Consider the following 57,671-nt stretch of genomic DNA (forward strand, 5'->3'; position numbering starts at 1 on the left):
AAATAAGGACTGAACGTATTGCGTCTAATCAAAGTGTAGAATGGATTAATTTTTCTCCCGGAACATCTGGTTATTGCGAAGAATTTTGGTGCCATCCAACAGACGGAAACACAATATTCAGTGGTGCAGACATGCATGCTTCATTTGGCTCATGGGATAATGGACAATCATGGCAAACTCTAAAAGATTATGATGGCAAGGGATATGACATGCGTCGTGTTATAGATATTAACTTCTCTTTACAAGACCCAGATTATGGTATGGCTTTTGCAAATAACCAAACTGGTATACATTCTGCTACAGGAGAAGTCTATGAAACTAAAGATAGAGGAAGGACATGGTCACGTATTTTTGTTGCTGGTAAATGCCATTCCAAAATGGCCGTACATCCAACTAATGATAATATTTGGTTGTTAGGTGCTGGCGATTTTTGGAATGTAAAAGCAAATCATCGTACTGCAGCTAACCCTGGTGGTGTTAAACAAACCCGCTCTGATTATGGTCATATCTGGAAAACAACAAATAAAGGGGCCTCTTGGACTAAAGTAGCAATTAATATCTCAGCAGATTTAGATGTTGGTCGTATAGTTTTCGATAAAAGCAACCCCAATAATATCATTATAGCAACTAGCCTTGGTATGTACAGAAGTACAGACTTAGGAGAAACATGGTCTCCAAGCGCTACAGGTTTGCCCAATAATTATCCTAGAGATTTAACCTCTTACTACGACGCTAATAGCAATGAATTTATTCTTTATGCCATTGACCAAACTTTTTATTCTCCAAGCGGTACAAGTATAGATAGTAATGGCGGTATCTTCAAAAGTACAGATGGAGGCGTAACTTGGGAAAGTATAACAGGTAATTTAGCCATAAACATGCAATCTATTACAGATGCAAGCACAAGAGATAATTACCATAGAACTGTTGCAAACTGGTTAGGTATTTCAAGAAATAATTCTACTTCTACTTACACCACCTATCCTACTTCTGCCTTACCATCATTCAACAGAATTGTGGTTAATCCTAATAACAAAAATGAGGTTTATGTTATGCAAAATAAACGACACACTTTTAGTTTTGGTCCTGGAGATGTTTGGAAAACGGTAGATGGAGGCTCAACATGGAAAGCTGTTTCTAGATATGGAACTTATTGGATAAATGAAACGGACAAATCATATTGGCAATCAAGAAACAATCCTACAGAACCCAATGCTACATTTTCGCATGTTCAAGAGTATGTAGATTCACAACCTGAACGTAGCAGGGGAGCAAGAATGTTTGCAATAAATACTAACGGAGACCTTTATGCAGGGTTTGGCCAACAACTATTTCGTTCTACAGATGGCGGAACCTCTTGGGGTCAAATAGATGATGATGAAACTTCTCCAGGAAGTAACATATGGATAGGTAGAGGTAACAATAACCTTCCAGGAAGACAAATACTTACAGAAACAGGTATTCCTGGAAGAAAGTTATTATGCTCGGGCGAACATGGATTATGGCAAACAAGAAACGACATTAGCAACCTTCCCAACCCAGAAGCAGTTCCTGTTCAACAAATTGAAGGTCAAGTACATCCTAATGGTGCACATTCTATATCAACCGTAGCTGTGCATCCAAACGACCCTAACACCATTTATTTTCTTAGTTGGAGACAATCACATCGAGGAAACTTAAGACGTACACAAGATGGTGGCAATACATGGGAAAATATTTCTACTCCAATTGCTGCAAGCAACAACCTTTGGGAGCCTTTGGCTAATCAAAACTCTTTATTAATAGACCCAAACACGCCTAATAACATGTATTTCTGCACCACCAGAGGACCAGTTGCTGAAGTAAATGGTACTATAAATGAAAGTATTTTAACCACAGGAGGTTTTGGTGTCTATAAGTCTTCTGATGCTGGCTTTAATTGGTCATTAAGTAATACAGGACTTCCTGCTAATGGCAGTGTACGTAGATTGACAATGGATCCAACCAACCCGAACATTTTATACGCCTCATTGAATCAACGTAGTAGTACTAACCAAAGTGGTGGACTATATAAATCAACTGATGGAGCTTTAAATTGGTCTCAAGTTAGTATTCCGAGTGAAATCACGTCTGTTAATAATTTCTTTATAGATAAAAATACAGGTTTCATGTTTATTTCGGCAGGTACACGTAATGGAGGATTAAATGCTGGTGGTGTTTGGAAAAGTGAAAATAACGGAACAAGTTGGACTAGAATTTTTGAAGCTCCTTACGTATGGCAAACCGAGGTATCCCCTGTAAATTCAAACATTATTATTGTCTCTGTTCCTGCACAAGTACCAAATATGCAAGATGCATTTAAAAATCCTGGCGCCTACATTTCTGTAGATGCTGGTGCAACATGGACAAAAATAAATAAAGGACTTGCACACCCAGATAGAATAGTAGATATTAAACCAGACCCAATAGACCCAACCATCTTATGGTCTGCCGGTTGGGGTAGCGGTTGGTACAAAGCCATCATTAACTTAGCTTCTCTATCTATAGAAGAGAATAAGCAGCAGCTGCTTAACAAAAAAACAATAAAAATATACCCAAACCCTATAAAAAACACTTTTAAAATTGGTAATATTAGTGGCTTTGCAAAATATAAAATTTGGAATATTCAAGGCAAACAAATACAACAAGGCATAACATCAAACAACAAAACTATTAATGTAACGAGATTAACTGCTGGTATTTATATCATACAAATCTCTTCACAAAACAAAACAGTTACACGTAAAATTATAATTAACTAAAGTTAATTCTTATTAACAGTAAAAGCCACGTTTATATTAAAAACGTGGCTTTTATATTTTATAAATTATTTTTAATTAGTTGTATGCGACTTCTTTAATTTATAAAATGTCGCCTGAGCATAATCATCTGCATCACCAGAATTATTTTGATTATAAACACCCGCTTTAAAATACATATATTGTCCGCTAACATCAAAACCACTATTAGTCATATCAACCGTTTTTATAACATCTGCTTTGCCTTCTCTAGAAATAGTAACCGTTAAAGTATTACCAATAACCTTAATATTATACGAAAATTTTTCGTTGAGAGCAATCCCATCAGTCGGGTTAGCAGCACTGCTACTTCTAGAACCAATCATGTCATACCATTGTTCATCACCATTACCATCAGTAGGTTCGTGAGCATAGTAAATAGACCCTAAAGTATTATCTTTTAATTTTCTGTAATATAAACGAATAGGCTCATCATCATTAGCATGAATTTGTCCAATAATAACACGACCAACTTGGTTACTACTTCCTGTAGTTGTTACATAATTTACAGCTAATGTGGCACTCATTTCGCCATCATATCCAGCAGCAGCATTCTTATCTTGAGTTGATGCTGCTCCCAAAACCCAATTATTTTTATTTACACCTTTTGTATCAATGCTAGTATTAGTACCCCTTAGCATTTCGCGAAGTTCTACTCTTGTATAGCTTGTATTAGCAGAGGTTTTAAAACCTTCTACCGGACATTTAAACACCATACCACCATCAGTAGCAGTATAAAAATACTTACTATTTTCATAATTAGAATTAATCTCACTTACAGTAATTGTGGTTGCTGTACCACTGCCTTTATCTTCTGGGATACTCAAATTCCAAGTGGTTAAATCAAAGTTATCAGACGGTGTTGCATTAGCATCCAAACTACCATTATTTTCTACTCGAGCTGCTTGAGTAATAGTAATTTTTTTTGAAATATCGCCTCCAAAAACAGTTATTACACCTGTACGCTTAGCATTACTTACATTGGCCAAAACAGATACATTAATAGTGCCACTAGTAATACCATTTGTTGGTGTAAGAGTTATCCAATCGGTATTATTCTCTGTATACCAATATAAATTAGCAATTACTGTTATTGCTTTAGTTTCTTCACTTGCAGAAAACTCAGGTAGCGTAGACACTTCTAAATTATCGATTTGCTCTTTTTTATCAGAGTCGCTAGAACTACAACTAAATAAAACTGTAGCTACTAGCAAAGTAAAAACAATATTGAATACTCTCATCGCATAAGTGATTTTTATAAAAATAGCAATAATTAAATAAACAAATGGTAAATACTACCCAAGCGCCTGCTTTATATCTGCAATAATATCATCTATATGCTCTAAACCTACAGAACACCTTACCATACCATCTGTAATACCAACTGCAGCTTTAACTTCGGCTTCTACTTTAGCATGAGTTGTACTTGCTGGATGTGTTACAATAGTTCTTGTATCGCCTAAGTTAGCCGATAATGAACACATTTTTATATTATCGAAAAACTTACGCCCGCCTTCAACACCACCTTCAACCTCAAAAGCCACAATATTACCACCTAATCGCATCTGTTTTTTTGCAACATCATACTTTGGGTGCGACTTTAAAAATGGATATTTTACCCACTTCACCTTAGGGTGACCTTCTAAAAAAGTAGCCAATTTAAAAGCGTTTTCACAATGCTTTTCTACCCTAACTGCCAAAGTCTCTAAAGATTTTGATAATACCCAAGCATTAAACGGACTCATTGATGGCCCTGTAAGCCTTGAAAACAAGTAAATTTCTCTTATCAACTCTTTATTACCAACCGTAATACCTCCAAGAACACGACCCTGACCATCCATTAATTTGGTAGCAGAATGAATCACTAAATCTGCACCATATTTTATTGGGTTTTGTAAATATGGGGTCGCAAAACAATTATCTACAACCAATAACAAATTATGTTTTTTACAAATAGCGCTTAAAAACTCTAAATCTAGCACATCTACACCAGGATTTGTAGGCGTTTCGGCATAAATAAATTTAGTATTAGGCTGTATTAAACCTTCAATAGTTTCTGGCTCGTTTATATTAAAATACGAAAAATCTATATTCCATTTTGGCAAATATTTGGTAAATAAACCGTGCGTTGCTCCAAAAACAGAACTACAAGACACCACATGGTCGCCAGAATTTAACAACGTCGCAAAAGTAGAAAACACCGCAGCCATACCGCTAGCAAAAGCAAAACCATCTTGGGCACCTTCCATTTTACACACCTTCTCAATAAACTCGTTAGTGTTCGGGTTGCTGTATCTACTATATAAATCGCGCTGTTTTTCTTCTGCAAAAGATGCTCGCATTTCCTCGGCATCATCAAACACAAACCCAGACGTTAAGTACAACGGTACCGAATGTTCCGAAAATTGCGTATTCTCACTCTGTGTGCGTATCGCTTCTGTTTCAAAATGTTTTTTATTCTCGCTCATATTCTCTATCTGCTCTACAAAGTCATTACAACCTTATAAGTTCTTATTTTTATCTTTTTATTTTGGCATTACCCATTGGGTCGGGCTTTCCGCTGTATCTTTTTTGAGAAAAACAAAAAAGGATGCCGCATCAATCCCTAATGCATTATCAGCCAAGGTTATTTTAAACCTCAGCTCTTAGTTACTCCTAATTAATATGTTTAGACAATCTCAAAATATCTCCAAAAACACCTCTAGCAGTCACTTCTGCACCAGCTCCTGCGCCTTGTATAACAATAGGCTGCTCGCCATAACTCTCTGTAAATATTTCAAAAATAGCATCACTTCCTTTTACATGCCCCAAAGTGCTATCCTCTAGAATAGACACTAATTTCACTTCTAAATGCCCTTTATCCTGCGATAAGTCTCCAGATAAATCACCAACATATCTTAAAACATGACCAGCTTCTTGGTTATCCTTTATCTTCTTAAACTCATCATCTAAAACATTTAACTGACCTAAAAATTCTTCAACCGAAATATTTTGATACGCTTCTGGTATTAAATTCTGCACTGCAACATCTTCAAATTCATTTTGTAAATCTAACTCTCTAGCTAAAATCAATAATTTTCTTGCCACGTCGTTTCCAGAAAAATCTTCCCTAGGGTCTGGTTCTGTAAAACCTTTATCTATAGTTTCTTGAATAATTTCGCTAAACGCTTTATCCTGTACCGAAAAATTATTAAATAAATAACTTAACGTTCCAGAAAACACACCGCGAATTCTTGTAATATTCTCACCAGATTCGTGCAATAATTTAATAGTATCAATTAAAGGCAAACCAGCACCAACAGTAGTTTCGTATAAATACTGTTTATTATTCTCTTTTAGCTCTACTCTTAAATCCTTATAAAAATCGTGCGAAACCGTATTAGCAACTTTATTAGACGATACCAAATCGAAACCGGCTTTAACAAAAGGAATATAATTTTCGTAAAACACAGAACTTGCAGTATTGTCTACCGCTATTAAATTCTCTAAATGATGATTTTTAGCGTAAGTAATAATATCGTTAATAGTAAAATTACCCGCTTCTTTTATGGCAGTTTCCCAATTTTCATCAGCGCCATCTTTATTTAAAAGTACCTTTTTAGAATTAGCTATTGCAAACACATTTAAGCTAATACCTTTACGTTTTTCTATATCGTTTTTAGACTTTAATATCTGATTAATTAAAGCACCTCCAACACCTCCATGACCAAAAATGGCAATATTTATCTTTTTAGAAATCCCAAAAATTTCACCATGAATAACATTTACAGCCTTGTGTAATTGGTCTTTTTTAACAACCAAACTCACATTTCTACCAGTTACCGTATTGTTAAATAAAAGTGGCGTAATTTGGTTTTTTATAAGCGCATTAAAAGGTTTATGAAACGAGCTTAACTCTATACCTACAATAGATATTACAGCAACATCATCATTAACATCAATTTTATTAACATCTTGCGAGTAAAAATCGGTTTCAAATTCACGCTCTAGCGCAATAACAGCCTGTGTAGCTTGGTCTGCATTTATAATTAAGCCAATACCTCTTTCCGACGATCCTTGAGATACAATACTAACACTAATACCATATTTACTTAAAGCTCCAAAAATTCTAGCATCTACACCTATTTTACCTAACAACCCACGACCTTCAAGGTTTAAAAGCGCAACATTATCTAGTATAGATAACGATGTCACTTCCTTTTTACTTGGTTTTGCGGTAATTAACGTGCCTTCGTCATCTGGATTAAACGTATTTAAAATACGAAGGTTAATGTTTTTTTCTACTAAAGGAATTATAGTTTTAGCATGTAAAACCGAAGTCCCAAAATTAGCCAACTCGTTAGCTTCTCTAAACGAGAGTTCTCTAATTTGTTTAGCATCTGCAACCATATTTGGATCTGCAGTATAAATTCCGCTTACATGTGTATAATTTTGTAACTCTTCTGCATCTAAATAATTAGCTATTAACGCTGCTGTATAGTTACTACCATTTCTACCTAAAGTAGTGGTTTCATTTTTTAAGTTAGATGCAATAAAGCCCGAAATTATATTTACAGCATTGCCCTTTGTTTTAAAATATGTGTTAACATTATCTTTCGATGCTTTAGCTATAGGTTGCGCGTTACCAAAAGCATCATCAGTTTTAATTAACTGTCTAGAATCTGTTGCTACAGCTTCAATATTACGCTCTTTTAGTAATTGTGTTACCAACTTAACAGACAACAATTCGCCTTGAGCTAAAATATTATCTTTAGTTTTTTGACTATAATCTCGCAGCAAGCTAACCCCTTCAAAAAGTTTATCTAGAATTAAAAATTCTTCCGAAAAATCTATAGTTTCCAATGGCTCTACTTGGTAAGCTTTAAAAGCTTCTAATTTATCTTTATAATTACCTCCTTTTAAGGCAGTATTAAGAATAGCTTCCAAATCATCTGTTGCCGATCCTCTTGCAGAAACCACCACACTAATACGCTCGCCACTATTTACTTTACCTTCTATAATAGAAAGCACGCGTTGTATGCCCTCTCCATTTCCTAAAGATTTCCCACCAAATTTTAATACTTTCATTCTTTTCTTTTTAGAATCTGGCACAAAAATGCCTTCTATAATTTTTTCTAATTGCTCGTATTCTATTAAAAATGCATCATGCCCATGAACCGAGTTAATTTCGTTGTAAGTAACATTAGGGTGCGTTAAAGCCAATTGTTTATGCGTCTGCCTATTCTCTTCTGCTGTAAAAAACAAATCAGAATCTACTCCAACAATATGGATGTTGGCCTTAATATTTTCTAACACATTAAAATCGTCTGCCCTATTTTTAGTAACATCAATCGTTTTTAACAACTGATTCATTAATTTGTATGCAGACAATTGAAAACGCTCTTGCAACTTCTTACCATGATGCAATAACCAACTCTCTACATTAAAAATTTCTAAATCGTCGTTTTTAGAACGATGAAAACGCTCTTTAAAAGACTCTGGCGTTCTATAACACAGCATAGCATGCATTCTAGCATCGTGCACAGGATGTTTAGAATTTAACAAAAACTGCTCTTGTATTTGGCAGTTTGCAATTAACCAATCGGTAGATTTCCAATCTGTAGCCACTACAACTAAATGCGCTGTAAAATCTGGTTTTAACACAGCCATTTCCCATGCAATACCACCTCCTAAAGAGCCTCCAATAGTTGCAAAAATCTTACCTGTTTCTAATCGTTCCAATCCAATTAAAAACAAATTAGCAACATCTCGTGCTATAAAATCTTTATAGTTATCAATTACAAAACCATCATAACTATTTCCTGGTATGTTAAAAGCTAAAACGGTATATAATTTAGTATCAATAACCTTATCTACACCAACCAAATCTTTCCACCAACCGTTTTCGCCAGCAACATCGCTATTGCCCGTTAAAGCGTGGTTAACTAAAACAATGGGCGCTGTACCCAAAGGCCTACCAAAAACTTGATAACTTAATTTAATTTCAGCATTAACCACACCACTTTCTGTGGTATAGTTAGTAATGATAATATGCTCTAAAGGATGCTTCAATATCTAATTTTATTTGGGCGTTACCACAAGGGTCGGGCTTTACATTACAAGTCCTCGCACCTCCTATGTCGGGCTGTGGGCTATCCATTACAATCCCTAACGCAGGCAAATACGCCAATGTCAATTTATTAATTAAAGACCAGTAAGGTCTCTAGCTTATATTTTATAGAACTGTCTGTTTTATTTTTGATAAACAGACAGCTCTTAAACTTAATTTATATCGTTTTAAAAGCTTCTGCTAAATCTGCTTTTAAATCTTCAATATCCTCAATTCCAACAGACAATCTAATTAAATCTGCGCCAACACCTGCCGATGCTTGTTCTGCCTCATCCAATTGCTGGTGTGTCGTACTTGCTGGGTGAATAATTAAAGATTTTGTATCTCCAATATTAGCTAACAAAGAGAATAGTTTTGTATTGTCTGCTATTTTTTTAGCAGCTTCAAAACCACCTTTATGTCCAAATGTTACAATACCACTTTGTCCTTTTGGCAAATACTTATCGGCTAATTTTTTGTATTTACTACTTTCTAAACCAGGATAGTTTACCCAAGCAATCTCATCTTGTGCTTCTAACCATTTTGCAATTTCTAAAGCATTTTCAGAGTGTTGTTTTATTCTTACCGGTAAAGTCTCTAAACCTTGAATAATGTTAAATGCATTTGTTGGGCTTAAAGCTCCGCCAAAATCACGTAATCCCTCAAGAATTAATTTAAATGTGTAAGATGCAGCACCTAAAGTTTCGTAGTATTTTAAACCATGATACCCCGCAGAAGGCTCTGTAAACTCAGGAAATTTACCATTTGCCCAATTAAAAGTTCCTGCATCTATAATTGCTCCACCTAAAGATGTTCCTTGTCCGCCAATATATTTTGTTAACGAGTGAATTACAATATTAGCACCATGCTTTATAGGGTTTAATAACGCTGGAGTAGCCACCGTATTATCTACAATAAATGGTACTTCTGCTGCTTTAGAGTGCGCTGCAATAGCTTCTAAATCTAAAACATCTAGTTTAGGGTTTCCTAAAGACTCTACAAAAAAGGCTCTTGTATTATCTTGTACTGCAGCTGCAAAATTATCTGGGTTAGATGCATCTACAAATGTAGTAGTAATACCCAACCTTGGTAATGTTACACTTAATAAATTATATGTTCCTCCATATAAACTACTTGAGGCTACAATATGGTCTCCTGCTTTTAGCAACGTTAATAATCCTGTTGCTATTGCTGCGGTACCCGAAGCAAAAACAACCGCTCCAACACCACCTTCTACAGCTGCTAAACGATCTTGTAAAATCTGATTGGTTGGGTTATTAAGTCTTGTATATATAAATCCTAATTCTTTTAAAGAGAATAAATTTGCTGCATGATCTGAATTATTAAAAACATACGATGATGTTTGATAAATAGGAACTGCTCTTGTTCCTCCATTTGTGGTTACATCATGACCTGCGTGTAATGCGTTTGTTGCTAATTTTTGATTGCTCATTTTTCTAATGTTTTTTTTAATTTGTTGATTGCCAATCTTACGATTAAATAAAAGCCAATGCACTATAAAAATAGTGTACTTAATAGAAAAATGTTATAAAGAATTTTAAAAAACTACAGAAAGTAATTTTCTTGAGTTATCTATCCAAATACCGATAAATGAATCGGTTATTTAAGTAGAATTTAGCACCTTCTTTAATAAATTTAAAGGGTTGCTAAGGCTTCAACGGGTCTAATCCCTCCGCCTTTCTTGATAACATTTCAATATGTTTATTGAACTTTATGAATGCAAATATTCAATTATAAAAAGTTAATATCCAAATTTTTTAACAGGAAATTTTTAATTTATTCTCATAATTCGTCTTCCAACTAAGTTATTACTTAAAGATAAATTAGCTCGTGTTAGCGAATTAAAAAATCGTTGGAGATCCTTCCCCAAGAGGAGCAACTCCTGAAAGCTCTACCTTTTTTTGTGTAACGTAATAACTCTACTTCTTTTCTCTGTTTTCGTAAAACTTATTACGAATTATTAAACCTATAGGCCTATTTTGAATTTTAGATTCTAGCCACGAAATAATATCTAAATACAGAAAGGCTCTACTTTGATAAGGATCGTCTTCGTATGTTTTTAATTTTTTATGTAACTTAATAAATTCATTTTTAACTTCGTGAGGATAAATATCGCCCAAACCACGTAAAAACTTAATAAACTCTTTTTGTACCTCATGTAAGTCTTCCATTTTAATTAAAAACTTATAGGTACCTTTAATTAATATATCTAAATTATAATCTAAACCAGCCTCGTAATGTGCCACCAGGTTTAAAATTCGAGAAAAACAAAGTAAATCTTCTCGCATTTGTAACGATTTATTACTTATAATTTTCTCTAAAAATTCGATGCACTTTTTATTATCGCCAGCACCAAAATACATGCTTGCTATTTTATAATAAAACACCATAACGTGGTGCTCGTCTATTCTATCTTTATAATCTTCAAGTTGCTCTAAGACATCATTTACTAAAGGCAATCCGTCGTCAAAACTCCCCTCTATAAAGTGTAAATTAAACCTGTTATTGTATATAAACAGAAAGGCTAAACTTTGGTTATTATCGTTATAAGGAAACCATTTTTCTTGTGTTATTTCTTCGAATTTTTTTAAGGCATCTTTAAACTTATCGTACTGCCTTAAATAGTATAAAGACTCTAATAAATAGTTATTTCCTCTTAAAAAAAAGACAGGATTTAGCACAATCATATCTTTATTGTCGTAAAATAAATCGACCCATTTCGAGGCATACTTATAACAAGATAAAAAATCTACGGTTAAAAAACTATACCACAAACGAGCTTTATATAGCCATAATTTCTCTCTAAAACCAAGCGTGTTAATGTCGTATTTAGGAAGTCTATCGTTAAAGTATTTAGTTACCACTTGGTAATCTTGGTCGTTTTTTATATAACCTGTTTTTAAAAACAAGCCATATAATTGCAACGATAAATTAGATAATTTACTAGCTAAAACATTGTGCAAACTTAGTTCTTTGGCTTGTATAGAAAGCTCATCGGCTCTGTTACTAAGACTTCTAGTAATGTATTGAGATTCTATAATTTTCTCTAACTCTACAATTTCGTAAGCTACATTTTTTTCTTGCTTAGCAATGGCCAAAGCTTTTGCTTTATCTAGAATTTTTAAACTCTGCCTGTAAAGTCCTTTATGATAAAGAATGGTTGCAAAATCTAATTGTTCGCGAATTTGAACCCTGATATCTTGATGCGATGGGTTTAGCCTTAAACTAATTAAAATTTGTTTATACAAGTGCGCTTTCAAATTAGAGAGCTGTTGCTTTTTAACAATCCCCTTTTTTAAAATAGCAGCCTCGTCGTAATTAGTAAGTTTATCTAAAATATTAAAAAGCGTAAGAAATTTAGAATCTTCATTCACCCCTAAACGCCCTACATAAAGCTTAAATTGTCTTTTTTCAGACTTAGATAGCGACTTTACTAATACAAACAAATTATCTTTTTGCTCTTTTGTCATAGTTACAAAAACAACCTTAAACTTTTGTTAATCAATTAATTAACCCTTTAACAGTCGAGTTAAACATCGTAAAACTAACAACTCTAATTCTACTTTTACGAAACCAAAATATAACTTCGTAGAACAATACAAAAATATATTTCAATAAATGTCTGATAGCAACGTTCAAATTTTCGACACAACGCTTCGCGATGGCGAGCAGGTCCCTGGCTGTAAATTAAATACAGAACAAAAATTAATCATAGCAGAACAGCTAGATTTTTTAGGCGTAGATATTATTGAAGCTGGTTTCCCTGTTTCTAGTCCTGGCGATTTTAAATCGGTTGAAGCCATTTCAAAAATAGTAAAAAACGCAACAGTTTGTGGCTTAACACGATCTGTAGAAAACGATATAAAAGTAGCAGCTGAAGCATTAAAATATGCTAAACGCCCAAGAATACACACAGGAATTGGTACTTCTGAATCTCATATAAAATTTAAATTTAAATCCACTCAAGAAGATATTATAGAGCGCGCTGTTAAAGCTGTAAGCTATGCAAAGTCTTTTGTAGAAGATGTTGAATTTTATGCAGAAGATGCAGGTAGAACCGATAACGAATATTTAGCACGTGTTTGCGAAGCTGTAATTAAAGCTGGCGCCACTGTTTTAAATATTCCTGATACGACTGGGTATTGTTTACCTAGTGAGTATGGTGCAAAAATTAAATACCTAAAAGAAAACGTAAAAGGAATAGATAAAGCTATTTTATCTTGCCATTGCCATAACGATTTAGGCTTAGCAACTGCTAACTCTATTGAAGGTGTTATTAATGGTGCTCGCCAAATAGAATGTACCATAAATGGTATTGGAGAACGTGCTGGTAATACTGCCCTAGAAGAGGTAGTTATGATTTTAAAACAACACCCTAATTTAAATTTAGATACTAGAATTAAAACCGAAATGCTATACGGTATTAGCCAATTAGTGTCTGATAGTATGGGGATTTACACACAACCAAACAAAGCTATTGTTGGAGCAAATGCATTTGCTCATAGTTCTGGAATACACCAAGACGGAGTTATTAAAAATCGTGAAACTTACGAAATTATAGACCCTAAAGATGTTGGCGTAACAGAATCTGCAATTGTTCTTACCGCTAGAAGTGGTAGAGCTGCATTGGCTTATAGAGCAAAAAACATTGGATACGAATTAACAAAACTTCAACTTGACGAAATCTATACTAGTTTTTTAGATTTTGCTGATAAAAAGAAAGAAATTGGAGATTCTGACATTCACAAAATAATAGAAAGCAGTACTATTTATAACGAAATTACAACTGCTTAAAAGTTACATTCTAAGTGTCGGTTAAAAAATTAAACGACACTTAGAATTATTAATATAAAAAGTATAATTATGAAACTAGATATTGCCGTTTTACCTGGCGATGGTGTTGGTCCAGAAGTAACTGCTGAAGCTGTAAAGGTTTTAAAGGCAATTGCTATACAATTTGATCATATTTTTACTTTTCAAAACGGTTTAGTTGGGGCAGCTGCTATTGATAAAACAGGAAGTGCTCTACCAGAAGAAACCCTTACCATTTGCAAAAATACTGACGCCCTTTTGTTTGGAGCCATAGGTACTCCTGAATACGATAATAACCCAGATGCTAAAGTAAGACCAGAACAAGGTCTTTTAGGACTAAGAAAAACATTAGATTTATACGCTAATATTAGACCTGTAATTGCTTACGAAAGTCTTTTAAATAAATCCCCATTAAAAAAAGAAAATATTATTGGTACAGATATATCTATTTATAGAGAACTAACTAGTGGTATTTATTTTGGCGAAAAACGTTTAAGCGAAGATGGTAATATAGCATCAGATTTATGCCAATATTCGCGCGAAGAAATAGAGCGAATTGCACATCTAGCCTTTAAAGCTGCGCAAACAAGAAAAAGGAAACTAACACTTATAGATAAAGCTAATGTTCTAGAAAGCTCTAGACTTTGGCGAAAAATAGTTAAAGAATTAGCACCCAAATATGCTGATGTTACTTTAGACTTTATGTTTATAGATAATGCTGCAATGCAACTTATTATAAACCCAAGACAATTTGACGTTATTTTAACCGAAAATATGTTTGGTGATATTATATCTGACGAAGCAAGTGTTATTGGCGGTTCTATTGGCCTTTTAGCTTCTGCGTCTATAGGCGAAAAGCACGCCATGTTCGAACCTATACACGGAGCCTATACTAAAGCAACAAACAAAGGTATTGCAAACCCTATAGCATCTATTTTATCGGCTGCTCTGTTACTAGAACATTTTGGCTTATTTGAAGAAGCTGCTCTAGTGAGAGAAGGTGTAGATAAGTCCTTGAAACTCCACATCACCACCCCGGACTTAAACACTAAATACGACAACATATCAACCAGTAAAGTAGGAGACTTTATTGAAGATTTTATAAACAACCCAGAAGAAACAAATTTAAACTTTACCAACATACATTTAGGCCAGTCCACAATTATTTAATCATTTGAGTTAGTCACCAATACAAATTAAACTAAAAAAGACGTCTAAATTAAAAGAGCATTGATAAATCAATGCTCTTTTTGACTTTTTTAATATTATAATAGGATATTATTAAAAATAAATCTGAACCATTTTTCTCCAATATCTTGCTTTATGCGCTTCCTCATCCCATTCGTATACTTGATGAGAAACACCTTTTTCGTTTAAAATACCAGATAAAATATAATTACTTTCTAAAAAAGAATCTTCTTTGCCAATAGCTAGCACAATATCCATGCTATTTAGTTGCGCTATTAAAGTAGGATCGTCTACATTTTTTAAAAACTGATTAGGCATATTAAAATATACAAAGTCATTATGAAAACCACTAAGCAAATCTTTAAAATACCCCTTAGATTTAGTGAGATCGTACCTGCCACTCATACCAACCACCTTACAAAACAAATGCGGATGACGCATAGCCACATTTACTGCATGGTAAGCCCCTAAACTACAACCAGCAGATATAACATTTTTATTAGGGTTTATTAAATTCGCAAGAGGCAATACTTCTTCTAAAACATATTTCTCGTATTGAATATGCCTATAAATACGATAACCAGGATGCTCAAAACTATTATAAAAAGATTCTAAATCTACGCTATCTACACAAAAAACCTGTAAGTCGCCATTTTCGATTTTTTCTGTTAAAGCCTTAATAACACGCCAGTTTTCGTAATCGTAAAAACGCCCCATCCTTGGCGGAAAAAATAAAACCTTAGCTCCTGCATGACCAAACACCAAAAGCTCCATGTCCTTTTCTAGGTTAGAACTATACCACTTATGATATTCTCTTTTCATCAAACATCTTTTTTATGCTTTTTTATTATATAGACTGTAGTACTTGTTCTGGAAATATCTCTGGAGAACGTTTTAATGCATTTAATAATACATCATACCCCAAAGCATTTAGATGTAAATCATCCTCTTCAAAATATTTTGAATTAGGCCTACCCTTTTTATCTAACAAAGCATCATACATACTCACGTAATAAAAATTAGCATCTCGATCCATTAACTCTTTTATTTTCTTATTTGTATAATCAATACTAGCTTGTAAATGTATACGAGCTAGGCTAGGTTTCACAGAAATACAAGTACACTTTACATCTCCATATTTAGCTCTTATTTTAGTAAGTAAATTATCTAAAAACAGTACAACTTCTTCAGGGTGCCTCCCTTCTCCTAAATCGTTATCTCCTGCATAAATTATAATTGACTCCGGTGCCTCTATATCCTTAAATACTCGATCAAAAAACCACGTACATGCTGCTAACGTAGATCCCCCAAAACCTAAATTAACTGGGTTATACGCCTTAAAAACAGTTGTTAGCTCACTCCATAAAGTAAATGTAGAGCTCCCATAAAAAACCAACTTAGGGCTATAATTTAACGCCCCCACTTCTTTTTCTAACCGCTCTAAATCCTCATTAAACCAAAACATCTATTCTATTTTTTTAAATTAAAAACTTAAAGTATAAAGTTTTAAACTAAAAATGCATTTAAAACGACAAAAAAACAAAATGCCCCTATAAAACTCACAAAGCCTATGTTAACTATATTTTATCTTTATCAACCGCAAGTTATCTGGATGTTACCTCAAGAATCTGTATTTTCACTGTATTTTCCGAGCTTTGCCTAGGTATAAACAGTTCAAAAAAAATTAAACTAACCTATACTGGGCACCTAAGAAGTATAACTTTAACTCTAACACATAAAACAAGTTTGTTAAAAAAAAAGAATCCTTTTTAAAGTTTAAAAGAATTCTTTTTAAATATTTTATTTCACAAAAAATTATTTAGGAAACTTTTCCCGAATGGCATCCAGACATAAATTATGAATACTACCAGCATGCGTGTGTTGTTTCGAGGTATCTGGAACATAAGTACCATCTTGAACTTGACCACCAATTTTTTGGTAAGCTTCTCTAAACGATTGCCCTTCTACAACAAGTGTATTAATATTATCTACTGTAAATAAATATTTATATTTATCGTCATGAATATCAACATCTTTAACAATAATTTGTTGAATAGAATAATTAAAAATATCTAAAATATCTTTTATCTCTTCGAAAGCTGCAATAATGTTTTCTTTTAACAGTTGGAAATCTCTGTGGTAACCACTAGGTAAATTATTAGTAATTAAAACCATTTCGGTTTGTAAGGCTTGAATCTTGTTACATTTACCTCTAATTAATTCGAACACATCTGGATTCTTTTTATGAGGCATAATACTACTTCCTGTAGTTAACGCGTCTGGAAAAGAAATAAAACTAAAGTTTTGGCTCATATATAAACAAGTATCCATAGCAAAACGCGCCATAGTATTAGCTAAACCGCCTAAAGCAGCTGCAATGGTTCGTTCGTTTTTACCACGTCCCATTTGTGCAGCAACAACATTATATTTTAATGTAGCAAACTCCATTTCTTTAGTTGTTAATGCTCTATCTATTGGAAAAGAGCTTCCGTAACCAGCAGCAGAACCTAAAGGGTTTTGGTCTACTGTTTTTATGGCTGCATCTAACATATAGACATCGTCTATCATTAGTTCTGCATAGGCAGAAAACCACAACCCAAACGATGATGGCATAGCAACTTGTAAATGCGTATAACCTGGTAACACCTTATCTTTATATGTATCAGCCAGATTTATAAGGGTATTAAAAAGGGTTCTTGTTTTTTCTTTTACAAGACCTAAATTGTCTTTGTAATATAAATGACAAGCGACTAAAACTTGATCGTTTCTAGAGCGTGCGGTGTGGATTTTTTTACCAACTTCGCCCAAACTTTTAGTTAACTCAAATTCTATTTTAGAGTGTACGTCTTCAAACTGCTCATCAATAACAAAAGTACCTGCTTCAATTTGCTCTTCTAAAACTTTTAATCCGCTAAGTAAATCTACTAATTCCTCTACAGTTATAATACCTATTTTTTGTAACATTTTAGCATGTGCGCGTGATGCAATAACATCGTACTTTGCTATATGAATATCAATTTCTCTATCGTTTCCTACAGTAAATTGTTCTATTTTTTTATCGATTGATATACCTTTATCCCAGAGTTTCATCTTTTAAAAAATGTTTTTGTTTATGTGTTGATTTGTCTTTTTTGATATTTATTCGTTTATGCCATTGCGAACATAGTGAAGCAATCTGTTTATTTATTATGAGATAAACTTCGTCGTGCTTCCTTGTTATAACGTTAAACAATCACCCTATCCAACAATTCAACATATATTTTTATTCCTTCTTCTATTTCGTTTACATAAATAAATTCGTTTGCAGAATGTGAGCGTGTGCTATCTCCTGGTCCTAGTTTTAAACTCGGACAAGATAACACAGCTTGATCGGATAATGTTGGCGATCCATAACTGGTTCTACCCATTGCTAGACCAGCTTTTACCAAATCGTGATCCATAGGAATAGAAGACGAATTTAAACGTAAACTACGTGGCTTAATACTTGTAACTGGTGCTTTTTCTTGTAAAAATGCTGCAATTTCTGCATTGCTATACGCATCGTTTACACGTACATCTATCACTAAATCGACATGACCAGGTACTACGTTATGCTGCGAACCTGCATTTATTTGTGTTACCGTTAGTTTAACATCTCCTAAAGCTTCAGAGCTCTTTTCAAACTTTAAATCTTTAAACCATTGCAGTGCTTCAATAGTATTGTATATCGAATTATTATTATTTGGGTGTGCCGCATGGCTTGGTGTACCTTCTATAACAGCATCAAAAACAACTAATCCTTTTTCGGCAACTGCTAAATTCATCAATGTTGGTTCGCCTACTATAGCAACATCTACCTTTGGAATAATAGACAACATACTGTTTAGCCCGTTTGGACCACTACTCTCTTCTTCCGCAGAAGCAACAATAACTAAGTTATATTTTAAATTTTTATGATTGTAATAGTGTGTAAACGTAGCTATTAAAGACACTAAACATCCACCAGCATCATTACTACCCAAACCATACAGTTTTCCATCTTCTACATGAGCTTTAAGGGGATCTTTGGTATATGCCGAATTTGGTTTTACCGTATCGTGATGTGAGTTGAGCAACAAAGTAGGTTTCCCTGTTTCAAAATACTTATTAACTGCCCAAACATTATTTTTTGTGCGTTTAAAATCAATGTTATTGTTTTTGAACCAGTTCTCGATATGCGCTGCTGTTTTGTCTTCTTCAGAAGAGAAAGATTGCGTTTCAATTAGCGTTTTTAAAAGCGCAATAGCATCGGAAGTTAATTTTTCTAGTACCATAGTTTACAATGTAATTTTTGTGAAATTATCATTTTCTTGTGTTAACATCGATGTATTTCCCATATTTATATTGTGTACACCTCCACGAAGAGCATCAAAACAATTTTCTAGTTTTGGCAACATCCCATCTGCAACAATACCATCATTTAATAATTCTTGATAAATTTTTGAATCGATATGTTTTACTACAGAGTTTTTATCGTTAAAATCCATCAAAACACCATTTAACTCAAAACAGTAATAAATAGATGTTTCGTATAAATTACTCATACCAACCGCAACTTGCGAGGTTATGGTATCTGCGTTTGTATTTAATAATTGCCCGTTACCATCGTGAGTAATAGCACAAAAAACCGGTGTAAAATCTGCTTGAATTAACTTATCTATTGACTTGTGTGCCACAGCTTTTACATCGCCTACAAAACCGAAATCGATTTCTTTTACTGGTCTTTTTTCCGATTGAATCGCGTTAATATCTGCTCCTGTTAAGCCAATTGCATTGGTATGTAACGCTTGTAATTTTGCAACTACATTTTTATTTACCAAACCGCCATAAACCATAGTAATAACTTCTAAGGTATCGGCATCGGTTATACGCCTACCATTTACCATGTTAGATTCTATGCCTAACTTTGAAGCAATATGTGTTGCGCGCTTACCGCCACCATGCACCAAAATTTTCTTGCCTTCTAGGTTAGAAAACAATTTAAGGAACGCGTTTAAAGACGCTTCGTCTTCTATAATATTCCCTCCTATTTTTACTATGGATAATTTTTCCATTTTTTTGTTGTTAGACTTTAGCATTTAATAGCAAACCACTAATTGCTATATGCCAATTATAATTTTTCTAATATTTTTTTAAGTACCAGTTGCGCTGCATAGGTTCTATTATTGGCTTGCTCTATTACTAAAGAACTATCGGTATCTAAAACTGCATCTTCTACCACAACATTTCGTCTTACTGGTAAACAGTGCATAAATTTAGCGTCGCCTAGTTTATCCTTGGTAATCATCCAATTTGGGTCGGTATTTTTAACTTGACCATAGTCTTCAAAAGAACTCCAATTTTTTGTGTACACAAAATCGGCATTTTTAAAAGCCTCGTCTTGGTTATGATAAATTGGTGTATTGCCTGTAATTTCTGGGTTCAAATTATAACCTTCTGGATTAGCTATAACAAATTCTATATCCATTTTTTGCATTGCCTGCACAAAACTATTTGCAACCGCATGTGGCAATGCTTTAACATGTGGTGCCCAACTTAATACTACTTTTGGCTTAGACACTTTAGCATTTTCTGCTATGGTAATAGCATCTGTTAACCCTTGTAAGGGATGTCCTGTGGCGCTTTCCATACTTACAATAGGTACAGAAGCATATTTTTTAAAAGCATTCATAACATGCTCACTTTCGTCTTTTGCCTTATCTGTTAGCGTTGGAAACGCTCTTACTGCAATAATATCGCAATATTGAGACACCACTGCAGATGCTTCTTTTATATGCTCTGCTGTATTGCCATTCATTACTGTTCCATCACCAAACTCGATACCCCAAGCATCTCCCGAAACATTCATTACAATAGGGTTCATCCCTAAATTTAAAGCTGCCTTTTGTGTACTTAAACGGGTACGTAAGCTTGAATTAAAAAATAACAAACCAATGGTTTTATTTTTTCCTAATTCTATATGTTTTAAAGGCTCTTTTTTTAATGCTTTAGCATCCTCAATCCAAGAATTGATATTATCTATATCGTGTATGGAGGTGTAATGTTTCATATCTATATACTTTAAACCTACATGGTTTTTAAAACCTTGCAGGTCGTTATTTATTTTATCATCAGTTTCATTTTCTGATGTGTTATTCCTGTTTTTTTTTGATGGATATTTATCTCCATATCCTACAAAATCAAATTTTTAAAATCCTATTTTATTTTAGTAAACGCAACTTTACCATCTAAGGCATTAACTAAAAAATTATCTTCTAATCCGTTTACAATCCAAGTTTCTATACTTGCAGCTTTAGTTAGAGCAGCTGCTTCTATTTTAGATGCCATACCTCCACTACCGTGAGTAGACTTAGAGTTTACAACTTGTGCTCTTAAGGCATCAAAATCTTCAACGTTTCGTATTGTTTCTGGAGTGCCGCTTTCTATAGAAGCTTTGGTATATATACCATTAGTATTTGTGGCAATAACACATAAATCGACATTTAAAAGCGACGCTGTTAAGGCTGCTAATTTATCGTTATCTCCAAACTTAATTTCGTCTGTAGCTACCGTATCATTTTCATTAATAATAGGTATATAATTATTATTTACTAATACATTTATGGTATTAACAATATTGGTTTTACTTTCCTGTTTTTCAAAATCTGAATAAGACAATAAACATTGCGAGCTCAACAACCCGTACTCTCTAAAAATTTCTTGATATATACGTATTAAATGTGGCTGACCAATAGATGCTAAGGCTTGTTTTACAAATACATCTTCTTGTTTACTTTCCAATTTTACAAACTGTTTAGCTACAGCAATAGCACCAGAACTTACAATAATAAACTCGCAAGTATCTTTAAGTTTGGCTATTTGGCTTGCCATGTCTTCAATCTTACCTCTCGAAATATTATCGGTTTCTTTAGTAAGTGTATTAGAACCAACTTTTAATAAAATTCGCTTTTTCTTATGCATACTTAACGTATTTGTCCGCTACCATGAACATACCATTTATTAGTTACCAAATGCTGTAAACCTATTGGCCCACGTTGGTGTAACTTATCTGTACTTATGGCTAACTCGCCACCAAGTCCTAATTGTCCGCCATCTGTAAAACGTGTTGAGGCATTATGGTATACCGCTGCAGTATCTACGTTTTCCATAAATGTTTTAGCCTCTGCTTCATTTGTAGTTACAATTACAGACGAGTGCCCGCCAGAATATTTATTTATCATAGCAATTGTATCTTGGTTAGATGCAATTTCTCCTATTAAAATTTTATAATCTAAAAACTCTTCGTACCAAACCTCATCAGAAGTTATAGATTCTAGTCCGTTTGTCTCAGCAATGGTTTTATCTCCTAAAACTTCAATTTTAAACTCCTGCAATTTCGAAATTAATAATTTCACAAAGGCTTCTTTATTTGGAAGATTCTCATCAATCAAGACCTTATCTACAGCATTACAAGCCGATATTTTCGACTTTCCGTTCATAATAACATCTACAGCAATCTCTAAATCTGCTGCTTCATGCACATACACAAAATTATTACCACGACCGCTAATAATTACAGGGCAAGTAGCATGTTGCTTAACGAAAGCAATTAAGCGTTCGCCACCACGAGGTACAATTAAATCTACTTTTTGCGTTGGTTTTTCTAAAAAGGCTTGTGTTTCTGTTCTATTAAATTGTAAATACTCTACCCAATTTGTAGAAGCATCTTCTTCTTTCAAAGCTTGGTGCCATAGCTCTACAATTTTCAAGTTAGAACGCAACGACTCTTTCCCTCCTTTTAATAAAATTTTATTTCCAGATTTAAAAGCAATTCCTGCAGCTTCAACCGTAACATCTGGTCTAGATTCGTAAATAATTAACACCGTACCAAAAGATGCTGTTTTATTATAAACCTGCATACCATTGTCGTGCTTAAAACTAAATCGTTCTACTCCAACAGGATCTTCTTGAGATGCTAAGTGTGTTACCGCTTTAATCATCTCGTCAACTTTAGAATTGTCAACCTTTAAACGATCGAACATCGAAATATCATCGCCATTATAAGCTTCTAAATCTTCTTTATTAATATTAATAAGTGCTTTCCTTTCTTCTTCTAAAAGCTTTGCCATTTTAAGTAAAACAGCATTTCTTTTTTCAATAGACAGTAAGGTATTCATTTTTTGTTTTTTTAAATTTATATTCAGACAGTCTACTATTTTTAAAATAGAAACCCGATTACATAGTACTAATTTTGTGTTAAACTTTTATAAAGCCTTTTTTAAAGCCTCGAAAAACTGATCGATATGGGCTTTTTTAACATTTAAAGGCGGTAAAATTCTTAACAGCTTTTTATTAGCAGCCCCACCAGTAAACATATGGTAATTATAGATTAAATCTTTGCGCAAATCTCCCACTTCAAAATCAAACTCCAAACCTAGCATTAACCCTCTACCTTTCACCTTTTTTATTTGCGGAATTTCTTTTGCTTTCTCCACAAAATAAGCACCTATTTTATTAACATTATCTATAAGGTTTTCGTCTTCAATGGTATTTAAAACCGCCAAACCAGCAGCACATGCTAAATGGTTACCTCCAAAAGTAGTTCCTAACATGCCGTATTTAGACTCTATGCTTGGGTGAATTAAAATGCCTCCAATAGGAAATCCATTACCCATACCTTTGGCTATAGAAATAACATCTGGCGTTACGTTATAATGTTGGTAAGCAAAAAACTTTCCTGAACGTGCATAGCCTGATTGTACCTCATCTGCAATAAACATGGTGTTATTTGCTTTACAAAGCTTATCCACCTCTTCAAAAAACGTCTTGGTTCCTTGATCTAAACCTCCAACTCCTTGAATAAACTCTACAATAACCGCACAAACATCACCTTTTTCCAGTTCGGTTTTAACAGCTTCAATATCATTTAAAGGTAAAATGGTAACTGCTTGTTGTGCATTTATTGGAGCAATAATATTTTTGTTATCGGTTGCCGCTACAGCTGCCGATGTACGCCCGTGAAATCCTTTTTCAAAAGCAATAACACGTTTTTTTCCTGTTTTAAACGATGCTAATTTTAAAGCATTCTCGTTAGCTTCGGCACCAGAATTACACAAAAATAATTCGTAGTCTTTACAACCAGATAAATCTTCTAATTTATCTGCCAATTGTTTTTGTAACGGATTCTGAATTGCGTTAGAATAAAACCCTAAAGTTTCCACTTGGTTCTTAATTGCCTTAACATAATTTGGATGTGCATGCCCAATAGAAATTACAGCATGCCCTCCGTAAAGGTCTAAATACTCGATCCCCTTGTCATCGTAAACATGAACACCTTTCCCCGAAACTGGAGTTACATTATATAATGGATAAACGTCAAATAATGGCATTTTAATTCTTTTTAATTTGGTTAATTTTTTCGAAGGAAGCATTAATTCCCTTTATTAAAGACGAGCTTAAACCTTGGTGTTCCATTTCGTTTAAACCCTCAATGGTACAACCACTTGGTGTTGTTACCCTATCAATCTCTTCCTCTGGATGTTTACCAGATTCTTTTAACAATGTTGCAGCACCAAAACACGTTTGCATTGCCAATTGATGCGCCTCATGAGCTTCAAAACCTAACTGCACTGCTCCTTGAGTTGTAGCACGAATTAAACGCATCCAAAACGCAATACCACTAGCACAAATAACAGTAGCAGCCTGTAATTGCTCTTCTGGAATTACCATACTAGTTCCCATACTATTAAAAATAGTTTTAGCAAGCTCTTCTTGTTCTTTTCCTTTTTCGTTTGTAGAAATACAAGTCATAGACTGCCCTACCGATGCTGCTGTATTTGGCATAGAACGAATTACATAACTATTCTTACCTACAATATCTTCAATTCTTGAAATAGCAAATCCGGTAATAACAGAAATTAAAACATGATTTGGTTTTAAATTAGGTTTAACCAATTTTAAAATACCTTCAAAATGCCTTGGCTGTATGGCAAAAATAATAACATTGGCATTCTGTACCGCCAAGGTATTATCCGATGTTAAAGTTACACGCTTATCGGCATCAAAACCCTTAATAGAATCTAAATTCCGCTTTGTTAAATACAATGTTTTTAAAGCATCAGAGCTTAGTAAACCTTTTGCTATAGATTGCCCTAAACTTCCTGCACCTATAATTGCTACTTTCATAGTTTAACTATTTATTTTTAACCTCATCTAAGAGATTATATCTTTTAATTGTTATTTGGGCGTTACCCCTTGCTCATCCTACAAGGTTTTGCAAAAACCTTGTAGAATCGCTCACGGTCGCGCTTTCTGCTATATCTTTTTTTGCCATTTATGGCAGCAAAAAAAGGATGCCGCTTCAATCGCTAACGCAGGCATCACTACTAAATTTTATAAAATACAACCTAAAAATACGTTGCCTTCAATCCTAATCCTGTAGTTTCTTCTAAACCAAACATTAAGTTCATATTTTGAACTGCTTGACCCGAAGCCCCTTTTAATAAGTTATCAATCGTACTTGTAATTAATAATTTACCATTATGTTTATGTAAATGCACTAAACACTTATTTGTATTTACAACCTGCTTCATATGTAAAAAATCATCCGACACAAATGTAAACTTAGCATCCTTATAAAAGGATTTATAAATGGTTTTAGCCTCTTCAACAGATCCTTCAAAATCAGTATAAATAGTAGCAAAAATACCTCTAGAAAAATTACCTCTATTTGGCATAAAAATAATCTCAGAATCAAAACTACTTTGCAATTGATTTACAGATTGATTAATCTCTCCTAAATGCTGATGCGTAAATGGTTTGTAATACGAAAAGTTATTATCTCTCCAAGTATAATGCGTAGTTGCAGATAATGATGTCCCTGCGCCTGTAGCACCAGTAACCGCATTAATATGCACATCTTTATTAATTAAACCCGCATCTGCTAGAGGCAATAACCCTAATTGAATTGCTGTTGCAAAACATCCTGGATTCGCTATATAATTAGCATTTACAATAGCCTCTTTATTTAATTCTGGTAAACCGTAAACAAAATTCTTGCCTTCAAAAACTTTATCAGCTTCTAATCTAAAATCGTTTCCTAAATCGATAATTTTTGTAGAATTAGAGAACGTATTAGCAGACAAAAATTTTACAGAATTTCCATGACCCAAACATAAAAAAAGCACGTCTACATTTGGATTTACTGTATCTGTAAATTTTAAACCTAAAGACCCTACTAAATCTTGATGTACCTTACTAATATTATTTCCTGCATTAGATGTGCTAAACACAAAATCAATCTCTGTTTCTGGATGATTAATTAATAATCTAATTAATTCACCAGCAGTATATCCTGCACCTCCTATAATTCCAACCTTAATCATATCTTAAGAATTTACTTGTCTGTATATTTTATTCTGATTCCCAATAATTTTGATGAATCCCTTAGCATCATCTGCTGTCCAAGCTTTATTTTCTTCACCGTAAGTACTAAACTTGCTAGACATTAAATCGTGATTAGAAACAATTCCGTCTAAAGTAAAATGGTAAGGTTTTAAACTAACCACAACATTTCCAGAAACCATTTTTTGAGAACTCTGTAAAAATGCTTCAGTATCTCTCATTACAGGATCTAAATATTGCCCTTCATGCAAATGCATACCATAAAAACTAGACAAATACTCTTTATGTTGTAACTGCCATTTTGTTAAAGTGTGTTTCTCTAATAAATGGTGTGCCTTTACTGTAATTAAAGCTGCAGCAGCTTCAAAACCAACACGTCCTTTTGTACCAACAATAGTATCTCCTACATGAATGTCTCTACCAATGGCATATGCCGAAGCAATATCGTTTAACTTTTCAATATTTATTTCTGGCGCATTTTCTTCACCATTTAAAGCTACAAACTCACCATTTTTAAAGGTTAAAGTTACTTTCTCTTCACCTTCTTTTTCTAATTGCGAAGGGTATGCTTCGCTTGGTAATGGTTTTTCAGACTCTAACGTTTCAACTCCGCCAACACTAGTTCCCCATAGACCTTTATTAACCGAGTATTTAGATTTTTCCCAAGGCATATCTATACCTTCAGATTTTAAATAATCTATCTCTTCTTGTCTGGTTAATTTTTGGTCTCTTATAGGTGTAATAATTTTAATACCAGGCGCTAATGTTTGAAAAATCATATCGAAACGCACTTGATCGTTTCCTGCCCCAGTACTACCGTGTGCAATATATTCGGCATCAATACTTTTAGCATATTCTATAATTTCTATGGCTTGTATAATACGCTCTGCACTTACAGACAAAGGGTATGTAGCATTTTTTAATACGTTACCAAATATTAAATACTTAACTACTTTATTGTAAAAAGTAGATACAGCATCAATATTTTTATAAGTTGTAACGCCCATTTTATAAGCATTACTTTCTATATGTTTAATTTCTTCTGTTGTAAACCCTCCAGTATTTACACTTACTGCATGTACATCATACTCTTTCGATAAACTTACTGCACAGTAAGACGTATCTAATCCGCCACTATATGCTATTACTAATTTTTTCATTTTATTTTTTTGTGTAACTTATTTTACAATTTAAATTTGTTTTAAATGACCAATTTCCGACTTAAAACAGTCATTTACATAATACCTAAAACTTAACTCGTCGCGTAATTTACCAAGCTTTTCCAACTCTTCAACCAAGCCCACAGACATTTTAGCTAAGGTAACATGCGTCATGCCTAACAACTCGTTATAATGATGTACTTTAGGTGTTTGCGCCACCGAAATAAGAAAAGTATCAGAAAACAACTCTGTCATTCTAGACATTAAAAGTAAGCCCAGATTAAAATTACGACATTCCCGGTCTACCCAAAGCGAAGTACGCTCAAAAACCGAATGCCCCTTCACACGATGCTCATGAACAAAAATATGCCCATAAATTCGATCATTTTTCTTTAAGATAAAACATCCATTTTCTGCACGCCTCCTTAACATATCAACATCTACAAAATACAAGGTAGCAAGTTCTTTCGATCGTTCCGAAATTAATTCAAGTGTTTTATTCGAAAGTTTATAAACTAGCTTTATTTCTATGTCGTGTTCTGCACAATAGGCTTCAGCATTTTCTATAACACTTTTAATATCTGTATCCAATATAGTTTTCATTTTACTATACCTAAAAGGCATATTTTAATTCAGTTTTAAACCAAAAACTTGATTAAAACCAATTTATTGAGGTTGCACTGTTTATAAATGCAAACAAAATTTATTTAAATAATAACGAAAATATGAAAGCGCGGAGCTTTCTAAACTGAATAGCCCCTAGGGGCGAGTTTGAGGAAAACGCACAACTGCTGTTCTAGTAATATTTACTAAAACAAAAGAGATAAGAGATATGTTGTTTCCTGTTTTCACTGAATAACTACCTTAACTATTAACTCTAAATCGTCGGCGTGAGCCCCTTTCGTTAATATTAGCGCCAAAATTACAACTTATTATGAATTACACAACAATAAACAAAGAAAATCAATTAAGACTAAGCATGTTATGTTGTATATTTTATTTTTCACTATTTATAATGAAAATATCTCTGTGTTTTCTGTAAAATTTTAAATATTCAATTATTACAATCTAAAAACCAAAAGAAAACAAACAAAAAAAAGGCCTCTTAATGTAAAATAAGAAGCCTAAATTTTTAAATATTTTTTAGAATAACCTAATCTAATTCTCTTACCCAGATATTCCTATAACCAACAGCATCGCCATGATCTTGAAGTTTTATAGGTCCCTTACCATGCGGATTATTTTTTGGCCAACCAATATATGCAGTCGTACCTTTTATAATATGATGATCTTGAACCAAAACACCATTATGCAACACGGTTATAGTTCCAGATTTAACCTTTTTATTTCCATCAAATTCTGGAGCGTGATAAATAATATCGTAACTATTCCATTCTCCTGTAGGCACAGAAGCTTTTGCTAACGGTACAGACTGCTTATAAATAGAACCAACCTGCCCATTCACGTAGGTATCATTATCATTATTATCCAACACTTGCACCTCATAACGTCCCTGTAGAAAAACACCGCTATTACCGCGTTGCTGCCCTTTTCTTTTTAAATTTAATTTAGGAGACTTCCATTCTAGATGCAATTGTACAGAACCAAATTTCTTTTTAGTCTGTATCGTAGCATTTATTTTTTCACCACCTCTGTTAACCGTCATGCTTTTTTCTTCAGTATTTAGTTTCCATGTTGCCGGAGCTTTATCTTTCACTCTTTCCCATGCACTTAAACTACTCCCATCAAACAAAACTATAGCATCGCTGGGCACACCATTTTGTCCCACAGGATTTACTGTTGGAGGCACAGGATTATAAAACTCTGTTTCTTTTGGGTTAGTTGGCTCTTCCATACTTTCAAAAGTACCATCTTCAATGGCCTTTTGAATACTTTTGTCTTGAGCTCCACAAGAAAAAACTACCAATCCAAAAATAAAAATCAATACATTTTTCATATTTACTAATATTAAATTCCTAAAATTTTCTTTAAATATGCATCATCTGTTTCTCCGCCAGCAAAATCATCAAAACTACGTCCTACTGCTTCAATTATATGTTTCTGAATAAAAGGCGCACCCTCTCTAGCGCCTTGTTCAGACGACTTAATGCAGCACTCCCATTCCATAACAGCCCAAACATCACAATCATACTTAGTAAGTTTAGAAAAAATACTTTTAAAATCTACTTGCCCATCACCTAAAGATCTAAAACGTCCTGCACGATCTTTCCAATCAGAATATCCACCATACACTCCTTGTTTTCCTGTTGGATTAAACTCGGCATCCTTTACATGAAATGCTTTTATTCGTTCGTGATAAATATCAATAAAAGACAAATAATCTAAATGCTGTAACACATAATGACTTGGGTCGTACAATATATTACAACGCTTATGGTTGCCTGTAGCTTCCAAAAAGCGCTCAAAAGAGACACCATCATGCAAATCTTCGCCTGGGTGAATTTCATAACACACATCTACACCATGGGCATCAAAATGATTTAATATAGGTAACCACCGTTTTGCTAATTCCTCAAAGCCCATCTCTACCAATCCATTAGGGCGTTGTGGCCAAGGATACACTGTGTGCCATAACAAAGCCCCAGAAAATGTAGCATGAGCATTTAAACCTAACTTACCACTAGCAGTCCCTGCATTTTTTACCGTTTGTATAGCCCATTCTGTTCTAGCCTTCGGATTGTTTTTTACTGCATCTGGCGCAAAACCATCGAACATAGTATCGTAGGCTGGATTTACAGCTACTAATTGCCCTTGCAAATGCGTAGATAATTCTGTTATTTCCAAACCATACGAATTCACCTTTCCTTTTAATTCATCGCAATACGTTTGGCTTTCTGCTGCTTTATCTATATCAATTAAATTAGCATCCCATGTTGGAATTTGGATGCCTTTATAACCCAAATCTGACGCCCATTTACACATCCCATCCAAACTATTAAATGGTGCTTCATCGCCAGCAAACTGAGCCAAAAATACCGCAGGTCCTTTTATTGTTTTCATTCTTATATATTATTATTTGGGCGTTACCACAAGGGTCGGGCTTTACGTTTCAAGTCCGCGCTCCTTCGTCGCTGTGGGCTTTCCTCTGCAATCCCTAACGCAGTACACGCCAACAATTATTTTTTAAATTAATTTATTTTTGTCCAAGAAGTATTATTCTTATCACTATCTACAGCAGCATAAATAAACTTCATACCTCTTAAACCATCGTAAATAGTTGGATAATCTGGCTTATCAATAGTTTCTCCATTATTTATAGCAGTAATATGCGTTGCCACATTTTTATAAATTGTAGCAAAAGCCTCTAAATAACCTTCGGGGTGGCCAGCAGGAATTCTAGAAACCTCTAAAGCTTCCTTATGCAATCCTACTCCATTTGGCGTATAGATTTTTTTAGGTTCGTCTAGCCAACGTGTAATTAATTCATTCGGATTTTCTTGATACCACTCCAAACTTCCTTTTTCACCATATACTTTAATACCAAGGTTGTTTTCTTCCCCTAAAGCAATTTGAGAAATAGAAATACTTCCCTTAGCACCATTTTCCATTCTAATAAGCATATTACCATCATCATCCAAAACACGCCCTTCTCCAAAACGTCCTAAATCGGCAGCAATTTCATCAATTTTCAAATCTGTAATATATTCTATTAAATTTTCGGCATGTGTTCCTATATCACCTAAAGCACCACCAATTCCAGAACGCTTAGGATCTATTCTCCAAGCAGCTTGTTTTTGCCCTGTATTTTCTAAAGGCGTAGATAACCACCCTTGTAAATATTGCGCTTGTATTTTTCTAATTTTACCCAACTCACCTTTAGTAACCATAGCTCTAGCTTGTTTTACCATGGCATTACCTGTGTAATTATGGGTTAATGCGAAAACCTGTCCGCTTTTCTCAATAACCTCCTGAAGTTCCTCAGCTTCCTCCAAAGTCAATGTAACTGGCTTATCACAAACCACATGAAATCCATGTTCTAAAGCCATTTTTGCAGGAGGAAAATGCATGTGATTAGGCGTTACAATAGCAACAAAATCCATACGCACATCTTCTGGCAATGCTTTTTCCTTAAGAATCATTTCTTCAAATGTACCATAACACCTATCTTCTTTTAAATTTAAAGCCATTCCTGAAGCTATAGATTTTTCGGCACTACTACTAAATGCACCACAAACTAAATCTATCATTCCATCTATAGATGCTGCCTTTCTATGTACATCTCCTATAAAAGAGCCAGCGCCACCGCCAACCATTCCCATTTTTAATTTTCTACTCATAATTTAAGCTACTTCTTTACTATTTCTTTTTTTCATATAAAAATTCAACCCTAAAAAGGCCACAATTAAAATGGCTGGTAAAATAGACATAGTTCTTAACGCTTCTCCTGGGCCACTAGCACCATCCATTAAACGCCCCATAAAAGGCAACACTAATGACACCGAAAACATACCAGCACCTCCCATAATAGATAAGCCAATTGCTCCTGTTTCTGGCAAATACTCTGCTACAAAACCTAACATAGTTGGCCAAAAGAAAGTAACGCCTACAGCAAAAACTGCAGCTGCAACAAATATCATTCCTCCACTAGTAACTGTTAACAACCACAACCCTACAAAAGTGAAGATTGCAGAATAGAGTAACATACCAGAAGGTTTTAATTTATGCACTACTTGACCTGCAGACAAACGCCCCAAAGCCATAATACCGTTTATAAAAGCCAATACCAATAAAGGTGCAGACACAGATTCTTTTAACAACGACTCTATACGCTGTGTTGTTCCCAACTCTGAAGCTGCTGTTAAAAACATACAAAACACCATAAATAAAAATAACGGATTTAGCACACTTGAAAACATTTTTTTATTACTTATACCTAACTGAACACGCTCTGTAACTGGTATTTTTTGCCCCATAAACAACAAACCATAAAGTACTAATGGAATAAATAAAGTACCCACCATAATTTGCCAGCTTAAACCTAAAACATCCATAACTAACCAGCCTACAAGAGAACCTATTACAATACCACCAGGAAACCAAACATGAAACCTATTAAGCATTTTTGTTTTTTGATCTGGATACATTGACGCAACCATAGGATTAAGAGCAGCCTCTACAAAACCATTACCAATACCAATAAATAGCGTTGCAATAAATAACGATGTCATAGAACCAGCCATTATAGTTAAAACAATACCAACAGCATGTGTTAAAAAAGCCATCCATGTTATTTTTTTAATACCTAATAAATCTACCAAAGGACCTCCAATAATCATAGCTATTGTGAAGCCGAAAAATGCTGGCGCAAAAGCATAACCAATTTGCTCTAACGAAAGGCCAACGCCTTCTGGACCAAAAACGGTTTCTAATCTTGCTCGAATGGCAAAAGTCATTGCTGTGGTGATTAAAGCAAGACAACTTGCCAAGAACAGTCTATTTTTATTAATATTTTCCATTTTATAAATTTGATTTAGTTTAGTTCGTTTTTATTATGATAATTTTTTACCAGCTTTAATTAACAAATCTCTTGTTAAGGTTATTCCTTTATCTTCGGTAAGACCATGCCCTTCAAATTCGATTCCTATAAAACCATTATAGTTTACACTTTTTACCATTTCTATCATTTTATAGAAATCTATAGTAGTTTCGTTACCATCTGCGTCAAAATCGTAAGACTTAGCGCTTACCGCTTTTGCAAAAGGCAACAACTCTTTCATTCCTTTATAACGATCATAAGCATCTAAGCATTCTTTATTTTTATTTTTCTTAATACAAAAGTTTCCAAAATCCGGAAGTGTTCCGCAGTTTTTGCTTTTTATTTGAGAAAACACATCAGTCATCCATTCGCCATTAGAAGAAAATCCACCGTGATTCTCTACCAATACATTGATGTTAGAACCCTGAGCAAATTCTGAAAGTTTAGATAACGAATCTACTCCTGCCTTAACTGCATCTGATTTGTCTTTTCCTCCTGCTAAATTTACACGAATAGCGTGACAGCCTAAAAAATGGGCTGCTTCCACCCATTTATAATGATTCTCTACAGCTTCTAATCTTTCTTTTTCGTTTGCATTTGCTAAAGCGCCTTCACCATCTATCATAATCAAAACATTTTGCTGTCCTTCAGCATCAGCTCGTAATTTCATGTCCTTTAAATAAGACATATCTTTCGCCTTATCTTTAAAAAAACCGTTTACATACTCAATGCCTTCGCAGCCTAAACTTCTAGACCTTGCTGCAAAATCTAAATTATCCATTTTACCACTTTTAAGCGACCTGTGAAAAGACCACTCTGCCAAAGAAATTTTGAAAAACAATTCTGGATTTTTAATAACTCCTTCTAGTTTATTTTTATTTTTTTTCGCATCATTACAAGCATACAACCCCATTAAAGATAACGCAGCAGTAGTTTGAGAAGTCTTCGATATAAAATCTCTTCTATTCATTATTAAATATTTTTGAAGTTCTATTTAGTTTTCTATAACACTGATAATCTTGTGAAAATATATAATTTATTTCTAATCACTGTTTATTTTTATTCAGTGAAAGAATTTAAACACCCAAGTATTATATTTTAAGAATACGATGAAATTTTATCGCTTACAAAAAAGCGAAATCTATACTCGTTTGGCGAACATTTCTCATGCTTCTTAAACACTGTAGAAAAATACTGACTCGTAGTAAAGCCACACATATAAGCCACCTCACTTATGGCTAGATGCTCATTTTCTTGAAGTATTTTCTTAGACAATTCCAAACGCTTCATAGTTAAATAACGCATTGGCGTCAAGTTTGTTAATTGCTTGCAATGATGCGTAAACCTTGTTAACCCAACACCTGCAGACTGAGACATTAACTCTATTGTCCAATCGTCTGACAAGTTTTTTTCTAGCTCATTCAAAAAAAGCTGAACACTTCTAGAACTATCTGTTAACGCCTCGTTTAAAATAATGTCTTCTGTATTCAATACATCCAAAAGCAATATCAACAAATAATTAACCAACAAACGAATTCTTGAAGCATTACTACCATTAACATCTGTATTAACCGCTGCATTAATACGCTTAAAACAATCTCCCATTCGCCTATCTGTTTTCCAAACAAACTTTTCGTTTTGCCTTAAAATAGTAGTTAATCTTGCCAAGTCATCTGGAGTTAAAGTTATCCAATCTGGCCAAACCCACTCTTGGTGAGGCCTTCTCACCCCTAAATCTATAATCACCCAATACAACTTACCCATACCTATATTAGGGTTCCCAACTTTATGAGCTTCCCAAGGGCGCGTAATAGTTAAATGTCCAGGTGTTAAAGTAACATCCTTATTTTCCTGACTGTAAGGCATGGTTCCTGATTCTAAAAAATGAAATTCCATACCTTCATTTCTATGCCAATCTAAACCCCAATCTTGAGGCTCGTTCGCATCCCAATACCCAATACTATTTATCCCTAACGTATTAGCATCTAGCCTATCACCTGGATACGTATGCCTTGCCAAGGCTTTAAACTTTAATTTTTTACGCTCAACCGCATCAATTAAAGGCAAACAAGTATCTGCATGATACACTACGCCATCTGCTTCATATGGCTGAATTTTTTGTATATTTATTTTCACTGAAAAAATTTGAACACTAATACCATGCAAATTAGTTATTTTTCCGATATAATGAAATTTTATCACTAAAACTTACTTATTCGATAATAAGCAACACAATTTATTATCAAATTTACAGTTCATTACAAAAAACCTAACAACTCATGAAAGAAACATACGATGCTATAGTAATAGGGACAGGAATTTCTGGAGGCTGGGCAGCCAAAGAGCTTTGCGAAAAAGGCTTAAAAACCTTAGTCTTAGAAAGAGGTCGTATGGTAAAACATATTGAAGACTACCCGACAATGCACATGGATCCTTGGGATTTTGAATTACGAGGAAACAAATCTGTCGAAGACAAAAAAAGACAACCAAAACAAGACAGAACTGGTTACACCACAAAACCCGCAAGCAAACATTGGTTTGTAGACGATATTAAACACCCATATAACGAAACAAAACGCTTTGACTGGATGCGAGGCTACCATGTTGGAGGACGCTCTATTATGTGGGGAAAACACAGCTATAGATTAAGCGACATAGATTTTGAAGCCAATAAAAAAGATGGCCATGGCGTAGATTGGCCAATTCGATATAAAGACATAGCGCCTTGGTACAGTTATGTCGAAGAATACATTGGTGTCTGCGGAGAAAACTTAGGTTTACCACAATTACCAGACGGTGTTTTTTCTCCACCAATGCCTTTTAATTGTGTTGAAACTCATTTACAAGAAAAAATAGCAGAATATTATGACGATCGTGTTTTAACACATGGAAGAGTAGCACATATTACAGGAGACAAAACTCACGAAGGACGTAGTAAATGCCAATTTAGAAATAGATGTATTAGAGGATGTCCTTTTGGCGCATATTTTAGCAGTAACTCATCTACATTACCTGCTGCAGAACGCACAGGAAATATGACACTTAGACCAAATTCTATTGTTCATGAAATAATATATGATGATACTTTAAAAAAAGCAACAGGAGTTAGAGTTATAGATACATTAACAAAAGAAAAAATGGTTTTTGAAGCCAAAGTTATCTTTTGTTGCGCCTCGGCAATGGCATCGACATCTATACTGCTACAATCTAAATCTGACAGATTCCCAAACGGATTAGGAAATGATTCTGGTGAACTTGGACATAACATAATGGACCACCATTTAGGCGCTGGAGCTTCTGGCAAAATCTCTGGTTTCGATGACAAATATTATAAAGGCAGAATTCCTGGAGGCATTTACTTACCTAGATTTAGAAATTTAGGCGATAAAAAATCTGAAAGAAAAGATTTTATAAGAGGTTATGGCTACCAAGGAAGAGCAAGTAGAAATGATTACTCCGAGCCTATAGAAGAACTAGCATACGGAAAAGAATTAAAAGAAAAAATTCTTGAACCTGGCGGATGGAGAATGAGCCTTGGTGGATTTGGAGAATGCCTACCAAACCACGACAACAAGATGACACTAGACTATGAAAAACTTGACGAATGGGGTTTACCAACTATTACATTTGATGCTGAATGGAAATCTAACGAATACGCTATGCGTAAAGACATGATTGCTCAAGCTGTAGAAATGTTAGAAAAAGCTGGCTTTACCGATATTGTAGAACGCGATTCGGTTCACGCTCCGGGTATTGGTATACACGAAATGGGAACAGCAAGAATGGGGCGTGACCCAAAAACATCTATTTTAAACAAAAACAACCAAATACATACCGTACCAAATGTTTATGTAACAGATGGCGCTTGTATGACGTCGTCTGGATGCACAAACCCTTCGCTAACCTACATGGCTTTAACTGCACGCGCTGCTAACCATGCTGCTAAACAAATTAAAAACAGCTAATATGAATAGAAGAGATCTTTTAAAAGGTATTGGATTAACAGTAGGCTACGCGGTTGCCACTCCAAGTATATTGAGCCTATTACATAGTTGCACAAACGAAGCTAAAACATGGACTCCTATTTTTTTAAGTCCAGATCAAGGCATTGTTTTAACCCATTTAGTCGATTTAATTCTACCAACAACTAAGGAAAGTCCGGGCGCATTAGATGTTAACGTTCCAGAATTTATAGACTTATACGTATCAAAATCATACACAAATAAAGAACAAGCTAAATTTAAAAAAGGTTTAAGCAGCATTTTAAACGCTTTAAGCATTCCTGAAGAAGGTGTGTCTGCTCTAAAAAATGAAGATTATGATGCCTTACTAGCTAAATACTTAAAAACGACCAAAACAGAGAGAAAGGCTTACAAAAAAGGATCGGAAGATTTTATAATTTTCAATACCTTAAAAGGTATTAGAAGCACATCTATATGGGCCTACAAAACAAGTGAAAAAATTGGCAAAGAAGTTTTAGCATACGACCCTATTCCTGGTGTAGCAAAAGGATGCATTAGTGTAGACGAGGCTACTAAAGGAAAAGCCTGGTCTTTATAAACAATAAAAAAATATGACAAACATTTTAAAAACACTAGTGCTTGCATTATGCATCTCCTGCTTATTTAACTGTAAAAATGCTAAAAAAGAAAACACAGAGCCTACAAAAAAACAATGGGTTAACTTGCTTTCTAGAAACGACCTTAACGATTGGGTTATAAAAATAAAAGGTCAAGAAGTAGGTGTTAATTATAAAAACACTTTTAAAGTAGAAAACGGTATTCTTAAAGTTAATTATGACGAATATGATGATATTTTCGATAGAACCTTCGGGCATATTTATTACAAAAAACCATTTTCAAATTACAAGTTCAGAATGGATTATAGATTTGTTGGAAAACAACTAGGAGATGGTGAAGCTTGGGCAAATAGAAATAGCGGAATTATGATTCATTGCGAAGACCCTAAAGAAATAGGTTTAGACCAAAATTTTCCTGTCTCGATTGAAGTTCAGCTCTTAGGAGGCAACGGAACAGACGAAAGATACACCGCAAATCTATGTACGCCAGGCACTCATGTAGAAATAGATGGCGAGCTAAAAAAACAACACTGCATAGACTCCTCTTCCAAAACCTACCATGGAGAACAATGGGTTAATATTGAAATTGAAGTAAGAAACGATTCTATAATTAAACACTTTATAAACGGAGAAAAGGTTATGGAATATAGCAAACCTCAGTTTGGAGGCAAAGTAGATTACAATGAAGAGAAATGGGCTGCTAAAAAAGGACAACCTCTAAAAGGCGGTTACATTTCGCTGCAAAGCGAAAGTCATCCTGTTGAATTTAAAAACATTGAAATTTTAGAATTATAGCATAAATATGATGAAAAGAAGATCGTTTATAAAAAAAGGAACAACAGTTGCATCTTTATTAGGTTTAAGCACATCCACCTTACATGCTATAAACTTGACTAGTAAAGATAAAAACACAGCTACCCACAATTATAAAATGAACTTCGCCCCACACTTAGGCATGTTTAAACACCATGCTGGAAAAGACCCTATAGATCAGTTAAATTTTATGGCAGACCTAGGTTTTACTGCCTACGAAGATAACGGAATGAAAAAACGAACCGTAGAACTTCAAGAAAAAATGTCGCAAACCATGGTTAAACGAAATATAACCATGGGCGTTTTTGTAGCTCATAAAATAGACTGGAAAACACCAAGTCTTACTTCTGGAAAAATTAACATTCGTAATAAGTTTTTAAGTGACATTAAAGAATCTGTAGAAGTAGCAAAGCGTGTAAATGCTAAATGGATAACAGTGGTACCTGGCCATGTAGATTTAAAACAAGATATAAACTACCAAACAGCTCATGTTATAGAAACCCTAAAACAAGCTTCGTCAATATTAGAACCACATGGTATAACTATGGTTTTAGAGCCTTTAAACTTTTACAATCACCCGGGTCAATTTTTAAGCGATTCACCTCAAGCATATCAAATATGCAAAGCAGTTAACTCGCCATCTTGTAAAATTTTATTCGATATCTATCATCAACAAATACAAGAAGGCAATCTTATACCTAACATTAATAAAACTTGGGACGAAATTGCTTATTTTCAAATTGGAGATAATCCAGGAAGAAACGAGCCTACTACAGGCGAAATAAACTACAAAAATATTTTTAAGCACATACACAACAAAGGCTTTAAAGGGGTTTTAGGCATGGAACATGGTAACTCTATAGATGGCATTGCAGGAGAAAAAGCCATTATAAAAGCATACAAAGAAACTTCAAACTTTTAAATAACAACACGTTATATTTTCATTTTACGTACACTGCAAAAAAGAGCTTTTTAAATTCGAAAATTATTAATTTTGGCAAAACAAAACCACTACCTAGACTAAAATTAAATCGTATTAAATCACAAAAAGCAATGACTAATCTTGTAAAATTAAGCAAATCAAAAAGCATAACTAATTATATCTTATTTATAGTATTCCTCCTTTTTGCTATTATTCAACTTAACGATCCAGATGGCATTTTATGGTTTTCCATCTATTTTTACGTAGCCTTAATATGTTTAATTTCAAATTTTAAACCCATACCTAAACTTATACTATTAGCAACCATAATTGGTTTACTTATTTATTCAGCTTTTCATTTCACTTTATTTGTAGACTATTTACACACCGAAAACAAAAAAGAAATTTTTGGAGAAATGATTTACGAAAAACCTTACCTAGAAGGCACGAGAGAATTTCTTGGTTTATTAATTGCTGCTTTTGGAGTTATATACCAAACTAAAAAAAACAACAAATAAGACACATTCAAGAGAAAAAAAATGCCTTAAAAAAGCATTAAAACGCGCCTGTGTTTTTGTTCAAAATATTTCAATGATAAAATACAAACAAAAAGAAGAATAATATTTCCCACCTTTGCTTGTTTACTTTTTACTAAACAAAATAAAATACCAACAAATTAAATAATTAATAATGAATAGATTTATAGCACTATCATTTTTTGCATTTACTTTTTTATTTGCAAACTTATCTTTCTCTCAAAACAATATTTCTGGAGACATTAAAGACAACAGTGGAAAACCTATAGCTGGCGCTGTTGTTTCCATAGAATCTTTAAAAAGAAACACTACAAGTAATAACAACGGACAATTTAAATTAGAAAACATTTCTAACGGAAACTACAACATTGCAATCTCTCATTTAGGCTTTAAATCTATTAACAAAGCAGTTACTATTAAAAATAAAAATGTAACACTTTCACTTATTTTAGAAGACGATTTACTTAACTTAAAAACAGTTGTAGTAACAGGAACTTTTGACCCTAGAATTGGCTTAGAGTCTAGCACTTCTATAAGTACATTAAAATCTAAAGACATTAAAAAATCTTACCCTCAAGGCACAGCTAGTTTACTTCAAAACATCCCTGGCACTTTTACAGATGCTTCTGCTGGCGAAGTTTATACCAAAGTTTACACGAGAGGTGTTTCTGCTTCTGCAGAAGACGACATGGGTTGGTATTATGTATCTTTACAAGAAGATGGCTTACCAGTAAGTTTGGTGCAACATTCTTATTACAGTCCAGATTTATTTCACCGCACAGATTTAACCACAAAAAGAGCAGAAGCCATTCGTGGCGGTAGTTCTGCCATAACTGCACTAAACGCTCCAGGTGGTATTTACAACTTTATATCTCATGGTTCTAGACAAGATTTTGGTGGCGAAGTACAACTTTCTGCTGGTGCACAAGGCGACGACAACGCTATTTTAAAAGCAGATACAAATATTGGAGGTCCTTTAGGCAATAATTGGTATTTTAATGCTGGCGGACATTATAGAGTTGATGATGGCGCACGCGATACCGATTTTACATTTAGTAAAGGCGGACAATTTAAATTTAATGTTATTAAAGAGCACGATAACGGTTATATTAAATTCTACGGAAAATTTTTAAACGATAAAACAAACAGATATACAGGCGTTGCTGCCACTAATTGGGATAACCCTACACCCGCTTTTGGTCAAAACTTTAAAAACTCGTCTTTACTAATGCCTGGTTTTAATGCAACTATTCCTGACGGAAGAAACCTAGACAACACTATTAACTTTGACCCTTCGCAAGGCGTACACGCCAAAGACTTAGCCTTAGGTTTTGACTTTTTACAAGACCTAGGAAATAACTGGTCTATAAAAAACAACATAAAATTCTCTGCTAAAGATGCCAACTGGCAAACCTCTATTAGCAATGCTTTTGTATCGCTTAGCAATCCATTAGCTTATTTTATTAGTGGCGCACAATTTCCTATTGGTCAAGTTGTTTTTAAAGACGCTCAATCTAACAACGAGTTAGCACGTGTTAACAACTCTGGAATTTTAGCTGGCGAGTCTTTTGAGTACATTAGTGGCTCTTTACCAAACGATGCCATTATGGGAACTTCAGCCTGGTATAAAGATAACGAAGCAGATGAATGGATGAACCAGTTGACATTGAGAAAAAAATTAGAAAATCACGATATAACAACAGGACTTTCACTTGGGTTTTCAGACACATCTCATTACACGCAAGGTAGTTTTGCTTTTGTAACTTACGAGCCAAATCCAAGGTTGTTAGATGTTACTTTAGAAAACCCTAACCAACCTGTTTTAGCCTTATCTGATGAAAATGGAGTTAGTAATTATGGCGGTTTATTTTTTGTAAACTCAAGAGCAAAAATTAGTCAGGTTGCCACTTTTTTAAATGACCGCTGGAAAGTAGCAAACAAACTACACCTAGATTTAGGGTTACGCTACGAAACTATAAACCATAAAGGTAGCAAAGACAGATACGCACCTTTTTCTCAAGATGGCGGACTAGATGGAGATGCAACAACTGCATACGACAATAGTGTATCTACTCCAACTGGAGAAAGAGACCACTTTAATTACAACTACAATTACTTATCATATTCTGCTGGAGTAAATTATAAAATAAACGATAATACTGCTTTATTTTCGAGGTTCTCAAAAGGAAACAAAGCTCCAGAATTAAACTACTACTTCAATAATTTTGATAATGTAGCTATCAATAAAAAAGGAGAAATTCAAAAAATATTACAGGCAGAATTGGGTGTAAAATTAGATTCGAAAAATGCTTCGTTTACCGGAACCGCATTTTGGAGCCAACTTAAAGATATAGGAATAGCTAATTTTGAATTTGACGGAGATAATAACAGTATTTTCTATACACCTATTCAATTTAACAGTTCTAGAACAATAGGTTTTGAATGGGAAAGTGTTTTTTCTCCTGTAGACTATTTAAACTTTAGATTTAACGGTGTTATTCAAGACCCAAAAGCTAAAGACTGGAAAATTTATGACGCTGCTGGTTCTGTAGACACTACAGATGATACAATTACAGATTACTCTGGAAACACACTGCCTTTTAACCCTAAATTAATGTTTAACCTAAGTACAGAATTTGAAAAAGACAAATTTTCAGCTTTCTTAAAATGGCAATACATGGGTAAAAGACAAGGAAATGTTGCTAACGGTTTCGAACTTGATGCCTACAGTATTTTTAATCTAGGAACAGGTTACAAAATAAACAAAAATCTATCTGCTAACATTTTAGTAACCAACCTTTTTAATTCTGAAGGGTTAGCCAACTTTTTTGGAGCAAACAGTTTTGGAGCCAATGCTAACGGAGCAACACCAGAGTTTGTTGCAACAAACCCAGATGCTAGTTTTGTAGTATTCCCTGTTTTAAGACGAAGAGCTTTACTATCAATAAATTATAGTTTTTAATTTTCGTGAATTTTCGTAGAAAACAGCAAACAAAACAACTTTATAGTTAAAGAAGTTTTACCTTTAGTTATAAAAACTCACAACAATAAGCTAAATGAAAAAGAATATCTTTTTTTGTTTCGTGCTTTCGCTTGTACTCTCTTGTGGAAAAAACGAAAAAAACCCAATACAAAAAACTACTAAAACAGAAAAAAAACAACAAACTGTTTTACCCTTTACAACTATAGAACTAAAAGATCTATCTGCCTTTAAACCAACAGGAGCAAATTGGAAAGTGGTTGGCGATGTTTTTGCAGACAGAACTAAAAACAAAACTCTTTATACAGAACAAGGAACAGGTATTTTAATAAACACCAACGACCAAGAAAAAAACAAAAACCTTTTCACTTCATTTAGTCATGGCGATATTGAACTAGAAATAGATGTTATGATGCCTTTAAAATCTAACTCTGGTCTATATTTTCAAGGACGATACGAAGTACAACTATTTGATAGTTGGGGTGTAGAACAGCCTAAGTATGTAGATATGGGAGGCATTTACCAACGATGGAATAAAGATGCTGAAAAAGGCAAGGAAGGATACGAGGGGCATGCACCAATAACCAATGCAGCCAAAGCCCCAGGATTATGGCAACACTTAAAAATTATATTTCATGCCCCAAAATTTGGTGCCGATGGTAAAAAAACAAAAAACGCTTGGTTTGAAGAAGTAAGCCTAAACGGAGTACTATTACATAAAAATGTAGAATTAACAGGACCTACAAGAGGCGGCAACGCTAAAGAAGTTGCCTTGGCTCCTTTAATGATTCAGGGAGACCATGGTGCAGTAGCCATAAAAAACATAGCATATAAACTATACGAAAATAAAAAATTAGGCATAGAAAACACAACTTTAGAGGTTTACGAAAACCCTAATAGACAACGCAATTTTAAACAATACGACACCTTACCTAAATTAGATGAGATTAAAACAGACTCTATTTCTCCTTTAGCAAGATTTAAAGATAATCTTCAACAAATGCTAAAATACTCTGGAACTTTTAACGTACCTAGTTCTGGCGATTACTTATTCGATATTAATGTTTATGGCAAAGGTCTTTTGGTTGTAAACAACGATACCTTAATTAATACTAGTACTAAAGATTATGAATATGGCAAAATCACACTAGAGAAAGGAAAAGCAAGCTACACTTTAATGTACAATAAACCATTCCCTTGGGGTCGTAGTTTCGATGTTCATGTAGAAGGGCCAAAAATACAACGCTATTCTATATTAGAAACCAGCATGAACGATATTAATAAAAACAAAACGATTAAACCCATTCTTGTAACAGCAAAAAACAAAACAAAAATACAACGTAGTTTTGTTCAATTTAAAGATTATAAAAAAACACATGCTATAAACGTAGGCTTGGTTGAAAAGTTAAATTATGCTTTCGACTTATCTACAGGATCTTTATTATATGTTTGGGGTGGCGATTTTTTAAACACAACATCTATGTGGCACTCTAGAGGGAATCAACAAATAGGATTTCCAAATGGGTTTATAGTCTCTTCGCATGGCGAATTAGATTTTTATGCTTTAAAAAACCTTAATCAAACTTGGCCAAAAACATTAAGCGACGATATAAAATTTAACCAAATAGGCTATAAACGCAACAACAAAGGAACACCTGAGTTTTTCTTCAATATTAGTGATGCAGAAATATCAACAACGTTTGTCTCTTCAACTAAAACAAAAAGAGGTTTAAATAGAATTATACAAGTAAATTCAAAACAAGGAATTTATCACAAAATAGCAGAAGGCCAAAACATAAAAGCACTTCCAAATGCGTCGTATATAATTAACAACGAGAGTTACTATATAGATTTTTCTGGCAACAATACTTTAAAGCCTATCATAAGATCTATAAATAGTAAAGAGGAATTACTTGTAAATATTCCTGCAGGAAAACAAACGCTACAGTATAGTATAATTTGGTAAACGATATATAAAGCGCATGAAAACCATATATAAAATATTAGGAATTATAACTATTCTACTAATAAGCCAAGTTGGAATAGCTCAAAAAAAAGGAAAAATAGTAAATAAGGCTCTCGCACAAAGAGAATCTGAATATTACAAAATAATAGATGTCCCAATCCCAAAAGATATTATTCTAGAGGTTGGAGGTTTAGCCTTAACAGAAAAAGGAAAACTAGGGGTTTCAACACGAAGAGGAGAGGTTTGGCTTATTGATAAACCAAATACAAAAACACCAAAATACAGCCTATTTGCCGAGGGTCTTCATGAAACTTTAGGTTTAGCCTATAAAAACAAAGGATTTTACGCAGCACAGCGTAGTGAATTAACACGTCTAGAAGATGAAAACAACGATGGTGTCGCAGATTTTTATAAAACAATTTACTCGTGGCCCCTATCGGGCAATTACCACGAGTATTCTTATGGGCCAAAATTTGACAATAATGGAGATATGATTTTAACCCTAAACGCTTCTTATCAAGGTGACGGTTTAAGTTTAGCAAAATGGAGAGGTTGGTTAATAAAAGTTACTCCTAAAGGAAAAATGACACCTTTAGCTGCAGGCTTCAGATCTCCAGCAGGTTTCGACATTAATACTTCTGGCGATATATTCTACACCGAAAACCAAGGAGAATGGGTAGGTTCTGGAAGAATGACACATATAGAAAAAGGTGATTTCGCAGGGGGAAATCCTATGAGTTTACAATGGACTAACGATAAACAATCACCCTTAAAACTAAAACCAGAAGATATAAATCCGGATAAAGGTACAACACTATACGAATATGCTAAAAAGGTAAAAGCTGTAAAAGCTCCAGCGATATGGTTCCCTCATACTATTCTAGGCATCTCTACTTCAGATATTCTATACGATACAACAAATGGTAAATTTGGTCCTTTTTCAGGTCAAATGTTTGTAGGAGACCAAGGACACAGTAAGGTTATGCGTGTTTTCATGGAAAAAGTAAATGGTATATATCAAGGTGCTTCATTTTTATTTAAAGAAAACTTTTCTTCGGGAGTTTTAAGAATGGCTTGGAGTAACGACAATAGTATGTTTGTAGGAATGACAAGTAGAGGTTGGTCTTCAACAGGTAAAAAATCATTCGGATTACAACGTTTAGTTTGGTCTGGAAAGGTACCTTTTGAAATAAAAGCTATTAAAGCTCACAATGATGGATTCGAATTAGAATTCACAAAACCTATCAACAAAAAAATGGGAGAAGATGTAGCAAACTATAAAATGTCTACTTTTACATACCATTACCATAAAGAATACGGGAGTCCAATTATTGATACACAAAAAGCTATGATACATAAAGCAGTTGTTTCAAAAGATGGCTTAAAAGTAAAAATTGAGGCACATAACATGCGTTTAGGGTATATTCATCAAATAGAAATACCTAAATTACAATCCCAATCAGGCGAATTACTACTACACAATATTGGATATTACACATTAAACGAGGTCCCTGGAGGCACATTAAAATCTGTTCAAATGGCAATGCCAAAAACACAAAAAAAAGCAATAAGCCAGCCTAAACGTGTTACCACAATACCTTCAGATTGGGGAGAAAATGGCGCAGATGAAAAATTAGTTATTGGTACTATACCGGGCTTGAAATACGATGTTGAAGAATTTACAATTAAAGCCAATAGCAGAATTCAATTAACTTTAAATAACAACGATGATATGATTCACAACATTGTTGTTACAAAACCAGGAAAAGAAACCCCTAACAAAGTAGGAGAATTAGCTCTTAATCTAGGCCTAGAAGGATCTGATTTAAATTACGTTCCATTTAGCGATTTAATACTAGCTCACTCTGGAACAGTAGGACCAGAAAGTAATGAAACTATTTACTTTACTGCTCCTAGTAAACCAGGAGAATACTGGATAGTATGTACTTTCCCTGGCCACTCTTTTACAATGAGAACCAAATTAATTGTAAAGTAAACACCAACTTCCAAATTATAATAAAAGCGACATCTTTACAGTGTCGCTTTTATCGTTTAAGTAAATTTAAGTAACTTTTAATAGAATTTCACCTAAAAAGTAAAGAACAAACCTAAATATCTTGTTTCTTTATAACCTAGACAGCACTTAAACTAAATATACTAAACATTATTATCGAAATGAAAAACAAAATTTTATACTTTCTTGTTTTACTTCTCTCTTTTTCTTGCGGGAAAGAAGAAGTTACACCGGTTCAAATTGCAAAAACTAAAAAGAAGGCAACTGTTTCTTCTTCTTTACCCTTTAATCACATAAAAATAAACGACTTATCAGCCTTTAAACCAACAGGAGCAAATTGGAAAGTGGTTGGCAATGTTTTTGCAGACAGAACTAAAAACAAAACTCTTTATACAGAACAAGGAACAGGTATTTTAATAAACACCAACGACCAAGAAAAGAACAAAAATATTTTCACACTATTCGATCATGGAGACATTGAATTAGAATTAGACGTTATGATGCCTGTAAAATCTAACTCAGGTCTATATTTTCAAGGACGATACGAAGTACAACTATTTGATAGTTGGGGTGTAGAACACCCTAAGTATGTAGACATGGGAGGCATTTACCAACGATGGAATAAAGATGCTAAAAAAGGTAAAGAAGGGTACGAAGGGTATTCGCCAAGAGTTAATGCAGCAAAAGCCCCTGGCTTATGGCAGCATATAAAAGTTATTTTTCATGCTGCTAAATTTGACGAGTCTGGCAAAAAAACAAAAAATGCTTGGTTTGAAGAAGTTTGGTTAAATGGTGTTTTAATACACGAAAACATAGAGTTAAGTGGGCCTACACGTGGTGGAGGTAGCAATGCTAACGAAAAACCAAGAGGCCCTTTAATGATTCAAGGCGACCATGGCCCTGTTGCTTTTAAAAACATTAAATATAAATTATATGAAGGCAATACGTTTATTCTTTCTAATTTAAATAGATCTGAATACAAAAACGTAAAAAAATTACCCGTAGATTTAGACACTATCGCCAAAACAAAAGAGGAAAAAGTTAATAGTTTTTCTTTAGTAGATGTAACTAGTAGCAGAGATAGAAAAATGGTAACTTATTCTGGTATGTTATCTGTTCCAGAATCTGGACAATATTTATTTGAAGGCCACACAAATGGTAACGCAGAGTTATATCTAAATAATAAAAAAGTTTTGTTCATGAGAGGCGGTATGGATAAAGCGCATATAAAAACCATAGCTCTAAAAAAAGGAGACATTCCATTTAAAGTTATTTACAACCAACACGCACCATGGTCTAGGGGCTTTAGCTTGCATGTTGAAGGCCCCAATATGCAAAAATACTCTTTACAAGAAGGTGTAAAAAAAGGAGAAGGTGTTTTTGACCCGTTAAAAGGTATAATTATAGAAGTTAAAGACAAACCTATTATGCAACGAAGTTTTGTAAATCATGAAGGCTTAAAACATACGCATTGCATCTCTGTTGGAACTCCGCAAGGCATTCATTACTCGTACAATTTAGCTACAGGATCGTTACTTAAAATTTGGAGCGGATCTTTTTTAAACACTACACATATGTGGTTATCTAGAGGTCAGCACCAACTTGGAGAACCTATAGGTTTTTCGGTATCTTTACATGGAGATCTAGAAATAGTAGCTTTAGCCGATGAGCATACAAAGTGGCCTCAACCACTACCAGAAAACAAAAGCATTAAACAATTAGGTTACGAGTTAGACAACTCTAAAATGCCCTCATTCTCATATCAAATAGGCAAGTCCGTAATTACAAACAAATACAGCGTACCTAAAGGTAATCGTCAATTAAAAAAATCTATTAAAATTTCTAATGGAAAAAACCTATGGCATAAAATAGCCGATGGAGTAAGCATAAAAGCACTTCCTAACAATACTTACATTATCAATAATGAAAGTTATTATATTGATTTTTCTGGAAATAATATAAAACCAATCATAAGAAATATTGATAACAAAGATGAGTTATTAGTTGAAATCCCAGAAGGAGACAGTACAATTAATTACAGTATTATTTGGTAACCTAAAAAAAAGAATAACATGAAGATTATCAAAACAATAATAGTAGCATTAGTAATTCTATTAACAAATCAAATAGGTTACACACAAAAGAAAGACAAAAAAGCTAACCAAATAAAAAGAGAGGCAGAATTTTATAAAATAATTGATGTGCCTATTCCAAAAGACATTAAACTTGAAGTAGGAGGATTAGCACTAACAGATAACAACAAGTTGGGAGTTTCTACAAGAAGAGGAGAACTTTGGCTAATAGACAAACCATATAGCCAAACTCCAAAATTCAAATTATTTGCTCATGGCTTGCACGAAGCTTTAGGATTAGCTTATAAAGATAATGCTTTCTATTTAGCACAACGTGGCGAACTAACTCGATTAGAAGACAATAACAAAGATGACGAGGCAGATGCATATAAAACAGTATTTTCGTGGCCACTATCTGGTAATTATCACGATTATTCTTACGGGCCTAAATTTGATAAAAATGGTGACATGATACTAACCTTAAACCTATCTTGGCTAGGTGGAGGCAATAGTACAATGCGTTGGCGTGGATGGATGATAAAAGTTTCTACTGATGGAGACATGACACCTATAGCTACAGGTTTACGTTCTCCTGCCGGGTTTGGTATTAACCAAGAAGGCGATTATTTTTATACCGAAAACCAAGGTGATTGGGTAGGATCTGGAAGAATGACACATTTAGAATCTGGAAGTTTTGCTGGACATCCTGCTGGTTTAAAATGGTCTAACGACCCTCTTTCTCCTTTAGACCTAAAACCTGAAGACATTGAAGACAACTCTGGTTTATCACTTTACGAATACGCAAAAAAAGCACCTGCTTTAAAAGCACCTGCTATTTGGTTTCCGCACACTATATTAGGTATTTCTACATCCGATATTATTTATGATACTACTGGTGGAAAATTTGGGCCTTTTGATGGACAACAATTTGTAGGAGACCAAGGCCACAGTAAAATTATGCGTGTATTTATGGAAAAAGTAAATGGCGTATACCAAGGTGCTGCGTTTCCTTTTGTTGAAGGATTTTCGTCTGGAGTTTTACGATTAATTTGGGGTAGCGACAATAATATGTTTGTAGGAATGACAAGTCGTGGTTGGGCTTCTACAGGTAAAAAAGATTTTGGATTACAGCGTTTAGTTTGGACAGGTAAAACACCTTTTGAAATTAAAACTATGAAAGCACTTGATGATGGTTTCGAATTAGAATTCACAAAACCTGTTAATAAGAAACAAGCTGCAAACCTTGCTAATTATAAAATGGCAACCTTCACTTATAAATATCACAAAACTTATGGTAGTCCAATTGAAGATCAACAAAACGCCATGGTTCATATGGCTAAGGTTTCTGACGACGGGTTAAAAGTAAAATTAACTATTCATGGTATGCGCTTAGGGTTTATCCATCAGCTAGAAATCCCTTCTTTACAAGCAACCACAGGAGAAACATTATTACACAAAAAAGCTTATTATACATTAAACGAGGTTCCTGGAGGCACATTAAAATCCATGCAAATGGAAATGAAAAAATCAGACAAAAAAATTGAACAACCAAAGCGCGTAACCACCATACCGCATGAATGGGGTGAAGACGGTGCAGATGAAAAAATTGTTATAGGAACAGTTACTGGTTTAAAATACGATGCCGAAGAAATTACAATTAATAGAAATAGTAAAATTGAACTAACCCTTAACAATAACGACGACATGATACACAACGTTGTAGTTACTAAACAAGGGAAGGAAACACCTCTAAAAGTTGGAGAAATGGCATTAAAACTTGGTCTTGAAGGTCCAGATTTAAATTATGTTCCTTTTAGCGATTTAGTATTAGCTCATTCTGGCACAGTAGGACCTGAAGGCACAGAAACCATATACTTTACATCGCCAAGCGAACCTGGAGAGTATTGGATTGTATGTACTTTCCCTGGGCATTCGTTTACCATGAGAACTAAATTAATAGTAAAGTAATTACCAAACTTAAAAACAGGTATACAAAATTAAAAATGCGACTCTTAAAAAGGGTCGCATTTTTTTTATGACTGTATTTAAATTCTTGCCTAATTATGAACATATGAATCCTTAATTAATAACATTACACCGTTTCTTTATAATAAAATTAAAAACAAACTTTAACTAGCATTAAACAAAATCTCTTGATAAATGAAACACACTCTAGTACTATACCTTAGTATATCTGTCTTTTTATTCTTTGGAAGTATCGAAGCACAAAACAAAAACAAAACATCCAAACAGGTAACAGCTATACCATACTCTGTAATAAATTTAAACGACTTATCTGCATTTCAAAAAACGGGTAAAAATTGGGGTAATGCCTCAAATGTTTCGATAAATCGATCTAAAGAAAAAACCATTTTTAGCGAAATAGGAACTGGTATTTTAGTTAATAAAAACAACCAAAGAAAGAATAAACATTTGGTTACAAAATTCGAGCATGGTGATATCGAACTAGAATTAGATGTTATGATGCCTCTTGCATCTAACTCTGGAATTTATTTTCAAGGACGTTACGAAATTCAACTATACGATAGTTGGGGTGTAAAGACACCAACCTACAAAGACATAGGCAGCATTTACCAGCGTTGGGACGAAAAGCGAGGAAAAGGCAAACAAGGATATGAAGGTACACCAACAAAAATAAATGCAGCCAAAGCTCCTGGCTTATGGCAACACCTTAAAATAATATTTCATGCTCCTAAATTTGATGCATTAGGCAACAAGACTAAAAATGCTTGGTTTGAAAAAGTATGGCTCAATGGCACACTTATTATCGAAAATGCAGAAGTAACAGGCCCAACAAGAGGTGCTAGTTTTCAAAAAGATGAAAAACCTATGGGACCAATAGTTTTTCAAGGTAATCACGGACCAGTAGCTTTTAAAAATATTAAATACAAACTTTACAATAACAATAATAAAGTAATAATAAACAACCTTAAAGCAACTGTTTACGAAAGCCCTAAAAAAATAAAAAAGCTACAAGATATTAATGAATTAAAAAAGGTGAAAGACAAAAATGTAAAAACCATTTCGCCACTTTCTGATATAAAAAAAAATGCTAAAGAACTTATTGTTTATTCTGGAACTTTAACCATTCCAGAAACATCTAACTATTTATTTGAAATGAAAGCTCTTGGTGGCGGGTTATTAGCTTTAAACAACAAAACAGCTATTAATATGAATAAAAATAACTTAAAATATTCTAATTATAGTTTTCAAAAACTAGAAAAAGGAGAAATACCTTTTACTGTTGTTTTTAACCAAACAGCAAAACGTGGCGAACGTGGTTTTGAGCTTTTTATTGAAGGTAATGGCACACAGCGTCAATCTTTACAAGTTAAAAGAATATCTAAAAGAGAACAATCTTTAATAGATATGCGCTTTTTATTAATAAATCATTCAGACAGCAAAACTATTTCGCAACGCAGTTTCTTAATGCATAACGACGTTAAAAAAACCCACTGTATTTCTGTTGGTTTCCCTGAAAAAATAAGTTACTCTTACGATTTAGAAACTGGATCTCTATTACAAATTTGGGATAATGCCTTTTTAAACGCTACACACATGTGGCACTCTAGAGGAAAGGAACAATTGGGTTATCCAGAAGGACAAGTTATCGCTTTTCATGGCGATTCTGATTTTGTATATTTAAAAAATGACAATTCTCCTTGGCCAAAAGAAAACTACAATACAAAACATCTTTTAGAAAAAGGATTTGAATTAAAAACACCTTTAATACAAAAAGGGTATAAATTAGACAACAACAAAAACCCACTATTTTTAAGCGAAATTAAAGGCGCAAAAATTTCTAATAAATTCACCCCTTCAAGTACAGATCGAAAATTAAAAAGAGACATTACAGTAGATTCTAAAAAAGATATTTGGCTTAAAATATCTGAAGCTTCTACTATTGAAATCGCATCAGATGGCACTTATATTATAGGCGACAAAAATTATTATATAGATTTTTCTGGCAACGAAAGCTTAACCCCCATTATTCGCGATAACAAACAAAGCAAAGAATTACTTGTAAAAATTCCTGCTGGCAAACAAACAATCAACTATTCTATTATCTGGTAAACTAAAAAACATGAAAACGATTAAAAACATATTCGCAATTTTAGTTTTACTTCTAGTAAGCCAATCTGGGATTGCACAGAAAAAAAACAAAGTATTAAATAAGGTTTTAGCTGCTAAAGAATCAGAATATTACAAAATAGTTAATGTCCCTATACCTAAAGATATAGAATTAGAAGTAGGTGGTTTAGCTTTAACTAACGATAATAAACTAGGCGTTTCTACCAGACGAGGAGAAGTTTGGGTTATTGACAAGCCAAACACAAAAACGCCAGAATATAAACTGTTTGCTAGTGGCATGCATGAGGTTTTAGGTTTAGCCTACAAAGACAATAGTTTTTTCGCATCGCAACGTGGTGAATTAACCCAATTAATAGATGAAGATAATGATGGTGAAGCAGATTTTTATAAAACGTATTTTTCTTGGCCTTTATCGGGCAATTACCATGAGTATTCTTATGGACCACGAGTTGATAAAGACGGAAATATGTTTGTGCATTTAAATGTAACTTGGGCAGCTGGCGGACAGAGCTTTTCTAAGTGGAGAGCTTGGTTATTAAAGTTTAGTCCAGACGGAAAAATGACTCCTTTTGCTACTGGTTTTCGCTCGCCTGCAGGATTAGGTTTAATGCCTAACGGAGATATTTTTTACACAGAAAACCAAGGTGATTGGGTGGGCTCTGGTAGAGTAACACATATAGAAAAAGGCGATTTTGTTGGTCACCCAGCAGGTTTAAAATGGTCTAGCGAGCCCAATTCGCCAATAACATTAAAACCCGAAGATATAAAATCTGATCACCTTTCGCTCTACGAATACGCTAAAGAATTAGACGCTTTAAAAGCCCCAGCCATTTGGTTACCGCATACTATTTTTGGAACCTCGACTTCCGATTTTATTTATGACAACACCGAAGGAAAATTCGGTCCTTTTGCAGGTCAAGTATTTATAGGCGACCAAGGAAACAGTAGAATTGTACGTGTTTTTCTTGAAAAAATTAATGGCGTTTACCAAGGTGCAGCTTTTGGTTTTTCTGAAGGATTTGCTTCTGGTGTTTTAAGAATGATTTGGAGTAACGACAACAGTATGTTTGTTGGCATGACAAGTAGAGGTTGGTCTTCTATTGGTAGAAAACCTTTTGGATTACAGCGTTTAGTTTGGACTGGAAAAACGCCTTTTGAAGTTAAAACAATGAAAGCGCTTGCCGATGGTTTTGAATTAGAATTTACCAAACCCGTAGATAAAAAAATGGCACAAGACATTGCAAACTATCAACTATCTTCTTTTACATACAAATACCATAAAACTTACGGAAGTCCGATAGAAGATATTAAGGAAGCTATGGTTCACAAAAGCACAGTATCTAAAGACGGATTAACAGTAAAATTAACTATTGAAGGGTTGCGGTTAGGGTATATTCATCAAATAGAAATTCCTAAATTAAAATCTTCAACAGGTGAATTACTTTTACACAACAAAGGCTATTATACACTAAACGAAGTGCCTGGCGGAAAATTAAAAACCTTTAAAAAAATGGACCACTCCGCGCATAAAAACATGGTTCACAATACTAAAAAAGTAACAAAACAAGTCAAGCGGGTTACTAAAATACCAACCTCTTGGGGTAAAAATGGTGCAGATAAAAAATTACAGATAGGCACTATTCCTGGCTTACAATACAACTTAAAGAAAATAACGATTAATAGAAACGAAAAAATTCAATTAACGCTAGAAAACAGTGACGATATGCTTCATAACATGGTAATTATGAAACCCGGAGCAGACACACCAACAACAGTTGGCAATATGGCTTTACAACTGGGCTTAAAAGGCCCAGAATTAAATTATGTACCAGACACAGACTTAGTTTTATTTCACTCTGGAGTTGTTGGTCCAGAAAGTAGCGAAACCATATACTTTACCGCTCCTAGCGAGCCAGGGCAGTATTGGATAGTATGTACATTTCCTGGACATGCATTTACAATGAGGACTAAATTAATTGTAAAGTAATTATATACTCTTACAATACATTAAAACAATGCATAAAAAAGGCGACACTTATAAAAGTATCGCCTTTTTTATACTATAACTTGTAAATTACTCTACAATAAATTTACCTTTCATCATAGCGTAATGCCCTGGAAAACTACATAAGTAATCGTATGTTCCTGCTGCAGGTGCATCAAACTCTATAGTAGTAGTTTGTCCTGCTCCTATTAAACTTGTATGCACAATAATATCTTCGCTTCCTTTTGGAATGTACTGGTTATCTTTAGACACTGCAGCTTTTCCTGCAAAAGCAGTAATATTAACACCTTGTTTAAGAAGCACAAAGTTATGTCCCATTACATTAACATCAAGTTTTCCTTTATGTCTTAATGTAAGTTTTACTTTTTTTCCTGCTTTTACTTTAATTTCAGTTTTATCAAACTGCATTAAATCATTTCCAGAAATTACAATTTCTTCAACCGCACTTTCAACTTTCTTTTCCTCTTTTTTAACTCCAAGTTTTACTTTCTGTTCTTTTTTCTCTTCTGTCTTTTTTTCGCCTCCACAACTTACTAAAATTGCTAATGCAAAAACTGATGCTAATACGTACTTAATCGCTTTCATATATATGGTTTTAATCGTTTTATCAGTCCAAATATAAGTATATAAACAATTATTATTGTATAATTTTATTCATTGAAAAAAAATAAACTTAAAAATGATTATAAAATATAGTCTGTACTAATAAAATTAGAGGTTTTCTTTTCTAATAATTCGTTTAAAATAGCATTATTATAATCGTTGTCTTTGGATGCCACAAATGTTCTTATAGAAAAAGATCGCAAAGCATCATGCACACTTAAAGTCCCAAAAGCAGAATCTTTACGACCTGTAAAAGGATAAACATCTGGTCCGCGTTGGCAAGAGCTGTTTAAGTTTACACGACATACTAAATTTACCAAAGTATCTATAAGTGGAGACAATGTATTTACATTTTTACCAAACAGACTTACTTGTTGCCCATAATTAGAGGCAGCCATATCATCTAAAGGCTCTTCAATATCAGAAAAAGAAACGATTGGTACTATAGGTCCAAATTGCTCTTCTTCAAAAACACGCATATCTTTTTTAGTAGGATACATAACAGCTGGAAATATAAAGTTTTCGGTAGTTTCTCCTCCCTTTTTATTTAAAACAGCAGCTCCTTTTGCTTTTGCATCATCTATTAATTCTTGAATATAAGCTGGTTTTTCTACTTCTGGCAAAGGTGTTAATTTTACTCCTGGCTCCCACGGATTTCCAAACTTAAGCTGATCGACTTTAAAAGCAAATCGCCTATTAAACTCCTCTACCACAGACTCGTGCACGTACAATACTTTTAGTGCTGTACAACGCTGACCATTAAAAGATAAGGTTCCTGCTATACACTCTTCTACCGCCAAATCTAAATCGGCATCAGGCAATACAATAGCAGGATTTTTAGCTTCAAGACCTAAAACCATTCGCAACCTATTACCCTTAGGGTGCTCTGCTTGAAGCGCATTTGCCGATGTACTATTACCTATTAAAGCCAAAACATCTACTTTTCCAGACTGCATAATTGGTGTTGCAATAACACGCCCTCTTCCATAAACAATATTTACTACGCCTTTTGGAAAACTGTTTTGAAAAGCCTCTAATAATGGAGAAATAAGTAAAACACCAAGTTTTGCAGGCTTAAAAATAACAGGATTACCCATTATTAAAGCTGGAATAAGTAATGTAAATGTTTCGTTTAACGGGTAATTGTATGGGCCTAAGCACAAAACCACACCAAGTGGACCACGACGAATATGTGCGTATACACCAGAATTTTTTTCAAATTTTGCCGAGTCTCTATCTATTTGTTTGTAAGCTTCAATAGTGTCGTAAATATAATCTACGGTTCTATCAAATTCTTTTTCTGAATCTGGAAGGTTCTTACCAATTTCCCACATTAAAAGTTTTACAACTTCTTCGCGTTTGGTTTTCATTTGTTCTACAAATTTTTCCATGCAGGCAATACGGTCTATCACCTTCATGGTTGGCCATTCGCCTTGCCCTTTTGCGTAAGCATCTGTTGCCGATTTTAAAGCTGACATAGCAGCCTCTCCATCTAACTGAGGTATAGTTCCTAATAAAGTTTGCTTATACGTTTTTGTTGATGATATTGTAGAATAAACCTCAGCTGTTTCTCCTGTCCATTGTTTTAATTCTCCATTTACCAAATATGTTTTTTGGTGTACAAGTTCTTTTATTTTGTATGCTTCTGGAATTTCCATAATTGTTTTATTTTAGTTTTTTTGAGTTAAACTAAAGTAAACGAAAATATCCTAAACACCCTTTTAAACACATGCTAATAAGACAAATATCTACGAAAACGATTTCGAATACAACTGCTTAGCAACACCTGTTTTTAAACTAAAAACTGAAATAAATCTGGCTTATCATTTAAATAATCGCCATAGAAATTTTGAGTCTTCATTCTATCAATTAAAGGTTGCAAATCTTCTGCCGATTTTAATTCGATACCAACTACAGCTGCGCCATTTTCCCTATTAGTTTTTTTAGCATATTCAAAATGAGTTATATCGTCATTTGGACCTAAAATATCAACAACAAATTCTTTTAATGCTCCAGCACGCTGTGGGAATTTAACAATAAAATAGTGCTTTAAATTTGCGAACAACAAAGCACGCTCTTTTATTTC

42 protein-coding genes and 1 riboswitch (2 of these 43 cut by a window edge) are annotated in these 57,671 nt (G+C 34.0%); of the genes, 15 read left to right on the forward strand and 27 right to left on the reverse strand.

What is annotated here, in order from left to right:
• Positions 1-2,780, forward strand: the 3' portion of a protein-coding gene (locus tag ABD715_RS06940) for a T9SS type A sorting domain-containing protein (protein ID WP_344787410.1). 913 nt of this gene lie to the left of the window's left edge; the window shows 2,780 of its 3,693 coding nt (coding positions 914-3,693); its start codon lies off the left edge, out of view; it ends in the stop codon at positions 2,778-2,780.
• Between the two features lie 71 nt (positions 2,781-2,851).
• On the opposite strand, the gene ABD715_RS06945 is transcribed toward ABD715_RS06940, so the two are convergent.
• The 5 genes from ABD715_RS06945 to ABD715_RS06965 all read right to left on the reverse strand — a co-directional run bounded on the left by ABD715_RS06945 (position 2,852) and on the right by ABD715_RS06965 (position 12,395).
• On the reverse strand, positions 2,852-4,057 hold the full coding sequence (locus ABD715_RS06945) for a polysaccharide lyase family 7 protein (protein ID WP_344787411.1): 1,206 nt from the start codon (positions 4,055-4,057) through the stop codon (positions 2,852-2,854).
• A 54-nt stretch (positions 4,058-4,111) separates the two neighbouring features.
• On the reverse strand, positions 4,112-5,284 hold the full coding sequence (locus ABD715_RS06950; RefSeq protein WP_344787412.1) for a trans-sulfuration enzyme family protein: 1,173 nt from the start codon (positions 5,282-5,284) through the stop codon (positions 4,112-4,114).
• 187 nt (positions 5,285-5,471) lie between these two features.
• The gene (gene thrA / locus ABD715_RS06955; protein WP_344787413.1) at positions 5,472-8,867 is read right to left on the reverse strand and encodes a bifunctional aspartate kinase/homoserine dehydrogenase I; all 3,396 of its coding nucleotides are present in this window, start codon (positions 8,865-8,867) and stop codon (positions 5,472-5,474) included.
• Between the two features lie 215 nt (positions 8,868-9,082).
• On the reverse strand, positions 9,083-10,357 hold the full coding sequence (locus tag ABD715_RS06960; RefSeq protein ID WP_344787414.1) for an O-acetylhomoserine aminocarboxypropyltransferase/cysteine synthase family protein: 1,275 nt from the start codon (positions 10,355-10,357) through the stop codon (positions 9,083-9,085).
• Between the two features lie 133 nt (positions 10,358-10,490).
• Positions 10,491-10,616, reverse strand: a riboswitch (SAM riboswitch).
• A 228-nt stretch (positions 10,617-10,844) separates the two neighbouring features.
• Positions 10,845-12,395 (reverse strand): hypothetical protein, encoded by a 1,551-nt coding sequence (locus ABD715_RS06965; protein WP_344787415.1) that lies wholly within the window; start codon positions 12,393-12,395, stop codon positions 10,845-10,847.
• Positions 12,396-12,543: 148 nt separating this feature from the next.
• Between ABD715_RS06965 and ABD715_RS06970 the strand changes: the two genes are divergently transcribed.
• Together ABD715_RS06970 and leuB are read left to right on the forward strand one after the other, a co-directional pair.
• Positions 12,544-13,719, forward strand: coding sequence for a 2-isopropylmalate synthase (locus ABD715_RS06970; RefSeq protein WP_344787416.1), 1,176 nt, complete (start codon positions 12,544-12,546; stop codon positions 13,717-13,719).
• A 69-nt stretch (positions 13,720-13,788) separates the two neighbouring features.
• The gene (gene leuB, locus ABD715_RS06975) at positions 13,789-14,907 is read left to right on the forward strand and encodes a 3-isopropylmalate dehydrogenase (protein ID WP_344787417.1); all 1,119 of its coding nucleotides are present in this window, start codon (positions 13,789-13,791) and stop codon (positions 14,905-14,907) included.
• A 111-nt stretch (positions 14,908-15,018) separates the two neighbouring features.
• On the opposite strand, the gene ABD715_RS06980 is transcribed toward leuB, so the two are convergent.
• The 19 genes from ABD715_RS06980 to ABD715_RS07070 all read right to left on the reverse strand — a co-directional run bounded on the left by ABD715_RS06980 (position 15,019) and on the right by ABD715_RS07070 (position 35,118).
• The gene (locus ABD715_RS06980) at positions 15,019-15,747 is read right to left on the reverse strand and encodes an esterase family protein (RefSeq protein ID WP_344787419.1); all 729 of its coding nucleotides are present in this window, start codon (positions 15,745-15,747) and stop codon (positions 15,019-15,021) included.
• A 25-nt stretch (positions 15,748-15,772) separates the two neighbouring features.
• Complete coding sequence (locus ABD715_RS06985) at positions 15,773-16,390, reverse strand: GDSL-type esterase/lipase family protein (protein WP_344787421.1); 618 nt, start codon at positions 16,388-16,390, stop codon at positions 15,773-15,775.
• Between the two features lie 350 nt (positions 16,391-16,740).
• Positions 16,741-18,015, reverse strand: a complete 1,275-nt coding sequence (gene argH / locus ABD715_RS06990; protein ID WP_344787422.1) for an argininosuccinate lyase — start codon at positions 18,013-18,015, stop codon at positions 16,741-16,743.
• Positions 18,016-18,149: 134 nt separating this feature from the next.
• Positions 18,150-19,217 carry a M20 family metallo-hydrolase gene (locus ABD715_RS06995; RefSeq protein WP_344787423.1) on the reverse strand — a complete coding sequence of 356 codons (1,068 nt, stop codon included), beginning with the start codon at positions 19,215-19,217 and terminating at the stop codon, positions 18,150-18,152.
• Positions 19,218-19,220: 3 nt separating this feature from the next.
• Positions 19,221-19,997: an acetylglutamate kinase gene (argB, locus tag ABD715_RS07000; RefSeq protein WP_344787424.1), complete on the reverse strand. Its 777-nt coding sequence runs from the start codon at positions 19,995-19,997 to the stop codon at positions 19,221-19,223.
• 56 nt (positions 19,998-20,053) lie between these two features.
• On the reverse strand, positions 20,054-20,992 hold the full coding sequence (locus tag ABD715_RS07005) for an N-acetylornithine carbamoyltransferase (protein ID WP_344787425.1): 939 nt from the start codon (positions 20,990-20,992) through the stop codon (positions 20,054-20,056).
• 146 nt (positions 20,993-21,138) lie between these two features.
• Entirely contained in the window at positions 21,139-21,903 is a 765-nt protein-coding gene (proB, locus tag ABD715_RS07010; RefSeq protein ID WP_344787426.1) for a glutamate 5-kinase, read from the reverse strand.
• A 2-nt stretch (positions 21,904-21,905) separates the two neighbouring features.
• Complete coding sequence (locus ABD715_RS07015; RefSeq protein ID WP_344787427.1) at positions 21,906-23,099, reverse strand: glutamate-5-semialdehyde dehydrogenase; 1,194 nt, start codon at positions 23,097-23,099, stop codon at positions 21,906-21,908.
• An 87-nt stretch (positions 23,100-23,186) separates the two neighbouring features.
• The gene (locus ABD715_RS07020) at positions 23,187-24,311 is read right to left on the reverse strand and encodes an aspartate aminotransferase family protein (RefSeq protein ID WP_344787428.1); all 1,125 of its coding nucleotides are present in this window, start codon (positions 24,309-24,311) and stop codon (positions 23,187-23,189) included.
• Position 24,312: 1 nt separating this feature from the next.
• Positions 24,313-25,107 (reverse strand): pyrroline-5-carboxylate reductase, encoded by a 795-nt coding sequence (proC, locus tag ABD715_RS07025; RefSeq protein WP_344787429.1) that lies wholly within the window; start codon positions 25,105-25,107, stop codon positions 24,313-24,315.
• A 221-nt stretch (positions 25,108-25,328) separates the two neighbouring features.
• Positions 25,329-26,306, reverse strand: coding sequence for an N-acetyl-gamma-glutamyl-phosphate reductase (gene argC, locus ABD715_RS07030; protein ID WP_344787430.1), 978 nt, complete (start codon positions 26,304-26,306; stop codon positions 25,329-25,331).
• Between the two features lie 3 nt (positions 26,307-26,309).
• Entirely contained in the window at positions 26,310-27,485 is a 1,176-nt protein-coding gene (locus ABD715_RS07035) for an argininosuccinate synthase (RefSeq protein ID WP_344787431.1), read from the reverse strand.
• Positions 27,486-27,515: 30 nt separating this feature from the next.
• Positions 27,516-28,088, reverse strand: coding sequence for a hypothetical protein (locus tag ABD715_RS07040; protein WP_344787432.1), 573 nt, complete (start codon positions 28,086-28,088; stop codon positions 27,516-27,518).
• Between the two features lie 550 nt (positions 28,089-28,638).
• Complete coding sequence (locus ABD715_RS07045; RefSeq protein ID WP_344787433.1) at positions 28,639-29,442, reverse strand: 3-keto-disaccharide hydrolase; 804 nt, start codon at positions 29,440-29,442, stop codon at positions 28,639-28,641.
• 11 nt (positions 29,443-29,453) lie between these two features.
• The gene (locus ABD715_RS07050; protein WP_344787434.1) at positions 29,454-30,506 is read right to left on the reverse strand and encodes a sugar phosphate isomerase/epimerase family protein; all 1,053 of its coding nucleotides are present in this window, start codon (positions 30,504-30,506) and stop codon (positions 29,454-29,456) included.
• Between the two features lie 128 nt (positions 30,507-30,634).
• Complete coding sequence (locus tag ABD715_RS07055; protein ID WP_344787435.1) at positions 30,635-31,783, reverse strand: Gfo/Idh/MocA family protein; 1,149 nt, start codon at positions 31,781-31,783, stop codon at positions 30,635-30,637.
• Between the two features lie 3 nt (positions 31,784-31,786).
• Positions 31,787-32,962, reverse strand: a complete 1,176-nt coding sequence (locus ABD715_RS07060; RefSeq protein ID WP_344787436.1) for an MFS transporter — start codon at positions 32,960-32,962, stop codon at positions 31,787-31,789.
• Between the two features lie 33 nt (positions 32,963-32,995).
• Positions 32,996-33,952, reverse strand: coding sequence for a sugar phosphate isomerase/epimerase family protein (locus ABD715_RS07065; protein ID WP_344787437.1), 957 nt, complete (start codon positions 33,950-33,952; stop codon positions 32,996-32,998).
• 128 nt (positions 33,953-34,080) lie between these two features.
• Positions 34,081-35,118 carry an AraC family transcriptional regulator gene (locus ABD715_RS07070; RefSeq protein ID WP_344787438.1) on the reverse strand — a complete coding sequence of 346 codons (1,038 nt, stop codon included), beginning with the start codon at positions 35,116-35,118 and terminating at the stop codon, positions 34,081-34,083.
• A gap of 143 nt (positions 35,119-35,261) precedes the next feature.
• Here ABD715_RS07070 and ABD715_RS07075 point away from each other — a divergent pair, with 143 nt between their 5' ends.
• The 12 genes from ABD715_RS07075 to ABD715_RS07130 all read left to right on the forward strand — a co-directional run bounded on the left by ABD715_RS07075 (position 35,262) and on the right by ABD715_RS07130 (position 54,964).
• Complete coding sequence (locus ABD715_RS07075) at positions 35,262-36,947, forward strand: GMC oxidoreductase (protein WP_344787439.1); 1,686 nt, start codon at positions 35,262-35,264, stop codon at positions 36,945-36,947.
• A 1-nt stretch (position 36,948) separates the two neighbouring features.
• Positions 36,949-37,542, forward strand: a complete 594-nt coding sequence (locus tag ABD715_RS07080; RefSeq protein ID WP_344787440.1) for a gluconate 2-dehydrogenase subunit 3 family protein — start codon at positions 36,949-36,951, stop codon at positions 37,540-37,542.
• A gap of 13 nt (positions 37,543-37,555) precedes the next feature.
• Entirely contained in the window at positions 37,556-38,356 is an 801-nt protein-coding gene (locus tag ABD715_RS07085) for a 3-keto-disaccharide hydrolase (RefSeq protein ID WP_344787441.1), read from the forward strand.
• Positions 38,357-38,366: 10 nt separating this feature from the next.
• A complete protein-coding gene (locus ABD715_RS07090) occupies positions 38,367-39,296 on the forward strand; it encodes a hydroxypyruvate isomerase family protein (protein WP_344787892.1) in 930 nt (309 codons plus the stop codon).
• A 131-nt stretch (positions 39,297-39,427) separates the two neighbouring features.
• Positions 39,428-39,814 carry a transmembrane 220 family protein gene (locus ABD715_RS07095; protein ID WP_344787442.1) on the forward strand — a complete coding sequence of 129 codons (387 nt, stop codon included), beginning with the start codon at positions 39,428-39,430 and terminating at the stop codon, positions 39,812-39,814.
• A 172-nt stretch (positions 39,815-39,986) separates the two neighbouring features.
• Positions 39,987-42,794 carry a TonB-dependent receptor gene (locus ABD715_RS07100; RefSeq protein WP_344787444.1) on the forward strand — a complete coding sequence of 936 codons (2,808 nt, stop codon included), beginning with the start codon at positions 39,987-39,989 and terminating at the stop codon, positions 42,792-42,794.
• A 94-nt stretch (positions 42,795-42,888) separates the two neighbouring features.
• Positions 42,889-44,778: a 3-keto-disaccharide hydrolase gene (locus tag ABD715_RS07105; protein WP_344787445.1), complete on the forward strand. Its 1,890-nt coding sequence runs from the start codon at positions 42,889-42,891 to the stop codon at positions 44,776-44,778.
• Between the two features lie 16 nt (positions 44,779-44,794).
• The gene (locus ABD715_RS07110; protein ID WP_344787446.1) at positions 44,795-46,774 is read left to right on the forward strand and encodes a plastocyanin/azurin family copper-binding protein; all 1,980 of its coding nucleotides are present in this window, start codon (positions 44,795-44,797) and stop codon (positions 46,772-46,774) included.
• Positions 46,775-46,953: 179 nt separating this feature from the next.
• Complete coding sequence (locus ABD715_RS07115; protein ID WP_344787447.1) at positions 46,954-48,846, forward strand: 3-keto-alpha-glucoside-1,2-lyase-like domain-containing protein; 1,893 nt, start codon at positions 46,954-46,956, stop codon at positions 48,844-48,846.
• Between the two features lie 18 nt (positions 48,847-48,864).
• Positions 48,865-50,832, forward strand: a complete 1,968-nt coding sequence (locus ABD715_RS07120; protein WP_344787448.1) for a plastocyanin/azurin family copper-binding protein — start codon at positions 48,865-48,867, stop codon at positions 50,830-50,832.
• 192 nt (positions 50,833-51,024) lie between these two features.
• Positions 51,025-52,959: a 3-keto-disaccharide hydrolase gene (locus ABD715_RS07125; protein WP_344787449.1), complete on the forward strand. Its 1,935-nt coding sequence runs from the start codon at positions 51,025-51,027 to the stop codon at positions 52,957-52,959.
• A 10-nt stretch (positions 52,960-52,969) separates the two neighbouring features.
• On the forward strand, positions 52,970-54,964 hold the full coding sequence (locus ABD715_RS07130; RefSeq protein WP_344787450.1) for a sulfocyanin-like copper-binding protein: 1,995 nt from the start codon (positions 52,970-52,972) through the stop codon (positions 54,962-54,964).
• Between the two features lie 87 nt (positions 54,965-55,051).
• Here ABD715_RS07130 and azu read toward each other — a convergent pair whose 3' ends face one another.
• The 3 genes from azu to ilvA all read right to left on the reverse strand — a co-directional run.
• Entirely contained in the window at positions 55,052-55,567 is a 516-nt protein-coding gene (gene azu, locus ABD715_RS07135) for an azurin (protein WP_344787451.1), read from the reverse strand.
• A 98-nt stretch (positions 55,568-55,665) separates the two neighbouring features.
• Positions 55,666-57,243, reverse strand: a complete 1,578-nt coding sequence (locus tag ABD715_RS07140) for an NADP-dependent glyceraldehyde-3-phosphate dehydrogenase (RefSeq protein WP_344787452.1) — start codon at positions 57,241-57,243, stop codon at positions 55,666-55,668.
• 134 nt (positions 57,244-57,377) lie between these two features.
• On the reverse strand, positions 57,378-57,671 hold the final stretch of the coding sequence (gene ilvA, locus ABD715_RS07145) for a threonine ammonia-lyase IlvA (RefSeq protein WP_344787453.1). 972 nt of this gene lie beyond the right edge of the window; only the last 294 of its 1,266 coding nucleotides appear in the window; its start codon lies off the right edge, out of view; the stop codon is at positions 57,378-57,380.

Origin of the sequence: Postechiella marina (assembly GCF_039538365.1) — a bacterium.
In the GTDB taxonomy this organism is placed as follows: Bacteria; Bacteroidota; Bacteroidia; order Flavobacteriales; family Flavobacteriaceae; genus Postechiella; species Postechiella marina.

Bases quoted from the DNA above. Each gene is read 5' to 3' on its own strand.
- ABD715_RS06945 (WP_344787411.1), bottom strand. From the start codon at position 4,057: ATGAGAGTATTCAATATTGTTTTTACTTTGCTAGTAGCTACAGTTTTA.
- ABD715_RS06950 (WP_344787412.1), bottom strand. From the start codon at position 5,284: ATGAGCGAGAATAAAAAACATTTTGAAACAGAAGCGATACGCACACAG.
- ABD715_RS06960 (WP_344787414.1), bottom strand. From the start codon at position 10,357: ATGAGCAATCAAAAATTAGCAACAAACGCATTACACGCAGGTCATGAT.
- ABD715_RS06965 (WP_344787415.1), bottom strand. From the start codon at position 12,395: ATGACAAAAGAGCAAAAAGATAATTTGTTTGTATTAGTAAAGTCGCTA.
- ABD715_RS06970 (WP_344787416.1), top strand. From the start codon at position 12,544: ATGTCTGATAGCAACGTTCAAATTTTCGACACAACGCTTCGCGATGGC.
- leuB (WP_344787417.1), top strand. From the start codon at position 13,789: ATGAAACTAGATATTGCCGTTTTACCTGGCGATGGTGTTGGTCCAGAA.
- ABD715_RS06980 (WP_344787419.1), bottom strand. From the start codon at position 15,747: ATGAAAAGAGAATATCATAAGTGGTATAGTTCTAACCTAGAAAAGGAC.
- ABD715_RS06985 (WP_344787421.1), bottom strand. From the start codon at position 16,390: ATGTTTTGGTTTAATGAGGATTTAGAGCGGTTAGAAAAAGAAGTGGGG.
- argH (WP_344787422.1), bottom strand. From the start codon at position 18,015: ATGAAACTCTGGGATAAAGGTATATCAATCGATAAAAAAATAGAACAA.
- ABD715_RS06995 (WP_344787423.1), bottom strand. From the start codon at position 19,217: ATGGTACTAGAAAAATTAACTTCCGATGCTATTGCGCTTTTAAAAACG.
- argB (WP_344787424.1), bottom strand. From the start codon at position 19,997: ATGGAAAAATTATCCATAGTAAAAATAGGAGGGAATATTATAGAAGAC.
- ABD715_RS07005 (WP_344787425.1), bottom strand. From the start codon at position 20,992: ATGAAACATTACACCTCCATACACGATATAGATAATATCAATTCTTGG.
- proB (WP_344787426.1), bottom strand. From the start codon at position 21,903: ATGCATAAGAAAAAGCGAATTTTATTAAAAGTTGGTTCTAATACACTT.
- ABD715_RS07015 (WP_344787427.1), bottom strand. From the start codon at position 23,099: ATGAATACCTTACTGTCTATTGAAAAAAGAAATGCTGTTTTACTTAAA.
- ABD715_RS07020 (WP_344787428.1), bottom strand. From the start codon at position 24,311: ATGCCATTATTTGACGTTTATCCATTATATAATGTAACTCCAGTTTCG.
- proC (WP_344787429.1), bottom strand. From the start codon at position 25,107: ATGAAAGTAGCAATTATAGGTGCAGGAAGTTTAGGGCAATCTATAGCA.
- argC (WP_344787430.1), bottom strand. From the start codon at position 26,306: ATGATTAAGGTTGGAATTATAGGAGGTGCAGGATATACTGCTGGTGAA.
- ABD715_RS07035 (WP_344787431.1), bottom strand. From the start codon at position 27,485: ATGAAAAAATTAGTAATAGCATATAGTGGCGGATTAGATACGTCTTAC.
- ABD715_RS07040 (WP_344787432.1), bottom strand. From the start codon at position 28,088: ATGAAAACTATATTGGATACAGATATTAAAAGTGTTATAGAAAATGCT.
- ABD715_RS07045 (WP_344787433.1), bottom strand. From the start codon at position 29,442: ATGAAAAATGTATTGATTTTTATTTTTGGATTGGTAGTTTTTTCTTGT.
- ABD715_RS07050 (WP_344787434.1), bottom strand. From the start codon at position 30,506: ATGAAAACAATAAAAGGACCTGCGGTATTTTTGGCTCAGTTTGCTGGC.
- ABD715_RS07055 (WP_344787435.1), bottom strand. From the start codon at position 31,783: ATGAGTAGAAAATTAAAAATGGGAATGGTTGGCGGTGGCGCTGGCTCT.
- ABD715_RS07060 (WP_344787436.1), bottom strand. From the start codon at position 32,962: ATGGAAAATATTAATAAAAATAGACTGTTCTTGGCAAGTTGTCTTGCT.
- ABD715_RS07065 (WP_344787437.1), bottom strand. From the start codon at position 33,952: ATGAATAGAAGAGATTTTATATCGAAGACTTCTCAAACTACTGCTGCG.
- ABD715_RS07075 (WP_344787439.1), top strand. From the start codon at position 35,262: ATGAAAGAAACATACGATGCTATAGTAATAGGGACAGGAATTTCTGGA.
- ABD715_RS07080 (WP_344787440.1), top strand. From the start codon at position 36,949: ATGAATAGAAGAGATCTTTTAAAAGGTATTGGATTAACAGTAGGCTAC.
- ABD715_RS07085 (WP_344787441.1), top strand. From the start codon at position 37,556: ATGACAAACATTTTAAAAACACTAGTGCTTGCATTATGCATCTCCTGC.
- ABD715_RS07090 (WP_344787892.1), top strand. From the start codon at position 38,367: ATGAAAAGAAGATCGTTTATAAAAAAAGGAACAACAGTTGCATCTTTA.
- ABD715_RS07095 (WP_344787442.1), top strand. From the start codon at position 39,428: ATGACTAATCTTGTAAAATTAAGCAAATCAAAAAGCATAACTAATTAT.
- ABD715_RS07100 (WP_344787444.1), top strand. From the start codon at position 39,987: ATGAATAGATTTATAGCACTATCATTTTTTGCATTTACTTTTTTATTT.
- ABD715_RS07105 (WP_344787445.1), top strand. From the start codon at position 42,889: ATGAAAAAGAATATCTTTTTTTGTTTCGTGCTTTCGCTTGTACTCTCT.
- ABD715_RS07110 (WP_344787446.1), top strand. From the start codon at position 44,795: ATGAAAACCATATATAAAATATTAGGAATTATAACTATTCTACTAATA.
- ABD715_RS07115 (WP_344787447.1), top strand. From the start codon at position 46,954: ATGAAAAACAAAATTTTATACTTTCTTGTTTTACTTCTCTCTTTTTCT.
- ABD715_RS07120 (WP_344787448.1), top strand. From the start codon at position 48,865: ATGAAGATTATCAAAACAATAATAGTAGCATTAGTAATTCTATTAACA.
- ABD715_RS07125 (WP_344787449.1), top strand. From the start codon at position 51,025: ATGAAACACACTCTAGTACTATACCTTAGTATATCTGTCTTTTTATTC.
- ABD715_RS07130 (WP_344787450.1), top strand. From the start codon at position 52,970: ATGAAAACGATTAAAAACATATTCGCAATTTTAGTTTTACTTCTAGTA.
- azu (WP_344787451.1), bottom strand. From the start codon at position 55,567: ATGAAAGCGATTAAGTACGTATTAGCATCAGTTTTTGCATTAGCAATT.
- ABD715_RS07140 (WP_344787452.1), bottom strand. From the start codon at position 57,243: ATGGAAATTCCAGAAGCATACAAAATAAAAGAACTTGTACACCAAAAA.